This is a genomic window from Pantoea sp. 18059 (assembly GCF_902706165.1).
GTDB lineage: Bacteria > Pseudomonadota > Gammaproteobacteria > Enterobacterales > Enterobacteriaceae > Pantoea > Pantoea agglomerans.
The window spans coordinates 399,840-456,926 of record NZ_CACSJS010000003.1; the positions used below are offsets into that span (position 1 = coordinate 399,840).

Annotated in this window: 53 protein-coding genes and 4 pseudogenes (2 of these 57 running past the window's edge); 31 read left to right on the plus strand and 26 right to left on the minus strand. The window is 51.7% G+C overall.

The window, feature by feature from the left end; genetic code table 11:
• Positions 1-719, minus strand: partial view of an efflux RND transporter periplasmic adaptor subunit gene (locus tag GVJ63_RS11345; RefSeq protein ID WP_159226873.1) — the 5' portion only. 370 nt of this gene lie to the left of the window's left edge; only the first 719 of its 1,089 coding nucleotides appear in the window; the start codon lies at positions 717-719; its stop codon lies off the left edge, out of view.
• Positions 720-1,233: 514 nt separating this feature from the next.
• On the opposite strand from GVJ63_RS11345, the gene GVJ63_RS11350 reads away from it, so the two are divergent.
• Positions 1,234-3,963 (plus strand): cation-transporting P-type ATPase, encoded by a 2,730-nt coding sequence (locus GVJ63_RS11350; RefSeq protein WP_159226874.1) that lies wholly within the window; start codon positions 1,234-1,236, stop codon positions 3,961-3,963.
• On the opposite strand, the gene GVJ63_RS11355 is transcribed toward GVJ63_RS11350, so the two are convergent.
• The 3 genes from GVJ63_RS11355 to GVJ63_RS11365 form a co-directional block, all read right to left on the minus strand.
• Positions 3,952-4,983 carry an AI-2E family transporter gene (locus tag GVJ63_RS11355; RefSeq protein WP_159226875.1) on the minus strand — a complete coding sequence of 344 codons (1,032 nt, stop codon included), beginning with the start codon at positions 4,981-4,983 and terminating at the stop codon, positions 3,952-3,954. The two genes, GVJ63_RS11350 and GVJ63_RS11355, sit on opposite strands and share 12 nt — an antisense overlap.
• Positions 4,984-5,154: 171 nt before the next feature.
• Positions 5,155-5,625: an RES family NAD+ phosphorylase gene (locus tag GVJ63_RS11360; RefSeq protein WP_022624588.1), complete on the minus strand. Its 471-nt coding sequence runs from the start codon at positions 5,623-5,625 to the stop codon at positions 5,155-5,157.
• Entirely contained in the window at positions 5,622-6,065 is a 444-nt protein-coding gene (locus GVJ63_RS11365; protein WP_033760867.1) for an antitoxin Xre/MbcA/ParS toxin-binding domain-containing protein, read from the minus strand. Before GVJ63_RS11365 ends, GVJ63_RS11360 begins: the two co-directional genes overlap by 4 nt.
• A 382-nt stretch (positions 6,066-6,447) precedes the next feature.
• Here GVJ63_RS11365 and GVJ63_RS11370 point away from each other — a divergent pair.
• Positions 6,448-6,600 (plus strand): annotated as a pseudogene (locus GVJ63_RS11370) (aldo/keto reductase); the annotation flags it as partial.
• Between the two features lie 25 nt (positions 6,601-6,625).
• A complete protein-coding gene (locus tag GVJ63_RS11375; RefSeq protein ID WP_033768720.1) occupies positions 6,626-7,615 on the plus strand; it encodes an aldo/keto reductase in 990 nt (329 codons plus the stop codon).
• A gap of 34 nt (positions 7,616-7,649) precedes the next feature.
• Here GVJ63_RS11375 and GVJ63_RS11380 read toward each other — a convergent pair.
• A pseudogene (locus GVJ63_RS11380) lies at positions 7,650-8,028 on the minus strand (LysR substrate-binding domain-containing protein); the annotation flags it as partial.
• A 214-nt stretch (positions 8,029-8,242) separates the two neighbouring features.
• Here GVJ63_RS11380 and GVJ63_RS11385 point away from each other — a divergent pair.
• The 7 genes from GVJ63_RS11385 to GVJ63_RS11415 all read left to right on the plus strand — a co-directional run bounded on the left by GVJ63_RS11385 (position 8,243) and on the right by GVJ63_RS11415 (position 14,310).
• On the plus strand, positions 8,243-8,857 hold the full coding sequence (locus tag GVJ63_RS11385) for a TetR/AcrR family transcriptional regulator (protein ID WP_045139957.1): 615 nt from the start codon (positions 8,243-8,245) through the stop codon (positions 8,855-8,857).
• A 50-nt stretch (positions 8,858-8,907) separates the two neighbouring features.
• Entirely contained in the window at positions 8,908-9,807 is a 900-nt protein-coding gene (locus tag GVJ63_RS11390; RefSeq protein ID WP_159226876.1) for an alpha/beta fold hydrolase, read from the plus strand.
• Positions 9,808-10,048: 241 nt separating this feature from the next.
• Positions 10,049-11,236: a M20 family metallopeptidase gene (locus GVJ63_RS11395; protein WP_033760875.1), complete on the plus strand. Its 1,188-nt coding sequence runs from the start codon at positions 10,049-10,051 to the stop codon at positions 11,234-11,236.
• Positions 11,237-11,257: 21 nt separating this feature from the next.
• Entirely contained in the window at positions 11,258-12,106 is an 849-nt protein-coding gene (locus GVJ63_RS11400; protein ID WP_022624593.1) for a transporter substrate-binding domain-containing protein, read from the plus strand.
• A gap of 6 nt (positions 12,107-12,112) precedes the next feature.
• The gene (locus tag GVJ63_RS11405) at positions 12,113-12,838 is read left to right on the plus strand and encodes an ABC transporter permease (protein ID WP_197746037.1); all 726 of its coding nucleotides are present in this window, start codon (positions 12,113-12,115) and stop codon (positions 12,836-12,838) included.
• A gap of 9 nt (positions 12,839-12,847) precedes the next feature.
• Positions 12,848-13,534, plus strand: a complete 687-nt coding sequence (locus tag GVJ63_RS11410; RefSeq protein ID WP_010246777.1) for an ABC transporter permease — start codon at positions 12,848-12,850, stop codon at positions 13,532-13,534.
• On the plus strand, positions 13,531-14,310 hold the full coding sequence (locus GVJ63_RS11415; protein ID WP_010246775.1) for an ABC transporter ATP-binding protein: 780 nt from the start codon (positions 13,531-13,533) through the stop codon (positions 14,308-14,310). Before GVJ63_RS11410 ends, GVJ63_RS11415 begins: the two co-directional genes overlap by 4 nt.
• Positions 14,311-14,432: 122 nt before the next feature.
• On the opposite strand, the gene GVJ63_RS11420 is transcribed toward GVJ63_RS11415, so the two are convergent.
• Complete coding sequence (locus GVJ63_RS11420; RefSeq protein WP_158132408.1) at positions 14,433-15,158, minus strand: glutathione S-transferase; 726 nt, start codon at positions 15,156-15,158, stop codon at positions 14,433-14,435.
• A 136-nt stretch (positions 15,159-15,294) separates the two neighbouring features.
• Here GVJ63_RS11420 and GVJ63_RS11425 point away from each other — a divergent pair, with 136 nt between their 5' ends.
• Positions 15,295-15,864, plus strand: coding sequence for a TetR/AcrR family transcriptional regulator (locus GVJ63_RS11425; protein WP_010246772.1), 570 nt, complete (start codon positions 15,295-15,297; stop codon positions 15,862-15,864).
• Positions 15,865-15,953: 89 nt separating this feature from the next.
• Here the strand turns inward: GVJ63_RS11425 and GVJ63_RS11430 are convergent, their stop codons facing one another.
• Positions 15,954-16,550, minus strand: coding sequence for a TetR/AcrR family transcriptional regulator (locus GVJ63_RS11430; RefSeq protein WP_033779998.1), 597 nt, complete (start codon positions 16,548-16,550; stop codon positions 15,954-15,956).
• A gap of 141 nt (positions 16,551-16,691) precedes the next feature.
• On the opposite strand from GVJ63_RS11430, the gene GVJ63_RS11435 reads away from it, so the two are divergent.
• Positions 16,692-17,117: a RidA family protein gene (locus GVJ63_RS11435; RefSeq protein WP_159226877.1), complete on the plus strand. Its 426-nt coding sequence runs from the start codon at positions 16,692-16,694 to the stop codon at positions 17,115-17,117.
• 96 nt (positions 17,118-17,213) lie between these two features.
• The gene (locus tag GVJ63_RS22365; RefSeq protein WP_235038352.1) at positions 17,214-17,393 is read left to right on the plus strand and encodes an AraC family transcriptional regulator; all 180 of its coding nucleotides are present in this window, start codon (positions 17,214-17,216) and stop codon (positions 17,391-17,393) included.
• A gap of 55 nt (positions 17,394-17,448) precedes the next feature.
• On the opposite strand, the gene GVJ63_RS11445 is transcribed toward GVJ63_RS22365, so the two are convergent.
• On the minus strand, positions 17,449-17,958 hold the full coding sequence (locus GVJ63_RS11445) for an anti-virulence regulator CigR family protein (RefSeq protein WP_050679224.1): 510 nt from the start codon (positions 17,956-17,958) through the stop codon (positions 17,449-17,451).
• 463 nt (positions 17,959-18,421) lie between these two features.
• Here GVJ63_RS11445 and GVJ63_RS11450 point away from each other — a divergent pair, with 463 nt between their 5' ends.
• Positions 18,422-18,991, plus strand: a complete 570-nt coding sequence (locus tag GVJ63_RS11450) for a DUF4142 domain-containing protein (RefSeq protein WP_033760900.1) — start codon at positions 18,422-18,424, stop codon at positions 18,989-18,991.
• Positions 18,992-19,165: 174 nt separating this feature from the next.
• Here GVJ63_RS11450 and GVJ63_RS11455 read toward each other — a convergent pair whose 3' ends face one another.
• Complete coding sequence (locus GVJ63_RS11455; protein ID WP_033760901.1) at positions 19,166-19,534, minus strand: helix-turn-helix domain-containing protein; 369 nt, start codon at positions 19,532-19,534, stop codon at positions 19,166-19,168.
• A gap of 100 nt (positions 19,535-19,634) precedes the next feature.
• Between GVJ63_RS11455 and GVJ63_RS11460 the strand changes: the two genes are divergently transcribed.
• Positions 19,635-20,381, plus strand: coding sequence for an NADPH-dependent F420 reductase (locus GVJ63_RS11460; protein ID WP_050679221.1), 747 nt, complete (start codon positions 19,635-19,637; stop codon positions 20,379-20,381).
• Between the two features lie 299 nt (positions 20,382-20,680).
• Here GVJ63_RS11460 and eptA read toward each other — a convergent pair whose 3' ends face one another.
• From eptA to GVJ63_RS11480, 4 genes are all read right to left on the minus strand, one after another.
• Entirely contained in the window at positions 20,681-22,330 is a 1,650-nt protein-coding gene (gene eptA / locus GVJ63_RS11465) for a phosphoethanolamine transferase EptA (RefSeq protein WP_159226878.1), read from the minus strand.
• Positions 22,331-22,846: 516 nt separating this feature from the next.
• Complete coding sequence (locus GVJ63_RS11470; RefSeq protein ID WP_159226879.1) at positions 22,847-23,221, minus strand: NmrA family transcriptional regulator; 375 nt, start codon at positions 23,219-23,221, stop codon at positions 22,847-22,849.
• A 15-nt stretch (positions 23,222-23,236) separates the two neighbouring features.
• A complete protein-coding gene (locus GVJ63_RS11475) occupies positions 23,237-24,550 on the minus strand; it encodes an FAD-binding oxidoreductase (protein WP_200843119.1) in 1,314 nt (437 codons plus the stop codon).
• A 331-nt stretch (positions 24,551-24,881) separates the two neighbouring features.
• Entirely contained in the window at positions 24,882-25,490 is a 609-nt protein-coding gene (locus GVJ63_RS11480) for a dTMP kinase (protein WP_159226881.1), read from the minus strand.
• 440 nt (positions 25,491-25,930) lie between these two features.
• Here GVJ63_RS11480 and GVJ63_RS11485 point away from each other — a divergent pair, with 440 nt between their 5' ends.
• From GVJ63_RS11485 to GVJ63_RS11505, 5 genes are all read left to right on the plus strand, one after another.
• A complete protein-coding gene (locus tag GVJ63_RS11485) occupies positions 25,931-26,719 on the plus strand; it encodes an enhanced serine sensitivity protein SseB C-terminal domain-containing protein (RefSeq protein ID WP_159226882.1) in 789 nt (262 codons plus the stop codon).
• A 560-nt stretch (positions 26,720-27,279) separates the two neighbouring features.
• The gene (locus GVJ63_RS11490) at positions 27,280-28,497 is read left to right on the plus strand and encodes a cupin domain-containing protein (RefSeq protein WP_060678886.1); all 1,218 of its coding nucleotides are present in this window, start codon (positions 27,280-27,282) and stop codon (positions 28,495-28,497) included.
• 607 nt (positions 28,498-29,104) lie between these two features.
• A complete protein-coding gene (locus GVJ63_RS11495) occupies positions 29,105-33,229 on the plus strand; it encodes a BapA prefix-like domain-containing protein (protein WP_159226883.1) in 4,125 nt (1,374 codons plus the stop codon).
• Between the two features lie 231 nt (positions 33,230-33,460).
• Positions 33,461-34,066 (plus strand): hypothetical protein, encoded by a 606-nt coding sequence (locus GVJ63_RS11500; protein ID WP_159226884.1) that lies wholly within the window; start codon positions 33,461-33,463, stop codon positions 34,064-34,066.
• Positions 34,067-34,437: 371 nt separating this feature from the next.
• Positions 34,438-35,442, plus strand: a complete 1,005-nt coding sequence (locus GVJ63_RS11505; protein WP_159226885.1) for a DKNYY domain-containing protein — start codon at positions 34,438-34,440, stop codon at positions 35,440-35,442.
• A 220-nt stretch (positions 35,443-35,662) separates the two neighbouring features.
• On the opposite strand, the gene GVJ63_RS11510 is transcribed toward GVJ63_RS11505, so the two are convergent.
• The 3 genes from GVJ63_RS11510 to GVJ63_RS11520 all read right to left on the minus strand — a co-directional run bounded on the left by GVJ63_RS11510 (position 35,663) and on the right by GVJ63_RS11520 (position 38,994).
• Complete coding sequence (locus GVJ63_RS11510; protein WP_010246731.1) at positions 35,663-36,076, minus strand: hypothetical protein; 414 nt, start codon at positions 36,074-36,076, stop codon at positions 35,663-35,665.
• 187 nt (positions 36,077-36,263) lie between these two features.
• Positions 36,264-36,794, minus strand: coding sequence for a GDYXXLXY domain-containing protein (locus GVJ63_RS11515; RefSeq protein WP_159226886.1), 531 nt, complete (start codon positions 36,792-36,794; stop codon positions 36,264-36,266).
• Complete coding sequence (locus GVJ63_RS11520; RefSeq protein WP_159226887.1) at positions 36,787-38,994, minus strand: DUF4401 domain-containing protein; 2,208 nt, start codon at positions 38,992-38,994, stop codon at positions 36,787-36,789. Before GVJ63_RS11520 ends, GVJ63_RS11515 begins: the two co-directional genes overlap by 8 nt.
• 241 nt (positions 38,995-39,235) lie before the next feature.
• On the opposite strand from GVJ63_RS11520, the gene GVJ63_RS11525 reads away from it, so the two are divergent.
• Together GVJ63_RS11525 and GVJ63_RS22370 are read left to right on the plus strand one after the other, a co-directional pair.
• Positions 39,236-39,328 carry a hypothetical protein gene (locus tag GVJ63_RS11525; protein ID WP_154210231.1) on the plus strand — a complete coding sequence of 31 codons (93 nt, stop codon included), beginning with the start codon at positions 39,236-39,238 and terminating at the stop codon, positions 39,326-39,328.
• Positions 39,318-39,470 (plus strand): annotated as a pseudogene (locus GVJ63_RS22370) (esterase-like activity of phytase family protein); the annotation flags it as partial. The gene GVJ63_RS11525 and the pseudogene GVJ63_RS22370, both read left to right, overlap by 11 nt.
• A gap of 206 nt (positions 39,471-39,676) precedes the next feature.
• Here the strand turns inward: GVJ63_RS22370 and GVJ63_RS11530 are convergent.
• The 3 genes and pseudogenes from GVJ63_RS11530 to GVJ63_RS11540 form a co-directional block, all read right to left on the minus strand.
• Positions 39,677-40,240 carry a TetR/AcrR family transcriptional regulator gene (locus GVJ63_RS11530; RefSeq protein ID WP_159226888.1) on the minus strand — a complete coding sequence of 188 codons (564 nt, stop codon included), beginning with the start codon at positions 40,238-40,240 and terminating at the stop codon, positions 39,677-39,679.
• 250 nt (positions 40,241-40,490) lie between these two features.
• Positions 40,491-41,192: a glutathione S-transferase family protein gene (locus tag GVJ63_RS11535; RefSeq protein WP_159226889.1), complete on the minus strand. Its 702-nt coding sequence runs from the start codon at positions 41,190-41,192 to the stop codon at positions 40,491-40,493.
• 579 nt (positions 41,193-41,771) lie between these two features.
• A pseudogene (locus GVJ63_RS11540) lies at positions 41,772-42,202 on the minus strand (helix-turn-helix domain-containing protein); the annotation flags it as partial.
• Between the two features lie 311 nt (positions 42,203-42,513).
• Here GVJ63_RS11540 and GVJ63_RS11545 point away from each other — a divergent pair.
• Genes GVJ63_RS11545 through GVJ63_RS11565 form a run of 5 tightly spaced genes read left to right on the plus strand, consistent with a single transcriptional unit; the run spans position 42,514 to position 48,038 of the window.
• On the plus strand, positions 42,514-44,139 hold the full coding sequence (locus GVJ63_RS11545; RefSeq protein WP_370516268.1) for an ABC transporter substrate-binding protein: 1,626 nt from the start codon (positions 42,514-42,516) through the stop codon (positions 44,137-44,139).
• 44 nt (positions 44,140-44,183) lie between these two features.
• Entirely contained in the window at positions 44,184-45,143 is a 960-nt protein-coding gene (locus GVJ63_RS11550; protein ID WP_033760938.1) for an ABC transporter permease, read from the plus strand.
• Entirely contained in the window at positions 45,143-46,090 is a 948-nt protein-coding gene (opp4C, locus tag GVJ63_RS11555) for an oligopeptide ABC transporter permease (protein WP_033780026.1), read from the plus strand. The genes GVJ63_RS11550 and opp4C overlap by 1 nt, the downstream gene beginning before the upstream one ends.
• Positions 46,087-47,067 (plus strand): ABC transporter ATP-binding protein, encoded by a 981-nt coding sequence (locus GVJ63_RS11560; protein WP_122890147.1) that lies wholly within the window; start codon positions 46,087-46,089, stop codon positions 47,065-47,067. The genes opp4C and GVJ63_RS11560 overlap by 4 nt, the downstream gene beginning before the upstream one ends.
• Positions 47,064-48,038, plus strand: coding sequence for an ABC transporter ATP-binding protein (locus GVJ63_RS11565; RefSeq protein ID WP_122890148.1), 975 nt, complete (start codon positions 47,064-47,066; stop codon positions 48,036-48,038). Before GVJ63_RS11560 ends, GVJ63_RS11565 begins: the two co-directional genes overlap by 4 nt.
• 260 nt (positions 48,039-48,298) lie before the next feature.
• Here the strand turns inward: GVJ63_RS11565 and GVJ63_RS11570 are convergent, their stop codons facing one another.
• Together GVJ63_RS11570 and GVJ63_RS11575 are read right to left on the minus strand one after the other, a co-directional pair.
• Positions 48,299-49,216 (minus strand): arginase family protein, encoded by a 918-nt coding sequence (locus tag GVJ63_RS11570; protein ID WP_158132204.1) that lies wholly within the window; start codon positions 49,214-49,216, stop codon positions 48,299-48,301.
• Between the two features lie 144 nt (positions 49,217-49,360).
• A complete protein-coding gene (locus GVJ63_RS11575; RefSeq protein WP_072171226.1) occupies positions 49,361-49,570 on the minus strand; it encodes a DUF6434 domain-containing protein in 210 nt (69 codons plus the stop codon).
• Between the two features lie 235 nt (positions 49,571-49,805).
• On the opposite strand from GVJ63_RS11575, the gene GVJ63_RS11580 reads away from it, so the two are divergent.
• Positions 49,806-50,294, plus strand: a complete 489-nt coding sequence (locus GVJ63_RS11580; protein ID WP_159226891.1) for a DinB family protein — start codon at positions 49,806-49,808, stop codon at positions 50,292-50,294.
• Between the two features lie 119 nt (positions 50,295-50,413).
• Here GVJ63_RS11580 and GVJ63_RS11585 read toward each other — a convergent pair whose 3' ends face one another.
• The 4 genes from GVJ63_RS11585 to GVJ63_RS11600 form a co-directional block, all read right to left on the minus strand.
• Positions 50,414-50,866, minus strand: a complete 453-nt coding sequence (locus GVJ63_RS11585) for an acyltransferase (protein ID WP_033761045.1) — start codon at positions 50,864-50,866, stop codon at positions 50,414-50,416.
• A 278-nt stretch (positions 50,867-51,144) separates the two neighbouring features.
• Positions 51,145-51,582: a hypothetical protein gene (locus tag GVJ63_RS11590; protein WP_364109860.1), complete on the minus strand. Its 438-nt coding sequence runs from the start codon at positions 51,580-51,582 to the stop codon at positions 51,145-51,147.
• Between the two features lie 49 nt (positions 51,583-51,631).
• Positions 51,632-53,020 carry a HAMP domain-containing sensor histidine kinase gene (locus tag GVJ63_RS11595; protein WP_159226892.1) on the minus strand — a complete coding sequence of 463 codons (1,389 nt, stop codon included), beginning with the start codon at positions 53,018-53,020 and terminating at the stop codon, positions 51,632-51,634.
• The gene (locus GVJ63_RS11600; RefSeq protein ID WP_010259845.1) at positions 53,020-53,697 is read right to left on the minus strand and encodes a response regulator transcription factor; all 678 of its coding nucleotides are present in this window, start codon (positions 53,695-53,697) and stop codon (positions 53,020-53,022) included. Before GVJ63_RS11600 ends, GVJ63_RS11595 begins: the two co-directional genes overlap by 1 nt.
• 206 nt (positions 53,698-53,903) lie before the next feature.
• On the opposite strand from GVJ63_RS11600, the gene GVJ63_RS11605 reads away from it, so the two are divergent.
• The 3 genes from GVJ63_RS11605 (at position 53,904) to GVJ63_RS22555 (ending at position 56,531) form a co-directional block, all read left to right on the plus strand.
• Positions 53,904-54,740, plus strand: coding sequence for a MipA/OmpV family protein (locus tag GVJ63_RS11605; RefSeq protein ID WP_159226893.1), 837 nt, complete (start codon positions 53,904-53,906; stop codon positions 54,738-54,740).
• 856 nt (positions 54,741-55,596) lie between these two features.
• Entirely contained in the window at positions 55,597-56,217 is a 621-nt protein-coding gene (locus GVJ63_RS11610; RefSeq protein WP_159226894.1) for a LysE family translocator, read from the plus strand.
• A gap of 191 nt (positions 56,218-56,408) precedes the next feature.
• Complete coding sequence (locus GVJ63_RS22555; RefSeq protein ID WP_341575714.1) at positions 56,409-56,531, plus strand: hypothetical protein; 123 nt, start codon at positions 56,409-56,411, stop codon at positions 56,529-56,531.
• 354 nt (positions 56,532-56,885) lie between these two features.
• Here the strand turns inward: GVJ63_RS22555 and GVJ63_RS11620 are convergent, their stop codons facing one another.
• Positions 56,886-57,087, minus strand: the 3' end of a protein-coding gene (locus GVJ63_RS11620; protein WP_033786794.1) for a LysR family transcriptional regulator. Its footprint extends 701 nt past the window's final position; 202 of the gene's 903 nt are visible here — the last part of the coding sequence; the start codon falls outside the window, past its right edge; it ends in the stop codon at positions 56,886-56,888.

A 57,087-nucleotide genomic window follows, 5' to 3' on the forward strand; every position in this document is an offset into this window, starting at 1 on the left:
AGCGTGGCGGCATCCGTCTGGCTGGTATGCTCTTTGTATTGTGCGGTGAAAAAGCGGCCTGGCAGGGCGTTAAACTGCACTTCAGGCTGATAGTTAATATTCTGGATATCGAGGCTGGTGAAGAGGGTTTCGGGCAGCGTAAAGATGACGTCGAGCAGATCGGCACGGGTCAGCAGCGCAATGGGCTGTCCGGCGGCCACGACCTGATGATTACGCGCCTGTACCCTTGCAATCACGCCATCAAACGGCGCGCGAAGGCTAAGAAACTGTAACTCCTCCTGTGCGATTTTCAGCGCAGTCGCGGCGGCATCGCGATTAGCACGCTGCACATCCATTTCAGACTTTGAAACGGCGCTGCGCTGGGCCAGCGTATTGAAGCGCTGAAATTGTCGCTCCGCCAGTTGCAGTGCAGTCTGGCGGTCGCGTACCCGTAGTTTCGCATCTGCATCATTCAGGGTAGCGAGAAGCTGTCCCGCTTTCACGGGCGTTCCGTCACGAATATCAAGCTGTACCAGCTGGCCTGCCCGTTTAAACGCAAGATCGGTATTATCACCCGCCTGAATACGCGCAGGAAATATCCGGATATTTTGAGCGATGTCCGACTCAAGGGTGAAAACTTTAATTACGCGGGGCGGGGGAGCATCCGGTTCTTTTTTTTCATCGCACGCTGTCATAAAAAAACAACAGAGCAAAATGAGGATAACCTTGCGTTTAATCATTTTCTTCGCCTTAACATCAGCTTTTAAACTGCGGTTTGATAAGCATTAAGGCGTAATAAACCCTGATGCTTATCGCGACCGGGATAAACTTATTTTTAATCTTCGTCATATAAGTTTAACGAAGCGGCAGGGCCGCTTCGCCTGAATCGGCTTACGCCGCCATGTGAGAGACCACCAGCCAGGTCAGTAAGCCCACCAGAGTCGTTGCGGCGACCGCGAGAATAACGAAACCGCAAAGCATGATAATGCTCTGTTTTTTCATCAGAGTTTCCTTTTGCGAGCCAGAGTATAAACCGATGCACACTGCATCAGCATACTTAAACCTTAGCTAAACAAAAACAACGTTGTCATTCTCATAATATAGGTTAGATTTAATTTAGCCATTTTATGTTATTCGTCAGACGTTTCTTACGTAAATATGATATCGGTCATTACCTGCAGGAGGGGCTGCCTGCAAAATGCATGTCTTTTAATTGCGCCTTTATTTCATCGCTAAATGGCACGAGGTTTATATATGCTAAATAATGATAAGCAGGATAAAGCGTTAGCTTTATCTGAGCGCCCCTGGTATCAGCGTAGTGTGGCAGAGATATTCTCCGAACTGCAGAGCTCCTCAGCAGGATTATCCACCGCCACTGCGCAGGAACGCCTGCAGAAACACGGTCCCAATGCCCTTCCGCAAAAAGCTGAGAAATCGGCTCTGCTCAAATTCATCGCGCATTTTAAAGATGTGCTGATCTATATTCTGCTGGCCGCGGCGGTGATCACCGCGATAATGGGTCACTGGGTCGATACCTTTGTCATTATCGGCGTGGCCGTCATTAACGCCCTGATCGGCTTTATTCAGGAGAATAATGCCGAGAAGTCACTGAAAAGTATTCAGAACATGCTCGCCAGTGAAGCGATGCTGGTGCGAGATGGCAAACAGGTCACGGTCGCGACGCGCGATATTGTGGTTGGTGACGTGGTGATGTTACGCCCCGGCGACAAAATCCCGGCTGATTTGCGACTGTTTGAGGTCAATAATCTGCGGGTTGAAGAGGCGATTCTCACCGGGGAGTCGACGGTGGTGTCGAAGAACACCAATACGCTGAGCGGTGAAAAATCGCTGGGCGACCGTCTGAACCTGGCTTTTTCAGGCACTACCGTCAGCTCCGGCACCGCCGCAGGCGTGGTGATCGCCAGCGGCGGTGATACTGAGCTGGGCCATATCAACGAAATGATCAGCGGCATAAAAGAGGTTAAAACCCCGCTGCTGGTGCAGATCGACAAACTCGGTAAAGCGATCTTTTTCATCATCCTGCTGATGATGGTCGCCCTGTTTATCTTCGGCTATCTGCTGCGTGACATTCCACTGGGCGAGTTGTCGCTGTCCGTCATCAGCCTGGCGGTTGCTGCGGTTCCGGAAGGTCTGCCTGCCATTATCTCTATCATCCTGTCGCTGGGCGTGCAGTCGATGGCGCGGACCCAGGCGATTATCCGTAAGCTGCCGACTGTTGAAACCCTGGGCGCGATGTCGGTGATCTGCTCCGATAAAACCGGCACGCTCACCATGAATGAGATGACGGTGAAAGCGGTGGTGCTGGCGAAGAGCCGCTGGCGCGTCAGCGGAAACAGCTATGAACCCAAAGGGGAGATTGTTGCTGAGCAGGGCGACGCAAGTGGACTCTCTGCGGCACAGGATCCGCTGTTTCAGCAGTTCCTGCATGCGGTAGACACCTGTAATGAAAGCCAGCTGCGTCAGGAAAGTCAGGGACACTGGACGATTGTTGGCGGCCCGACTGAAGGCGCGCTGAAGGTGCTGGCGGCGAAGGGTCAGACGACACCTCAGCCGGTTGAGGTGGTGAGCAAGCTGCCGTTCGATTCCCTCTATAAATATATGTCGGTCAGCTGTGTTGCAAACGGCGAATCTTATGTGCTGCTGACCGGTGCGCCAGACGTGCTGCTGACGCTATGTCAGCAGCAGCAAACACCGGAGGGTGCAGAGCCGATAGACCGTGCGTACTGGGATGCCGCCATCACCACCTACGCCAGCGAAGGGCTGCGCACCGTTGCCGCCGCCTGGAAGAGAACCTCTGCACCCGTTACCGCGCTGGATCATGCCGATCTGAGAAGTGACATGGTGCTGCTGGGTCTGGCCTGTATGATGGATCCCCCACGTCCCGAGGCGATTGCCGCCATTGACGAGTGCCAGAAAGCGGGCATTCGCGTCAAAATGATCACCGGCGACCATCAGGAAACCGCTATGGCGATTGGTCAGATGCTGGGAATCGGCAACAGCCAGGCTGCTATCACTGGCTACCAGCTTGAACACATGAGTGACGCCGAACTGGCGGACGCGGCAACAACCTATGACATTTTTGCCCGCACCAGCCCGGAACACAAACTGCGTCTGGTGAAAGCGCTGGAAGCGAGCGGCGAGATCGTCGGCATGACCGGCGACGGCGTCAATGATGCTCCGGCGCTGAAACAGGCCAACGTCGGTATTGCGATGGGTATCAAAGGCACCGAGGTGACAAAAGAGGCGGCCGATATGATTCTGGCCGACGATAACTTTGCCACCATCGCTGCGGCAGTCAAAGAGGGACGTCGGGTTTACGACAACCTCAAGAAAACCATCCTGTTTATTATGCCCACCAACCTGGCACAGGGTCTGCTGATTATTATCGCGATTCTGATGGGCAATCTGCTGCCGTTAACCCCGGTACAGATTCTGTGGATGAACATGGCAACATCCGCCACGCTGTCGTTTGGTCTGGCGTTCGAGCCTGCTGAAGCCAATGCGATGCGCCGGCCACCGCGCAATGTTAAAGCGCACGTGATGGACGCTTACGCTATCTGGCGCGTGGTGTTTGTCGGTCTGCTGATTTCAATCAGTGCCTTTGTGCTGGAAGCCTGGCTGCAACCGCGTGGCTACAGTGCCGAGTTTATCCGTACCGTGCTGCTGCAGATGCTGGTGACTGCGCAGTGGGCCTACATGCTTAACTGCCGTAACTCTGATGGCTTCTCACTGGATCGCGGTCTGCTGAAAAATCGCGGTATCTGGCTGGTGACGCTGGTACTGATTGTCCTTCAGGCGATCATTATTTATGTGCCATTAATGAACACGCTGTTTGGTACCCGTCCACTGCCGATCAACTACTGGCTGATTTCGCTGATTGTCAGTATCGCGATCTTCATCATAGTTGAGATTGAAAAACGCCTCACCCGCGCATGGCGGGTGAAGACGCCATCACTGAGTTAATTCTGTCTCCGGGTCCTGCTGCGGATAGCTCGCCAGCAGGACCTTTTTAATCAGATAGGTCAGTGGAATAGCCAGTATCCCGCCCGTAATCCCCAGTAACGCCTGCCAGAACAGAAACGCCAGCAACTGCGTGGTCAGCGCCAGATTGAGTCGCTTCCCAATCAGCAATGGTTCGATCACCGAACTCAGGCAGAGGTTCAGCACCACAAAGAAACCTGCTACCGCCAGCGCGATCTGTAAATCAAACATGATGTAACTCTGGATCACCGGCGGAATCGCGGCCAGAAAGGAGCCAAGCACCGGCACGTAATTAAAGATGAACATCAGCACGCCCCAGAAAAAGGCAAACTTCAGCCCGATCAGATGCGCACCGACGCCCACGATTAACCCGCCCAGAATACTGGTCAGCGTTTTCACTCTGGCATACACAATCACGCTCTGAATTCCCTCCTGCAGCGCCAGATAAAAGGCCTGATGTTTTCCCTTTACCCGCTGTTGCATTGCAGCTTTCAGCAGCGGCATCTCATAGAGCATAAACAGCAGCATCAGGAACACCATGATCCACCATGAGATGACGCCAGGGATTTGCGTCAGAAATGCAGTGACGATGCGCACTATTGCCCCTGCATCCACAAAGGTCAGCAACTGGTCGGGCGTCATACCGATATCAAGCCGTGCAAAGGCCAGCGTCAGCTGTTCAAGCCGGGCCGCCAGCAGCACGGGCGCCTGGCGGCTGAGCTGCATTAAATCGGGCGTCAGCACGGTTAACTTGAGGATAGTGACCACCATGATCAACAGCATCAGCATAATCACCAGCAGTGACGAGACGATGCGCGGTATGCGTTTGTTTTCCAGCCGGGTAATCAGGGGATCAAGCATGATGGCCAGTAACATTGCCAGCAGAACCTGATTGATCAGCGGTGCTGCCAGATAAAGGCCGGTCAGAATAATGGTCAGACAGGCGAGGATAAACAGCGCGCGTGCCAGCGGCGGCCAGAGGGTAAACCAGCTCAGTCCCATGATTGGGCTCCTTCAGCAAAGATAAGCTGCAGTATAGATGAGGCTTAAGCTTCAGTGCCTTGCGTCAGGTCAGAGGGAGAAAGGCTTGTCTCAGGGCATAAGAGACGATCATCGGTGGCTTCCGGCCCTTGTTCAACGCACGAATGCGCGACCAAAAGCTATCCGGATAGTTTATGTACGATCCGGTTTCAGCCGACGATCAAACCGGAACGGAATGGCCTCAGCCTGTTGAACTATCCGGAAGAACTCGGGATGTTCAGGATTTAACAGATAGTTATATTCTACAGGGGAGAGGGCACTGGGAACACGCAACGCAACCGCATCGCAGGCAGAGCACCAGGCGTCTCCATAGTCAGCCAGTTCTGCCGGTGCGTCTTCATCGGCCCAGTTTGCAGGCAACTCAGTGATATCAGCGGTCTGAATCAGCACATCGGGAACATCGATGCGCAGAAGTGTGAAAGCATCCAGGATGTGTGCTGAGTGCAGATGGACCAGTGTTTCCAGCAAAGTCAGCGATGCTGTTTCAGAAACATAAACCATGGATATGCCGATGCTGTTCCAGCGGCCGCCCGCCTCTTTTGCGCCAAATCCCGTCCAGGCTGTCGAAAGATACTTTGTCTTGGTCAGCCTGTAGAGAATCAAGAGTAAACTCCGTGCTCCAGGCGCGTGATTAATTTCATGACCTCGTAAGCCCCGGTTTCAGACGCCATCAGTTCTGCGGGCATTTTCCAGCTCAGTGCCCTGTTAGGCTCATTCAACCATTTTTGCGCTTCATCCTTATCACCTTCGAACAGTTCAACTGCGCGATCAATGACACGGATAATACGTACCAGTCGTTCACTTTGTTCAGCGCTGAATTTCGCTTTCACGCTTCGGCTGAACGTCGTGGAGGGAATACCGGACATTTTGCGCAGGTCGTTTTGCGTAATCTTCGCCCAGTTGACGATCAGGTGAGCTACGTTGCCATCAAGGCCTTCATTAATCTGGCCCAGCAGGGCGACACCATCAGCGTTGTTCAGGCCTGCGGCCTGCCATAAGCGTGGCGGCCTGGTTTTGTTCGCAGAAAAGCTGAATGTTTTCATCTGTCACCTCCAATTGGTCATTTAACTATAACCATTTGGTGGGAGGGGCGCAAATTTCAGGATCTGATAAATCAGGAAAGCCGGTCACTCTGAACCTTTCAGGGTCATGTGTCAGATCAAGTCGCGACTCACACATATTCATAAGTTTCATTCATATCACGTTATTGATCTGAATAATGCGCAGATTGTCGATCTCATGAGCCAGATTTCTAAAAGAGAAAAATCTGCAATAGCGGGCAGACAAAGATCAGGATTAATCATCATTGATGAATAAAAGTAATAAGCCCTGGCTAATTACCCTACTTAATCCAATTAATCACTTTACGTTATGCTTTTCACACACAACGGCTGAAGGATAACGCCATGCCCACTGTAAAACTCAAAAATGGTAGAGAACATCAATATCCTCGTTTTTGGACGCAGTTCTGAGGATATGTTGCAAATTGCGGCGCTTGATTCCGCAACCAGCGCATTCTTCTCTCATCGCGATCCGGCGATGGTGGAGTGGCTGACTGGCCGCAAACCTGACGTTTAAAACGCAACAGGAGAGGCTTTCAATAATGCAAAAACGCTATCTCGGAAAATCAGGGCTTGAAGTGTCAGTACTGGGTTTGGGCTGTATGGGCCTGAGCCATGGCTATGGTCCGGCGACCGACACCCGTCAGGCTGTTGAGCTGATTCGCGCCGCGGTTGAACGTGGGGTGACATTTTTCGATACAGCCGAAGTTTATGGCCCGTATCTTAATGAAGACGTGGTGGGTGAAGCGTTACAACCCTTACGCGACCGGGTGGTTATCGCTACCAAATTTGGTTTTACCTTTGGTGAGGACAATAAACAGCAGATTTTAAACAGCCGCCCGGAACATATTCGCAAAGCGGTTGAAGGCTCGTTGCGTCGTCTGAAAACAGATGTGATTGATTTGCTGTATCAGCACCGCGTCGATCCGGAAGTCCCTATCGAAGATGTTGCGGGAACCGTGAAAGACCTGATTTCAGAAGGTAAGGTCAAACATTTCGGCCTTTCTGAAGCGGGTGCACAAACCATTCGTCGTGCACATACCGTACAACCTGTTACTGCACTGCAAAGCGAATACTCAATGTGGTGGCGCGAGCCCGAGCAGGAGATCCTGCCATTGCTGGAGGAGTTGGGGATTGGTTTTGTGCCATTCAGTCCATTAGGCAAAGGATTTCTGACGGGCGCGATTAAGTCAGGAACGACGTTTGGCAGGGACGATTTCCGTAGTAAGGTGCCGCGTTTTGCCGCTGAAGCAATTGAAGCCAACGAAAAGCTGGTCACATTACTGGGTGAACTGGCTGTCGGAAAAGGGGTTACGTCTGCACAAATAGCACTGGCATGGTTGCTGGCACAAAAATCGTGGATTGTTCCCATCCCCGGCACTACTAAACTGCACCGGCTGGATGAAAACCTGGGTGCTGCCGACATCACGCTTTCACAGGACGACGTGCGGCAGATAGAAGAGGCGCTTGAAACGATAGAAATCGTCGGCGAGCGTTACTCCCCTGAGCATCAGGCTCGTGTGGGCCGTTAAGATTCAGGCGGGTCTGCATCGAATTGCAGACCCGCTATTCCGGGTGCTGTTTACGGCTCGGATAACAGAGATAATAACCGGGAAATGCAGGGCACCAATCCTGCAGAATCTGAATTAGCTTTCCGGATTTTACATGCTCCCTGATCGTATCTTCAGGAACACAGGCAATACCAAAACCCGATAATACGGCATCGATTCTTTCTGACAGAAAATTAAACGTGACCTGTCCTTCAACTCTGACACGTAACGATTTTCCTTCCTTCACGAACTTCCAATGATAAAAGTTTTAATTTCGGCCATACGAGAGTTTGAGCTGCATGCTCCCCTGCGGATAAACGGATATTGCCAGAGAGCGTTCCATTGAGTTGAACCTGAAATTCATGCTCCTGCTCAAGATCGGCAATACGTGGCTCAGATAGGCCTGATTACATAACGCGAGATTAAAACGGCGTGCCTGACGTGCCGAACATGTCTGGGCCTATGCCTTTCACGCGCCGTCGAAACGGTGTTTTATCTGAGAAGGTCATGGTGAGGGGCAAGTTCCATTTCCAGGCGAGCCCCAGGCATAAGAAAGCCTTTATCTGGCGGACAAATCAGTCTATCATTTAAGGAAATGATCATTCTCTAATGGTGTTTGCGATGAACGATAACCGTTATAAAGAGCGGGGACGACCGCGGGCGTTTGATACCGATGCGGCACTGGACAGCGCAATGCTGGTATTCCGGCAAAAGGGCTATCACGCCACCTCGATCGGCGATTTGGGCCAGGCTATGCAGCTCACTACAGGCAGCATCTATAAAGCTTTTACCGACAAGCGCACGCTATTTGCAAACGTCTTTGCTCGCTATCTCTCAATGCGTAACAGCAGTTTAGCCGCGCGGCTGGCGCAATGTGAAAATGGCCGTGAGCAACTGGCGGCGCTACTCAATTTTTATGTGGATTCAGTGCGCGATGTAGAAGGTGAGCGCGGCTGTCTGGTGGCTGTCAGCGCCTTAGAGCTGCAAACTCTGGATGAGGAACTTGCCGGAGCCGTCAGCGCGGCGCTGATACGCAACCAGCAGAATCTGCAGCAGATAATCAGCCTGGGTCAGCAGGATGGTTCGGTCAATCCTGCACTGGACAGAGAGGCCACCGCTTCGCTGATGCTTTGCATCGTGCTGGGGATGCGGGTCGCCGGTAAAGTTGCTGCGACCCGGCCCGATGCCAGCATCATCCCCCTGGCGCTAAAGATACTCGACTAAATTTTTTACACATTAAGGAATCGATCGTTTCCTTATTATCCGGAGGTTTTATGCGCGTATATCCACTCTACCAGCACCACTTTATTAACATTGACTCGCAGCGGCTGCACTACCTCAGCGCAGGCAGTGAACACGCTGAGGCTGTGGTTCTGCTCGCGGGTTTCCCGCAAAGCAGTTATGCCTGGCGGGAGGTTATTCCCTTGCTTGCCAGCCGCTTTCAGGTGATCGCACCCGACCTGCCAGGGCAGGGTGATTCTGACTTTCCTGCCAGTGGTTACGACACTGACAGCGTGGCAGAGCGCATACTGGCGCTGCTGAACCAGCTGGGTATCGAACGCTTTCATCTGGCCGGACATGATATCGGGGCGTGGGTCGCCTGGTCACTGGCGGCAGGCCATCCCGAAAAGGTTAGCCGTCTCGCGCTGCTGGATGGCGGCATTCCCGGTATCACGCTGCCTGACTTACTGCCAATGGTGGGTGATAGCGCCTGGAAAACCTGGCATTTTGGATTTCACTGCGTGGATGATTTACCGGAAGCGCTGATCACTGGCAGAGAGGCGATCTATCTCGACTGGTTTTTTAACCGTAAGTCAGCCAATCCACATTGCATAGATGCGGCGGCCCGTCATGAATATCTGCGCGTTTTTCAGCAGCCCGGGGCCTTGCGGGCCGGACTGGCTTTTTACCGCGCTTTTGCACAGTCGGCAGAGCAGAATCGACAGCGCGCGTTAAAAGGCAAACTGGCTTTACCGCTGCTGGCTGTCAGTGCCGACCAGGGATCGATACCCGATATGGCCACCCCGCTGCGCACCGTAGCACATCAGGTAAGCAGTAAAACGGTTCTCAACTGCGGCCATTTTATTCCCGACGAACAACCCGAGAAATTAGCGGAAATACTGGCAGACTTCTTTATTCCCTCTCCGGATAAAAGCGAAATATCACCTCAGTGACAGTAGGGAAAGTAATGTCGTGTGGCGGATTATTAATATTATTGCTGATCCGCTGTTATCTCATACAGTTTTCCAATAAATAGCACTATCTTATTGATTTTTAAGTATGTAGAGCAGGCTGTTGCGCGTTGCTTTCTGTCGCGTGCTGTGAATAAATAAACGGTCATCAACGTCCGCCATCAGGATGAGATTAAAATAGCGGTCGGCAGCAGAGTGCCGATCGCATATTGCCGGGGCTGCTATGAATCAGGAAAAAGCACGACTGGCCGGGGAAATAAAAGCCAGAGTTAATGAACTTGAATCGCAGTTAGTGGCGATTCGACGTGATATCCATGCGCATCCGGAATTAGGCTTTGATACGCTGCGCACCGCCAGTCTGGTCACAGACTATCTGCAGGCGCTGGGACTTAATCCCCGCACCGGCGTTGGCCGCAGCGGTGTTGTGGTGGACATCGACGGTGCAGAGCCGGGTAAGACCCTGCTGTTGCGCGCCGACATGGACGCGTTGCCGATCCATGAGCAGACCGGTTTACCGTTTGCCAGCCGCTATCCCGGAAAAATGCACGCCTGTGGGCATGATATTCACACCGCAACGATGCTGGGTGTCGCAACGATCCTGCCGCACTATCGTCAGCAGCTCAAAGGCCGGGTCCGGCTGATATTCCAGCCCGCGGAAGAGACGCCAGAAAGTGGCGCTGAGGCGATGATTGCGGACGGTGCGGCAGATGGCATCGACTGGGCCGTGACCTTGCATAACAAGCCTGAACTGGCTGCGGGGGAAGTCGCCCTGACGCGCGGGGCCAGCACTGCCTCCAGCGATGAATTCGACGTTACGGTGCATGGCGTATCGACCCACGCGGCACGTCCTCACATGGGCACCGATCCGATCATTGCGACCGTGCATCTCATCAGCCAGCTACAGACCCTCATCTCGCGTGAACGCGATCCCGCTCACTCCGCCGTATTGACCATCGGGCACATTCAGGGTGGTACCACCCACAATATCATTCCCGATAGCTGCCTGTTTCAGGGCACCATCCGTACTAAGTCGCCGGAAGTACGCGCTGCTATGGAAACCTCGTTTAAACGGATGTGCGAAGGGGTGGCGCTGGCGCAAAACGTACGGGTGGAGGTTAACTTCCAGCGTGGCGTGCCGCCTCTGATGAATGACGATCGCCTGATCGATTCACTGGAACAGATTCTGTCGCATCAGTTTGATAAGCCTATCATCGCGCAGCCCAGCGCCAGCTTTGGAGCCGAAGATTTTTCACTGTTCACGGAACGGGTACCGGGCTGCCAGATTCATATTGGATCGGCCACGCCGGGCCGTGACGATCACCTGCATAACTCCGACTATCAGCCGGACGAACGCAGCATTACCGCCGGGACGCAGGCGCTGACCCGCCTTGCAATTGATTTACTCTCTTAATAATAAATAAATGAGGTTTATATGATGATGCGTAACCGCCTGTTCACGGCTTCTCTGACCGTGGCACTGCTCGCCACTTCCGCGTTCAGCCAGGCGAAAGATTTCGGCACCCTGAAGTTTGCGACTGAAGCGGCTTATCCTCCGTTCAACCAGACCACCCCGAGCGGCAAAATCGTCGGCTATGAGCCGGATATGGTGGCGGAGCTGGCTAAACGTGCTGGCTTTAAATATGAAATCATCGCCCAGAAATGGTCGGGCATGATCCCGGGTCTTATCGACGGTAAATATGATGCGGTGATCGATGCGGTGACCGTAACGCCAAAACGTGCTGAAGCGATCGATTTTACCCATCAGTACACCGTCAGTGTCTCCAGCTTTGTGACTGCGAAAAAAAGCCCGCTGGCCACGCTGCCAGGCAGCGGTACGATTGTGACGGCGGATGATGACGCCGGCATGAAAAAAGCGATCGACGATCTGAAAACCACCTTCAAAGGGAAAACCATCGCGGTGCAGGTCGCCACCATTCAGGCGGATTTCCTGCAGAAATACCTGGGCGATGTTGCCACTATCCGCACCTATCAGGCGGGTCCTGAAACCTTTGCCGACCTGATGAATGGCCGGGTGGATGCTGTCATGGCGTCTCGTACCAACCTCAACGCCTTTGTGAAAAAACATGCTGAGGCGATCAGCAGCAGCGGTTATGGCTTCTCCGGTGGCGTGCTGGGCGCAGGCTCGGCGATTGGTCTGCGTAAAGGCAACAGTGAGCTGCAGCAGGTGCTGAATCAGGCGCTGGACTCCATGATCAAAGATGGGACGCTGAGCAAACTGTCGATCAAATGGTTTGGCGAAGATGTCGCGCCTAAAGCGTAACCGCTGATGCTGATGAATATTGACTGGCAGATACTGGGCTTTGGGGATGAGGGCTGGGGTGGCGTGCTGCTTAATGCCGCCGCCGTCACCGTCAGCGTGTCGCTCTGCGCCTGGCTGCTGGGTGCGTTGCTGGGCAGCGTACTTTGCTGGATGCAGATTGCCGGTTCACGCTGGCAGCGGCGACTGGCCGCAGGCTATATCACACTGTTTCGCGGCGTGCCGGAACTGCTGGTGATCTACCTCTTCTACTTCGGTGGACGACAGGTGGTCTCCACCGTGGGCACCGCGCTGGGCTTCCAGGGACCCTTCGATGTGAACGGCTTTGTGGCGGGCGCGATTGCCATCGGGCTGATCTCCGGTGCCTATCAGAGCGGGGTATTCCGTGGCGCTTTCTACGCCATTCCCGGCGGAACGCTGGAAGCGGCGACCGTGACCGGCATGGGACGGCTGATGATGTTTCGCCGCATTATCGTGCCGCAGGCATTACGCACTGCGCTGCCCGGCATGGGCAACCAGTGGCAATCGGTGATCAAAGAGTCGGCGCTGGTCTCGGTAACCGGACTGGTGGAAACGATGAACCAGGTCTCCACCGCAGCCAACTCCACCCAGATGTCCTTTTTCTTCTACAGCGTGGGTGCGGTGATCTACCTGATTATCACCACCTGTTCCGATATGGTTTTCCGCTACGTGGAAAAGTTTGCGATGCGCGGTCAACAGCGCGTGAAGGGGTAAGGAGTCCACGTGGATATCATGTTTTTACAGCAGACGCTGCTGGCGCTGCTGAAAGGATTGCCGCTGACCATCAACTTGGCGCTGCTCTCACTCTTTGGCGGCGGCGTGCTGGCGCTGCTGCTTAACCTGCTGCGCATGACGCGTGTCGGCAGCGTTTTCTGTCGCTTCTACGTCTGGCTGTTTCGCGGTACGCCACTGCTGATCCAGATCTTTATGGTCTATTACGGCCTGGGCAGTTTACCGGCGGTGCGGGAAAGCTTGTTCTGGCCGCTGCTGCGCGATCCCTACTGGTGCGGCTTACTGGCGCTGATTCTCAATGATGCCGCCTATACCTCGGAGATCCTGCGCGGCGGGCTGCGTGCCGTCAGTCAGCAGTCGCTGGAAGCCGCTAAAGTCTCAGGCATGTCGTCGTATAAAATCTTTACCCGCATCACCTTACCGATTGCGATTCGACAGGCATTGCCGGCCTACAGCAATGAGATCATCTCGATGATCAAAGCAACGTCGCTGGTCAGCACTATCAGCCTGATGGAGATGACCGGCATTGCCGACTCGATAGTCTCTTCCACTTTCCGGGCGCTGGAGGTGTTCCTGAGCGCGGCGGTGATCTACCTGATACTCACCATGCTGGTCAGCAAAGGCGTATCGATGCTGGAACGACGCTTATCACCTTACTATTTTGGAGCACGCTCATGACCGCACCTACCATCATGCTGAGTCATCTCAGAAAGAGTTATGCGGGACACGAAGTGCTGCACGACATCAGCCTGACCGCGCAGGATGGCGATGTGATATCGCTGATTGGTGCCAGTGGGTCGGGCAAAAGTACGCTGTTACGCTGCATCCCGTTTCTTGAAGTACCACAGGCGGGTGAAATTGCGGTAGGCGAGGTGAACGTTACGCTGGATAACGCCGACGAAAAACTGAGCCGCGAGCAGCGCCGTCGCATCAAGTTGATGCGAATGCAGCTCGGCTTTGTATTTCAGAGCTTCAACCTGTGGCCGCATAAAACGGTGATGCAGAACATCATTGAAGCGCCGGTTCATGTGCAGAAGCGCAGCCATAAAGAGGCGATTGAAGAAGCAGAAGCGCTGCTCCATAAAGTGGGACTCTATGCAAAACGCGATGCCTGGCCGTCGCAGCTTTCCGGCGGACAGCAGCAGCGTGTGGCGATTGCACGGGCGCTGGCGCAGCAGCCGAAAGCGATACTGTTCGATGAGCCAACTTCCGCGCTGGATCCGGAGCTGGTGGGCGAAGTATTGCGGGTGATCCGCAGTCTGGCGGAAGAGGGACGTACCATGATTATCGTCACCCATGAAATGGGCTTTGCGCGCGACGTGTCGAACAAAGCGGTGTTTCTGCACCAGGGCATGATTGAGGAGTCAGGTTCGCCGGAACAGGTGTTCCTCGATCCGATCTCGCCACGCTGCCGCGCCTTTGTGAACAGCCACTTTGAGCGTAATGCAGGCTGAATTGGCATTCTGATAAGGCTGACGCGCGAAAATTTCATGTTTTGAGATAACAAAACCCCGGAAGATTATCCGGGGTTTTTTACAGCAGCCAGACCACGTTATCCAGAACGATCAGCGCGATCTTACGCCCGGTCCTGAGACGATGCAGCAGCAGCAGGGCGGCCCGCTTCAACCATTGCCTGCCATTGCTGATAGCTGGGGCGGCTCTGGATTTTTGCATACCACGCTTTCAGGGCGCGACACTCGTCAGGAACAGCAAGATTCACCAAAGCCGCGAAAATCATTCCGCCGGTTACGGCGATATCCGCCATCGAAAATGTATTGCCCGCGACATAAGGTTGTGAGCGTAAAACGCCGTCAAAGTAGTGCATCCCTCTGATGGCCTTTTCACGCATCTTCGCACCCCATTCCGGATTCTGAAAGAGCTCCACCTCCGGCCCCAGTCCTGCTGTGGCATGATGGAAATAGACGCTGACCGCATCAAGAAATTCGATCTCAGCCCGTTTGGTCATCATATGGATAACGCCTTTTTCTGCCGGCGTGACGCCAGTCAGAACCGGATTCTCATCCAGCACATCGAGATATTGCGTAATGGCGGTGCATTCAGCGATCAGCGTTCCGTCATTCAGCGCTAGAACCGGCAGTGTTCCTGAATAATTGATCGCTAAAAATTCAGGTTTTTTATGCTCACCTTTCCACAGGTTGACCGGAATAAATTCGACCTCAGAAAGTAATCCCTTTTCCGCCAGGGCAATCCTGACCCGTGCAGGATAAGGGCCATCATACCAGTCATAAATCTTCATCGCGGGGAGTGACGGAACTGCAGATGCATTGTGGATATCAGTCATGATTGAGTTACCTACCTGTCAATTGGTAGGTGGATTGTGATGCCGAACTTTTCTCCTGTCAATCCCTGTCTACCAGTTGGCAGGTAAATATTTTCCCCTTATAATGCGTCTCCACCTCCTGAAGGAAAACTGAGTTATGAGCCTGAACGCGCGTGAAGCCATTCTGGCCGCAGCAAAAAGTGCTGCCCAGAATCATGGCTATAACGGGATTAATTTTCGCAGCATCGCTGACGAGGTAGGCATCAAGAATGCCAGTATCTATTATCACTTCGCCAGTAAGGCCAATCTGGGGGCCGCGGTTGCCAACCGATACTGGCAGGATACGGCTGAGGATTTAAAGACTATACGCGAGCAAAGTGCCTCACCGGATGAGGCGTTGCAGCGCTATCCGCAGATTTTCCGCAAGTCGCTTGAAGATGCCAACCGGCTCTGTCTCTCCAGCTTTATGGCGGCGGAATATGAAGATCTGCCCGAGGAAGTGAAGCGTGAGGTTCAGTGTTTTGTCGATGCGAACGTCGAGTGGCTGACTGAGGTCCTTTGCGAAAAGTCGCCCGATAACCCGGAGAAAAATGCGCAGCGTGCGCTGGCAATCTACACCGCAGTTGCCGGCGCGCAGTTAATAGCCCGCACGCGCCAGGATATAACCATTTTTGATAACCTGATTGCGACCTATCAGGAGAGCGGCCTGATTCCGCTGTCACACTGAATTAAAACGGCACCGCGCCTGAAAGAGATGCAGGCGTCAGCACTCAGAGCTTCAGGGCTATCAGTGAAAGCAGCAGTGAGCATTCAGGGTTAAATCGCACTATGGCGCAAGCCGCCTGCCAGTTGTGTGAACACGTCGATCATCTTTGGCAGCGCCTTTTCCGGCTCGCTGCTGGAAGCGACCCACAGTGCGGCATTCAGCGCCGCGCTGTTCAGCAGATGAGCGGCGGCATCGGCGTCGACCGGCTTCATTATCCCGCTGTCGATAAGACGGGTAATCGTTTCACGCGTGGCTTCCAGGCAGCTGTTCTGGCTGGGCCATTGCGAGGGATCTCCCAGGAAAGCCGGGCCATCGCGCAGCACAATACGTTGTACTTCGTTATCCATTGCCATGCGGATGTAGGCGATGCCTTCAGCCACCAGCTTTTCCCACGCATCGCTCACCCCAGACGCTGCCGCTTTAGCCTGCTGGGCCATTTCGCCATCAACCTGTGCGACGACCGCCGCAAGCAGCCCCTTTTTGTCACCAAAATTGTGGTAGAGCGCCCCGCGAGTCAGACCTACGCTGGCCGTCAGTTCATCCATTGATGCGGCGGCAAAGCCTTTTTCGGCAAAGGCTGTGCGTGCTGCTGCAATCAGTTTTGCCCGGTTCTCTTCCATTGTTTCAGCGCGACGTTTAGCGGCCATACACTCTCCTTTCACATACGCGAGGTATATTAATTGACATACTCGGCGTATGTGTGATTAATGTGACATACGCCGCGTATATTAAATCAAACTCGTGTGCGCTGCATCCTGCAATCCGCTAAAGGCTATTGAGGAAATTCTATGATCACCCGCGAACCCATTTTTCCTGCTAATCGTCACGCTCTCTATGAGCAACATGGTTATTCAGCGGCTATCCGCTCAGGCGATCTGCTGTTTGTCTCTGGTCAGGTGGGCATCCGTGCCGACGGCACGCCGGAGCCCGATTTTGCTGCTCAGGTAGAACGGGCATTTGAGAATCTGGCAGCCACGCTCGCTGCGGCAGGGTGTACCTTTGACGATCTGATCGATGTCACCACATTTCACACCGATCCGGAGCATCAGTTCGAAACCATCATGCAGATAAAGCAGCGCGTTTTTCCGCAGCCTCCTTATCCTAACTGGACAGCGGTGGGTGTGACGTGGCTGGCGGGATTTGATTTTGAAATTAAGGTGATTGCGCGCATTCCCGATCAACGGGACCAACGGAGCCTGTCACAGAGTGCATAAAGCATGAGTGGCAATCTGCCTGTCAGGTACTTTACACCGGAGACGGGCGCTGCGATGACATGCCGGACGTTAAATAAGCTGGCATCACATACAGGGATGTCCCGCGCTGCATTTGCAAAACATTTTGGTCAGACGGTTGGAATTACTCCCATAGAATATCTGACGCAATGGAGGATGCTACTCGCCAGCGATCGTCTGCAAAATTCAGGCGAGACGATTTCAGGCATGTCTGCCGCGCTGGGATATGAGTCTGAGCGCCTTCAGAAAAGCATTTAAGCGTGTTACTGGCGCTCCACCAGGAAAGTAAATTCGTTCGAAAAAGTTTTGAAGGTTAATCGAAAACCCCATTAATTACGGCGGTCACGACAGCGGTGCTCAGGGCTATCAGCACAAGATTATCTCCGACGGCTCGCCATTCGTAACCAGGGTAATAGGGCAGCTCATTTAGCATTGATGCTGGCAAACTTTTTTTGGCGATACCCGGAGGCAAAGGTTTACCACGCGCAACTTTTTTAGCTATTCCTGGCGGCAAAGACTGATAGCCGACAAGGCCATAATTGACGGCAAGTTTACGTGCAAGAGAGTAGTTGATATCTGACTCGACGTGATCGGGCCGTCCAGCGTTCTTACGATTTCCATGTTTTTCTTTCGGACCCGCATTACCATGCCCCTTGTTTCCGTGCTCTCCGCTTTTGCCGTTATTACCCGGGTTTCCGCTATTACCATTACCCTGACCGCCACCACCGTTGCCGTTGCCCGGATTTGCGAAAACGGGCGCAGCAAGCACGGTACAAGATATCACCACCGCAAATGCGGCTTTTAAAGCGCGAGATTTGAGCATGTGATCTTTCCTTAATATTATTCAGTAATCTGAACCAGAAAATATAAAGCGATGTAAGGAGGTAACATGAGCTCAACCTCTTCACATTATTATGTCACCTGTTAGTTATTACCCAGCATTAAAAGGCCGACAACCACATAGCAACCTTAAGAATTATCTCAAAGTAATCAAACAAAAGCTGTACGGTGTTTTGATATTTCGTATAAATTTTATGCTGAAACCCTTGCTAACAATAGATAAATTTTCGGCTTTAAGCGAGGCGGAATACATTTTCGTTATTTTTATGCTGCTGCAATGCATTGTTTATACTTGCGATTACCTGACATGACTACAACGCTTAATAACTCTGCTACATAAGGTACCTTAAGCGAGACAGAAACCATGTCGACTCATGAGACGGAGCAGGTAATTTTGAGCAGAACTTTTCTGATATCGGTTTTCCCATAATATTCAGGATTACAAAATGAAAAATAATAAAAGCTATAAAGGATGGCTGGCTATATCAGCCGTCGTCGCTCTGTGCAGCACTGCCACCGTACAGGCTGAGACGCAGACAAGCGCCCCGCAGGGCGGGAATACACCGCAGACCGTAAAGAGTGACAAGCTCAGCCCTGGTGATGAAAAAGCACTGAAGGATATGGCGCAGGCCAATCTCAATGAAATTGCCGCCGCCAAAATTGCGCTGAACAAAACACAAAGCGCAGAAGTTAAAACCTTTGCACAGAAGATGGTCGAAGATCATGGCAGTGCCCTGACAAAAGTTCAGGCGGTTGCTAAGCAAAAAGAGGTGACATTACCGACTGCGCCAGACGCTAAACATAAGGCCATGGCCGACAAGCTGGAAAAGCAGAGCGGCGGTGCCTTTGACAAAATGTATATGGAAAATGCCGGAATAATGGATCATAAGATGGTGCTGTCGACGCTGAAGAGTGACGCGACGAAGATAAAGGATCCGGATGTGAAGGCGCTGGCCGACGCGCATACCCCTGTTGTAGAACAGCATCTGAAATCCGCCCAGCACATGGCGATGTAACCGGGCTGGCCGGTTCCGAATTATCCGCAAGCGCTGTTACGGGATCATCGGGACCAGCCAGAAACGACATAATCCACCATCGGCTGGAGTTTCTTTCTCGTTACGCCAGTCTTGGCCTGAACAGCCACGCCCTGCGCTCAGCCACATCGGTATAACTAGGTTGAAATGCGAGCTTCAGGCGCCATCAAGCCCCAGCGTTTCACGACGCAGGAAGGCCCATTCAATCAGAGCAGTCATTGATGGCCCAAGCGCTTTTCCCAGATCGGTAAGTGAGTACTCAACACGCGGAGGGACTTCGGGATAAACCGTGCGAGTCACGATGCCATCCTGTTCCAGTTGCTTAAGCTGCTGGATCAGCATTTTTTGATTTACGCCCTCAATCCGGCGCTCCAGCTCGGAAAAGCGCAGCGGGCCTTTAGCGGCGAAAAGCTGACAGATAATAATTGTCTTCCATTTACCTTCAATAATCTTCAGCGCTTCGGTGGTAGCCTTAGCCCACACCAGTCGCTGCTCCGGAATATCACAACGCCAGTCTCTTTCCATACTTACCTTCAGGTTAGTAACCCACTATTTTGTCGGTTCTTGTTGTTTATTCAGTGAATATATAGGGTATCTCACTTCAACACAGAATCAGGAGCGAAATATGAAAATCGGCGTAATTGGCACAGGTAATATCGGTGGCACCCTGGCACGGAAGCTCAGTGAAGCGGGGCACAAGGTAAAAATCGCTAATTCACGCGGAGTTGATGGCGTGCGTGTTTTTGCGGGTGAAATTAATGCAGAACCCACAGACATCAGGGGAGCGGTTACAGACGTCGAAGCCGTGATTCTCTCCATTCCGCTTCCGGCACTTAGCAGCCTGCCTGATGGGCTTTTCGATCACCTGCCACCCCATGTCCCGGTGATCGACACCAGCAATTACTATCCTGGCCTGCGTGACGCACCGATTACTGCACTGGATAATGGGCAGACTGAAAGCGAATGGGTTCAGGAGCAAATCGGACACCCTGTGGTTAAAGCTTTTAATAATATCCTTGCCGACTCGCTCGCCGATCTGGGCCAGCCGCAGGGAAGTCGGGGTCGTCTGGCGGTTGCCGTAGCGGGAGATCATCCTGAAGCAGTGCAGACGGCCATGTCACTGGTTAACGACACCGGTTTTGATCCTGTGTTCTCTGGGACTATCGCTGAATCATGGCGTCAGCAGCCCTGCACACCTTGTTACTGCTGTGACTGGGAAGCGCCCGTGATGCTGCGAGCTCTGGCGTTGGCCAGAAAGGGAGAAGGTCAGGCTCGGTTGCCACAGCTTTATGCCAGTTTCGCGACGCTGGGTGATGCACCCTCTCATCAGGATATTATTGAAAATAACCGTGCCATAAACTGGCCGGTTTAAATTTCCTGGGAAGAATAATCTGTCTGCGTTGATGATCTGGCTAAGGTGACTGAATATTTCACTGAGTTTTGCATTCCTTGCTGGACTTGTCACGATCACGATCACGATGCCGGTGAGGCTTGGCTCGGGTTCGCTTTAATCAATATCAGATAGCAGCCACACTGTGTCGTTCAGGTGAGAGAAATCTCTGAGCAAACCTGACTGTGATAATCGACGGCCAATGGTTTATCACCCGGCCCTTCTGATTATTCAGATATCGTCCTGTCAGATTAAAGCCCCGTTCCGGGGCTTTATCACTCTCATTTTTGACCCGACTTATTTCTGCATGACGCCACTATATCGTCAGAACTGACATATTCCCGGGTCTGAACACCTGTAATGCCCAGCATGGTTGAGAAAAGGTTGTCCTGAGAATATTTTTGCGTGGTGGCTTGCTGGCTCAGGCACTTGTAGTCCACGGCATAACGCTGCTGGTAATCGGGCGAAAGCCAGATAAGCAGCGGCACGCGAGTCTGGGCTTCAGGCGCGATAGCATAGGGCAGGCCATGCAGATAGACACCTTTCTCTCCCAGCGACTCACCATGATCGGAAAGATAAACCAGGCTTGTCGTAAACTCGTCCTGATGGGCTTTGAGTAATTCAATCGCTTTGTCGACGATATAGTCCGCATACAGGATGGTGTTGTCATAAGTATTAATCAGCTGGTCCTGAGAACACTCCTGAATCTGATTTGTTTCACAGGTGGGCGTGAATTTGCGGAACGCCGGGGGGTAACGATGGTTGTAGGTTGGCCCGTGGCTGCCTATTGTATGCAACACGATAAGACCATTCCCCTGAAGCTGTTTGATATACTCCTCCAGACCATGGAAAAGCACCTCATCATAGCACTCGCCTTTAATACACATTCCCGGAAGATTCAGGGCTGTCATATCCTGATTAGGGATCCTTTCGCAGGCCCCTTTGCATCCCGCATCGTTCTCATTCCATAAAACACTCAGCCCTGCACGCTGAATAATATCCAGTAGCCCCTCCTGATGACTGGCCAGGGCATCATCGTAGTGCTTGCGCGGCATGTTCGAAAACATGCAGGGAACGGAGACCGCCGTGGATGTGCCACAGGAGGAGACGTCAGGAAAATAGACGACGTCATCTTCCGCCAGCAGTGGATTGGTTGGCCGTGAATAACCTCCCAGAGAAAAATTGGCGGCGCGTGACGTTTCACCCACAACCAGAATCGTCAGGTTTTTTTTAGGGCCGTTCAGCATGTGGGGGAGTTGATGCGCATCTTCGCCTATTTTCACCAGGGGAAGATTCGCCCGCTCGCGGTGATTATAGTAAGAGAGCGAGGCGGCAATAAAATTAGACGGACTCAGGGATTTCACCAGCTCGTGATTATTACGAAACAGTGAGGCGTAATCCTTATAAAACAACATGGCTATCACGGCTATCAACACAACAGAAATCACCAGACTTAAAGCGCGCTCAAGCACTCCTTTCCACACCGGAACCGACTTTTTAAACGCGGGCCAGAAGGCAAGTACAGCCATAAAAATGCCGGTAAAAAATATTACCACTATCATCTTAGGCGTCAGCAGCGCCATGCTTTCTGCTGGCGTGGTATCCACCATGTTGGTGATCATTGAACGGTCAAGAATGATGCCATAGTGCTGAATAAAGTACTGAGCCGTGGCAGAGACAAAGATAAATAGTGCAATGGTTATCCTGTCCAGCCAGAGAAATGAGGCAATAGTCACCACAATATTGATGACGCTAAAAGCCACAAGGGGCATGGAGAACAAAAAAAGAATATTTTTAAGCTCATTTAGCGGTATAAGTGAATATGCCTGCCGGTAAAAGGCGAGATTGAGAAAAACCGAGATATAAATTGAGAATAATATAATAAACGTAACGCGGTGCATCACGGGCTGACTGATTGTGAATCGTGGCATAAAGGTATTCCGTAACCTTGAAAAAATTGAGCCAATACAGATTATTTCTGAATTGATTAGTGATAATTAATAAAATTCATGTGCTGTGAACCACAGGTAGAAGAAGCTAATGACTATGATCATAGAAATTACCACTGTAAAACATTCACTTGATGATAGTCTGAGCATGACAGGTGCCTGGGAAAGAAAGGGTTCATAATTGTGAATGTTAAGTAAAAATTAACCTTTTGCTACAGTTTGTGCGGTTAACTTTTCTATTATGTGGTCGGGTTCACACTTTTACGGTGAAGATGCTGAAAAGGATAAGATAGGGGCGTGAGATAATTGAGACGCCAGAGAGCAGCTGTCGCCGAAGATAAGAACAGGCACTCACAGAATAAATTGTGTCAGTACCTGTTGATACTGCTCAGTACAATCTATGAGCCGCTGAATTCCCCAACTGAAAGTGGTGCATCGTAATAGTTAGCATGCGCAGCATTGCTCTACAGGCTTGTCCTTAAGCCTGAGAGATCCAGATTACTCTCCGGCGAGTGCGGTAATAAAGTCACGATAGGTATGCAGTGGGCGGCCAGGCAGGGTGACCAGACGTTCCCGGTCGCCCTCCTGTGGAAGCATCCCATCACTGACGTAACGTTCAGCCATCAGCCGCATTTCATACGCCATCCAGCGCGGCATAAACTCCGCCATATTGGCTTCGAATGCATCCGGATTATCTCCACCATAAATTACCGGACGGCCCAGAATTTGTTGCCAAACTGCTGCTGCCTCTTCTCCGTTGAGCGTATCCGGCCCCACGAGATTGAGCGTTTCGACCGGTAATTCTTCGCTGGCCTGGTCGCGCCTTATCAGTTCAATTGCCGCCACTTCAGCAATATCCCGTGTATCGACCATTACAGTTACGGATTATCAGACCTCTTTACGGCCCAGATAACGCTCTTTCATCAGTGACAGTTTTATGCCGATATCCAGCGCCGGCGATGGCGGCATGAAACTGGCCTTGCCCAGCGACAGCATATCCGCGATATGCGGGTTGTCCTGTTTCATCATGTAATCAGCCAGCAGACTGCCCGCTACGGTCTGTTTTGAAACGCCTGCGCCGTTACAGCCACCCGCCGTACAGATAAATTTGTTCAGCATCCCCCATTCAGGCGCGCCGTTTCGCGTAACGCTGATGGTGCCGGACCAGGTGTGGGTTAGCTTTACGCTGCCGAGGGTCGGATAGACTTTATGAAATAAGCGCTGATGCAGCTGGGTTGCCTGCCAGGTCTCTGCGGCATTTACCTGACCGCTGAGTGCGGGTATCACGTGCTGGCGAATCAGGAAACGGCGGTCTGAGGTAAAACGGAAGGTTGCACCGGCAATCGCATTAACCGGCGTAAGCCCCCAGCTCTGCATGGGGGGCAGGGTAGCCAGTTGTTCATCGGTCAGCGGATCGGTAATGCTGGCGAAGGTCGCCATTGCTGCCTGACGCGAAAGTCCTGGCCGCAACTCTGGCGATAATGCGTTGGTGGCCAGCATCACCTTTGGCGTTTTGATGATGCCAAACGGTGTCAGCACTTCAGCCATGCTGCCGTAGCGAATCCCCAGCACTGGCGTATTATCGAAGCGTTGAATATTTTCAGGTAAATAGTGGTTTAGCCCGGAGATCAACTGCGCCGGATTAACCAGCACACAGCCAGGTGTGTATATCCCTTTGCTGTAAAAGCGCGTGCCGAGTTTAAGGTAAAGCTCCTCGCTGTCTGACATCTGCCATGGCTCATCCATTAAATCGAGCTGGCTGGCGTACTCTTTTAAAATACGATCACTGCCACGTTCAGCCTGGCAGTGATATTTACCGACCTGTTCCCAGTCGCAATGAAGATGATGCTGAGAAATAACCTGCTCCAGCTGACGAATGCCTTCCTGAAGCAGGTTACGGTAAGCGTTGGCCTTTTTTAATTCAGCGGTCGAACTGCCAATATTATGAGGCAGACCGATAACAAACCCGGAATTACGTGCCGATGCGCTTTCCCGTGTGCTGTGCGCGTCGACGATGATAATTTTCAGGCCAGGATTGATTTCAGCCAGGCGGCGCGCAAAGGCAATACCTGAAAATCCCGCGCCGACGATAACCCAGTCGGCAGTGATATCCTCTCGCAGCATGGGCTGCGGCGTAAAACAATGCTCACCCGCAGGCCAGCCCAGTTGATTGTGATTAAATGGTATCGATGCGTAGCGCAATTCCCTGTGCCCTTATATGAAAAATAAAGCAATTTTATAAGTTAAAGCGGGATATCTGTGCCAGCGGTAATCTGATTATTGTTGATTTCAGACAAGTAAAATTCAGGTGGATGATTTTTGAGTTAACAACCAAAGGTGGCACGAATTTTCGAAGAAGAGATGATAACGCGACTGTTATGTGTTTTATTTGCTGGTGTCAAAGACCGAAACCAGTGATCTGCAAAGCGGTATTCATAAAGCGCGAGCAGGGGAGAGCGAAAGGGAAAAGGTCACGCTGTTAACTGGCAATTTCGAGTGAGAATCAGCCCCTTAAACCAATGCATGCACGGCATCAAAGCGTTTTATAGATTTCAGCAATGACCTGCATCGTTGCCTCTTCTACGGTTCCTTCATTGCGACATAAAAACCAGCCGTGGTTGGTCATCTCCTGCTCGAACGCTCTGGTGCAAGCGACATGCTCTTCCAGCCGGTGAATCACTGTACTCCCCAGCCCACGCGATCGTGCCGCGGCTCGTTCCCATGAAATCTCAGGTGCCGTGACCACCCCGACATGCAGATCTGGCGCTCGCACATTGAGCTTAATGTTTCGCTGCAAAATCTCTGCAAAGGGCACCATCCGCCGAAACGCGGCATCAGACGGATACCAGCGATCCATCAGGATAATGCAGTTCCCGGGCTGTTTAGTGAGTACATTCTGTGAAATCCAGGCACGGCTAACGGCAAAACGTTCACAAATTTTCCGTTCAAGATCCACTGAGGGATTTCTGGCGAGCCTGTTAACCAGCGCCATTGTTTCCGACCTGAAGGGATCGCTTTTTTGCTCGCTAAGTCGGATCACCTTCCTGTTATCTGCTCTTAGCACTTGCGTAATGGACTCCAGCAGGGTGGTTTTACCGGTTCCCTTGGGCCCATCCAGAGAAATAAACAGCTGACGACTCATGTCAGGAATGTGAAGTGAGTTAAGATTTTTGTGAATCTTACTTCTGGTAAAAACATCTTATTTCCTGGTTTGAACAGCTGAACCTACATCGTTCTCTGCAGCAGTATGGCATGTCAGCGTGAACATGATTTTTAAAAAAAGACACTGATGAACACGCTGGTAACGGTTCTGACTCACGAGTTTATAGAACAGGATGTTAGTCAGGTAAGTTTAATAGTTGAGGCCTGTGCGGTGTAGTTTAAGGGAAGCGTCTGGAAAACGGAAAAGATCGTGCCTGTTCTGCCATTTACCCATTCAAACGCATGTCCTTAATCGCAATAACGAGCCCTCAAAGGCAGTCCCCCGGTACGTGCAGGAATCTGGCGAGTAGAAATTATCTCTATTATGCTCATAAACCCTTGTTAAATTGATCCTAATCCAAACCTGCCTAAGGTGGTTAAATGTCTGACGAAAGGGAAATCATACTGGAGACTGCTTTAAAACTGGCGGCCGATCATCCAGCAGAACGACCTGAGTTTTACCGGGTACTGTTAGATTCATCTCTTTACGTCCTGGGTAGTTCCGGAGGGGCAACGGGTGATGGTGAGGTCGAACTAAAGGCGGGTGAGAATATCTCGATTCAGCACTGGGAAAAACCGGATGGAACGCCTGTCATTCCGGTATTCAGCTCGCTTGCCACCCTGCAGCGCGCCATCAGCCAGGAAAGTAAATACATGAAGTTGCCTGCCAGAGCCTTTTTTGAAATGACGCGGGGAGAGGGTGTGTTTCTTAATCCCAGGTCGGATTACGGAAAGGAGTTTGTGCCGGAAGAAATAGAAGCCATGCTGGCGGAAGGAACGGGTCGCCTGCCGCAGACAAGGGTGGTTGAGGAAGAAACACAGGTATTAGTGGGAGTACCTGCCGTTGTTCCGGACAGGCTTCTGAAAGAGTTATCAGCCTGGTTTGCAAAATGTCCCGGGGTCAGCCGTGCATTCCTGGTTTTAATGCACGACCCGTCAGTCGATGATAAACCGCATTATCTGGTGGGGGTGGAAATGAGCGGTGATGTGCAAGAGGTGATGCGTGGTGCGGGTCTTGTCGCAGCGGATACCTCTCCGGATGGGCAGGCGGTGGATCTGATGCGCCTTGGCCAGAACGACAAAGGTCTGGATTCACATATCAGGTCGCAGTTTACGCCATTCTATGTTCGGAGCATGAAGCAAAAACTAAAGGGCATGTTTGGACGCTGAGCGCTGAACGGCTTCTGAATGTTGTCTTGTAACCAGCGTAGTAAATCGGGGGTGACTTTGATCTCCGGTTTCAACAGTGCCAGTGATAGTGACTGAAATAGGTGATCCAGGGCGGATTTATCTATGTCCGCTATGAGCGAGAAGGGGACTTTATGCTTCGGGCTTAATCAGGCGTAACAGAGCGGCCCTGCATATGCGCCTCGTCTATCTGAGTACGTGCGTGAAAGCTCACGCATCAAAGGCTCAGGCCTCGTTAAACCCCTCAATTCGTAAAAATTCTTATCAGCAGTTACCGATCACCGGGTAAATGAAAATCAAAAAGACCCACATTAATTGACGATTAGTGCGCTTAAGCACAGGATAATCCCTTTATAACTATACGTTGATTAAACAACATTAATCTTTCTTAATACATTCAATTATCTTTACTATTTGCGTGAAAACTGCACTCTTTCCACAGTGTTACAAAGTTGTTTTTCCCTCCGCATTCAGCCCGTTTATAACTTTATGGCGGTAACAAAAATAATACCGTTTATAAAATATTCTTAAGAGGGATGAATATGAAAACACTGACAAGAAGACATTTTATGGCTTTTGCGGCAGGAGGAACGGTCGCGCTTGCGGCGGGTCAGGCCATGGCACATGACAACGGCGTAAAGACGTTTCCGGCAGGGAGCGGAGGACGAGATCCCGGACCACATGACCCTATTCGTGAGGCTGAAAGTCCGGACATCGTAAATCCGCCCGTTACCGACAGCGGAACGCTGCCAAACCTTCACTTTTCTTTCAGTGATGCGCACGTACGCAAGGGAAGCGGTGGCTGGACGCGTCAGGTGACGCAGCGGGAGCTGGGCATATCTACGACGATTGCGGGTGTGGACATGCGCCTCAATGCCGGAGGTATTCGCGAACTGCACTGGCATAAAGAGGGGGAGTGGGCTTACATGACTTATGGCAACGCGCGGATTACCGCTTTTGACGCCAGCGGAGGATGGTTTGTTGATGATATCGCTGCAGGTGACCTATGGTATTTTCCGCCCGGTATTCCCCATTCGATTCAGGGTCTCGGTCCCGACGGCTGTGAATTTTTACTGGCTTTTGACGACGGAAATTTTGATGAGGATAGCACTTTTCTGCTGTCAGACTGGTTCAGGCATATTCCCCCGGAAATTCTCGCCAAAAACTTCAGGGTTCCGGTATCTTCATTTTCTCACCTGCCTTCACCTGATGATGAGTACATTTTTGCCGGCAACGTTCCGGGCAGCCTGGTATCAGACAGTATAAAAGGCGGGGTGAAGTCGAAAATCCGCTTTACCCACAAGATGCTGGCTCAGGATCCGGTACGCGCGCCGGGAGGAACCGTCAGGATTACGGATTCATCCAATTTTCCGGTTTCAAAAACGATTGCTGCCGCACTGGTAGAAATTGAGCCAGGCGGACTGCGCGAGCTGCACTGGCATCCTAACAATGATGAATGGCAGTATTACCTTGAAGGAGAGGGGCGGATGGGGGTCTTTGCATCATCCGGTCAGGCAAGGACTTTTGACTACCGCGCCGGCGATGTGGGATATGTTCCTTTTGCTATGGGACACTACATCGAAAATACCGGTAAGGGACCACTGCGTTTTCTAGAACTTTTTAAAAGTGATTACTATGCCGATATTTCGCTTAACCAGTGGCTCGCCAGTACACCACCTGAACTTGTCCGGCAACACCTGCATCTGGATGAAGAGTTTATGAACATGCTTTCACTTAAAAAGAACCCGGTGGTGAAGTAACTGGTTCAGTCGTTACCTGATTAATAAGGATTGACGCTGACTTATTCCTGTTTAAATTAAAGTGTCCGCTTTTAGCATAAAGCGGACACGTATATCGGTAATGCAATTTCCCACCTGCCACTTAAAATGGTGCAATAGCATCATCATTGCTCTTACAGGGATGGGGAAGTTGTTACTAAACTGAGACAGCAGGGCAGTTAAATCATCAGGAAGCATCTGCTATTAACAGGGGACATTTCCAGATTTTACCTGGTAGCCAGACATGAAAACGAAGTTTAGCTTATGTCTATCCAGCATCAACTATTCACTTTTTCCTGACAATACGTCGTTGAAGTCAGTAAAGGTTAATTGAGCCGATGCCCGGACTCTTGCAAAGAATGGTACTTTTTATTTTGCCAGCAGAAATAATCTGTTTTCAAAACCGAATATTTAATCTGGCTGTGGTTATGCCCTTTATTGTTGCTACGAATTGCGTTTAATGCGTTGAGTGCCGGCTCTGCCTCAGCACCTTTATTGGCTCTGGCCGTTGCGTGCCTGAAATAAGTAAAGCGTCGCTTTATTTCCAATGGCATTGCCTACTTAATAACTGGTATATAAGGAGATTTCCATGGCATTTTCAGGAACGGGCCGCGCCACGGTCATATCGCTGAAAAGCGGTCACCCATTGTCTCAGTCCACTGAAGGAAAATCACAATCTATTCTGAGCGAACCCGCTCTTATCACGCTGCAAAGCTCACCTTCTCAGATTTCTTCTTTTCAGAAACAGGGTGACGATCTCATTCTTAACCTGCACGAGAGCGATACGCTTCGCTATCAGAATTTCTTTACTGAGGTTGCAGGCCAGCAGAGTAAAATGCTTTTCCAGCAGGGAAGTTTATTTCAGGAGGCACAGTTCAGCACAGACGTTTCCGGCGATGCTCAGACTGTCACCACGCTGACACCTGTCTGGCAATCTCCAGCTTCTGCAACATCTCCAATGCCATTCCCTGCCAGTTCAGAGTCAGATCCCGCGTTATCAGTGGTAGAGTCTTCCCAAAGCCAGATTCTGATCCCGTCAGGCACGCCGTTAAACGGAGCAGCTGTCGCCCTGAGGGCGACGACCAGCGAAGCTGATTCAACCTTAACGCTTACGCCCCAGGTTGAGTCAGCAACAGCTTCAGATGCCCTCGCCACCTCCGACGCTATGAAGGCCAGCGCCATTCCATTACCGGCGCTGACTCTTGATCCGGTTACCGGCGACAATGCGGTCAGTTACCAGGAGGGGATATACGGGATTATCTTCACCGGCTCCGCCGCCCATCTCCCCTCCGGCACGCCGGTTGAACTGACCCTTGACGGCAGAACCTGGCAGGGCAGCGTCTACCAGGATCAGTGGCAGGTTCAGCTCTCTGACAGCGACGTGAAAACTATCAAGGACGGCAACCACACCATTCAGGTCAGTGCAACGGATCTGAATGGAAACAGTACCAGCCTCAGCCAGAATCTGCTGCTGATTACCCACTACAACAGCAGCAACCCAAAAGTCACCGTTAACGACATCACGCTGGCGGATGCGGTACAGCATGACGGTCAGACCTGGTACGTTATCAGCGGCACGCTTGAAGCGCCGCTGCCGCTTAAGACTTTTGCGGTGCAGGTTTCTGATACCTTCCACTGGAATTATGCCGTGGTAGAGGCAGATGGCAGCTGGCGCGCGGAAATCAGCGCGTCGGAGCTTTCCCAGGGCGGCAACTTCCTGTCGTTTGGCGTGCTGGACGGTGCCGGAAACTGGTTTGAGCAGAGTGGCAATGTCACAGCCGACCTTATTACGCCCGTTGAAGGCGGCAATGGGGTTCCGCCGGTTATCGATGACAATCCAACGGATGGTGGCAACACGCCACCCGCCGATGGTGGCACGCCGATTCCGCCTGTCAGCACGCCCCCTTCTTTAACCATTAACAGTTTTACTGGTGACGGCGTGTTAAGCGCTGAGGAGAAGCTCTCCCCACAGACGTTCAGCGGCACCACAGCGAACCTCGCCGCAGAGAGCACGCTGACCATAATGCTGAACGGTCAGACCTATACCACAACGCCGGCCGCTGACGGCAGCTGGAGTGTTACCCTGCCGTCTGCCGATCTGCAGGTGCTGCCGGTAGGGTCTAACCACATCAGCGTAACCTTTGAAAACAGCGTTGGCGGTACGACCACCGCAAACAAAGTCATTACCGTAGAGGCGTCAGCACCGCCATCAGACGCTATCCCGCCACAGCCGACTATAGACACGCCGTTTGTCGACGGGTTTATGAACGCACATGAACGCTTCGAGCCTGTTACGCTGAGCGGCTCCACTGGTGTGACCGGGGCGGGCCAGAAGATCGATCTGACCATAGATGGTGTTCACTATGCGGGCGCTGTGGACAGTCTGGGCAACTGGCTTGTCTCACTCTCCACCGGGCAGCTGATGGAAGCAGATTTAGCCGAGGGGAGTCATTCCGTTACGCTGACCGCCACCGATCGCTGGGGCCAGTCCGGTATCACGGAGACGACGTTTATTACCGATACGCAGGATCCTCTTGTCACGATTAATACACTGGCAGGGGACGGGGTGATCGACAGTCATGAAATCAGCAGCCCGCTGATGATCTCCGGCAGAGGCGAAGCCGGCAGCACGATTGAGGTTAGTTTTGGGGTCTCCCACTGGAGCGGCATCGTCGATCAAAATGGCCAGTGGCAGTTCTCAGTTCCCGCGGAAACGCTGCAGGGAATGGAGGAAGGGAGCTACCGTGCCATTGCTGAAACAACCGACGAAGCGGGCAACAAAGGTTATGCCTCAGCAGGTGTGCAAATCTTCGCTACTGAGGCGTTGCCGCAGCTGACCCTTGATCCGATCACCGGCGACAATGCGGTCAGTTACCAGGAGGGGATATACGGGATTATCTTCACCGGCACCGCCGCTCATCTTCCCTCCGGCACGCCGGTTGAACTGACCCTTGACGGCAGAACCTGGCAGGGCAGTGTCTATCAGAATCAGTGGCAGGTTCAGCTCTCTGACAGCGACGTGAAAACTATCAAGGATGGCAACTATACCATTCAGGTCAGTGCAACGGATCTGAATGGAAACAGTACCAGCCTCAGCCAGAATCTGCTGCTGATTACCCACTACAACAGCAGCAACCCGAAAGTCACCGTTAACGACATCACGCTGGCGGATGCGGTACAGCATGACGGTCAGACCTGGTACGTTATCAGCGGCACGCTTGAAGCGCCGCTGCCGCTTAAGACTTTTGCGGTGCAGGTTTCTGATACCTTCCACTGGAATTATGCCGTGGTAGAGGCAGATGGCAGCTGGCGCGCGGAAATCAGCGCGTCGGAGCTTTCCCAGGGCGGCAACTTCCTGTCGTTTGGCGTGCTGGATGGCGCCGGAAACTGGTTTGAACAGAGTGGTTACGTCACAGCGGATCTGACTTCTCCGGTCAGTGATAACAGCGGCGATCCGTTGCCACCGGTCACCCCCGATAATCCCACCGATGGAAGCAATACTACGCCAGTGGTCGATATTCCAGGTCAGCCTGCACCTGAAATTGATACGCCATTTGGTGACGGCTGGCTGAACCGTGCGGAGAAAAAAGAGGGCTCGATGCTGACCGGCACAACGGGCGTCACCGGCAGCGGTCAGACGGTATCGGTGATTATTGGTGGTAAAGATCACAATGCGGCAGTAAGCGACGATGGTCACTGGAGCCTGCCACTGGCGCCGGGGACGATGAAAACAGGTTTCGGCAAGGGGCAGCATGACATTGTCGTGACTGCTAGCGACGCGGCTGGCCATACGGCTACGATAACGACCAGCTATCAGGTGGATGTCTGCGCACCCAAAATCGCTTTTACTCACCTCACAGAGGGGCAGCAAATCAACCTTGCCTCCAGCCATGATCAGCATGTATCAGGTACGGGTGAAGCCGGTGATATTGTTACTGTCAGGCCTGGCGACCACCAGTGGCAAACCAGTGTGACCAGCAAAGGCACGTGGGCCGTGCAGCTTGAAACGCTGGACGCACTCACGCCTGAACCGGGCGAGCACAGGATAACCGCAACTATTCGTGATGCTGCCGGAAACGTTAACCACGTTTCGCAAAACGTCGAGCTTTATATGGCCGAGCCGCAACCGAAGCTGAGTATTGCAACCGCAGCGCAGGACAACCTGATCAATGCCACAACTGTGATCAGCAGCAACACAGAAGATGGCAGCAATTCGGAAAGCCATAGTGCTATCACACTGGAGCACGCGTCTCTTCATCCTGATATGGCTGACAATCTCCATCTCTCTGAAACAGTAAACAGTGAAACGCTCTCGCTTTTATATTCAAATCTGCACACCAGCCTGAACGGTGCTGCCGATGACGATTCGTTTCAGCTGAATGGTGCGCATGAGGCGTTTGATTTTGCCACGCTTGGGCTGAGATCAGGCAACGCTGAGGTCATTAATCTGGGCGCTTTCAGCAGTAATAGCGTCAATCTGGGGCAAAAAGAGCCGTTGCCAATGAACGACAATGCGAGTGAGGCGCCGATGATAAAAGACGCGGACGGCAATGTGGTTACGCTAAGTAACATTGAAGGCGGCGTCTGGAGCGAGGATGGGCAGCGTATTAGTAACGGTCAGCAGTACGACCTGTATCACAATGCCTCTGCCAGCCATGAAGGTTCGCTGGCTGATATCCTGATGCAACATAATCTTCACTTACAACTGGCTTAAATCAGATGGCCGGGGCGGATTTTCTTCCCTGGCCATTTTCCGCAATTAAGATTGCCAGTTAAGCGCATACGAGTGCCCAGCGTAGCTATTCTCTAATGGCGTGCGAACCTACGCTGCTGGTATAGGGAAGACTGACGTCAGGCTAATTTCCGCTATGAGCGAAAAGCGGAACATTAAAAATAATGACATTGCTCAGACCCCATGTCCGCAGCTGACTAAAGTGAAAATAAAATGAACAAAAGCAGTCTTAAAGCGTTTTCCCTGTTACGTGTTCTGACGTTGACGTGTGTGCCCATGTTTTTACTGGGTTGCGCCAGTGCACTTTGCCCTTTTGGCACCACTGAAGGCACGGTACCGGACTTTAAAAATAGTTACTGGAGATCCACAGATAAAAAACCGGCTAAGACTAATGAACAAGTCCTGGAGGAATGCACCCATGCTGCCGATGCTGAGGAGCAACGGCTTTCGCAGATCTATCTGCAGATGTGTAAAACCGGACGTTTAACTGCAGAAAATCAACGCTTTGCACAGAAATTACTCGGCAATCCACTCTATTCTGGCCTGGAACCAGTAAAAGCCGTCCCCCAGCATCAATCAGATGATTCAGTTGAAGCTCAGCTGAAATGGTCGATGTCTTATAGTGATAATCCTCAGGAGTTCAAAGAAAATTGTGGCTCTTACATTGAAAATAACGCAGCGGAACGGTCCAGCACCATGCTGGGTTTACAGGCGGGCCGTTACAAAGAGCAGGTTTTTAAACAGTGCATGGCAGAAAACCATATGGCGCTCATTGTTCCAAAAACTGAATTCAGTCAGTGCAAGTCGATAGGGTGGTAAGCAACCACAGGCCTGACCTCTATACCAGGCAAAATATAATGTGTCCGCTAAAACTCATCATCTATTTATGTCTGTAAACCGGGTTCATTAGCCGTGCCCAGCACACCGGGGTTTTTAAACCTGCGCCACCAGGCAAGTAAGCATGGGAAGATGAGAAAATGATTACACTGAAGATTTACGCTCCGTACCCCAGAGAAACAGTGTTATGTGGGCAGATATAAAATTAAATGCGGGCTATGCTGCAGAATGCATGATCCCGGAAAAGCATTAATTATGTTGAATAGCGTTCATGCCAGGCGGCGCGCTTGCCGTTTACCTTCGGTCTGCACTATCTGATGTGATACCAGGATAGCGGTTAAAGGGAATAACACATGAAGTCAAACCATAGTATCTTTGTCAGGATAGGGTTAATTACTGGAGTGTTTCTGATTTTTATTTTCTTAAAATATATTTTCGATGCAAGTCGGCCAATGCAAAGCGATGTGCGTGGCAGGCCTGTCCTTAATGTCTGTAGCGAATCTGTTCATGGTAAATTTAACCAGAGTGGTGAGAGAGATAACTTATTTCAGGTAAGTCAGCAATGTTCAAATGATATACGGCCTGTTTTCAGTAACTATGTATCCATTAAGAACAATATTTACTGGGTGAGTAAAATTAATTACGAACACTCTCCCTGCATTACTGGGACGGGCGATACTTCAGGTTTAATTTATAACATCACTTCCTGGGGTTGCTTAACAGCAAAGCCCATGCAGGTCAATAAAATAGAAAAGCGCGATCTTTATTTAGTGGCTAAATACTCCTCTGCGTTTCGACCGGTTGATTACGTTAAGACTACCCGGCCATACTGGCAATCGGAACAATTAGCGAGCTACGCGCAAGATGAATCGTCTGTATATTTCCGGAGCGAGAAGATAAAAGAGGTTAACCCGGAAGATTTCCAGGTTGTTTTTCCATTTGGAAAGGATGATAAATGGCGTATTTACAATGTCTTCAAAAGTAATGGCTCAACCTATGTCGGTGGCTATAATGTTGGTGATTTAGATCTGAGTAAATTTCATCTTCTTTCTGTTGTCTCCTGTCCGGAGCATGGGCTCACCAGATGCACGGGATATAGCAATCCAGATACCTTTTTTCGTGCGGGAAACTGGGGGCGCGGAGTGATTGGTCACATCGGGAATGATGTCATCTTTTTACAGCCTGAAGTGATCAGTCGCTTTTCAAATATGGCTTCACCAGACATGTTTATGTTTGCGTCATCCGAGCGTATTTATCTTTATACTCACAGTAAATTTTACGAAGTGGTTGAAGGGGAGGCAGGATTACAAAAGAAACTTGTCGAGATGGATAAACAGTATTTCGAGCAGAATCCATGATTATCTGGCAGGCAAAATGTGATCACGTGTTGTCACGTAAAAATTATCTAATTAATATCCAGATGAGTCTGTAATTAAAACTGCTCACAGGGGGGCTGGAAAACATGGGGATTCCGACACCCTGGACTCACCTGTTTCCATATGTCTGGCTGAAAAATGATACCATTAGCTCTTTTCATTAACGGTCCTACTGCACCGATCCTGATTGATATAATACGCATTAATCCCAGTAAACCAGATAAGCAAGTGCGGCAGCTGAACAGAAAGCATAGGGGCTTAAAAGCAAAATATCCGAATAAGGCGTTTCACATATCCTGATAACAGGCCATGCCAGTACAACCAGCCACATGAAGAGCGCAGAGCACACGATAAAAAAGCTCCCCTTCAGGGCAGCGTCAGGATAAAATCGCTTTGAAATCATCGCTAATGGCATGCCGATTATCATTGAGCCCATCGTGGTGCCAATAATACTCACCATAACGATGAAAAAATAAGTAAAAATTAAACCCACTACGGGTGTATTGCTTTTTCCCAAGGAAAGATAGGTTAAAACCAGTAATGAACCCACGAAACTACTAAATATTGCTGATATCACAGATACCCTAATCCAGTTGTCGTCAATAATGTTCGTCATGATTTTCTCTATGTCTGAGCAGCTATATTGATGCAGCTTACTCGCTTAAATTTTCGGCACGAGGCTTGATCGCAAAACAGGCATCCGGCACAGCATCCTTTTGCTGACCTGTGACGGGCATCCGGCAATAAGGACATTAAGGCCGCCTGTCAGGTTTTTGGGGCAGGTCAGTGAGCGTCTCGCATCCTTAAGGCTGAATCACCTTACCCTGCTCATCAAGCAGATCCGTCAGGAGTGCTGTGCCATCGCTTCCCACCCGAAATGCCCCGTAACGCGCCTGGGCGAATCTGTCGGCATGACCTTCCTGAAAGAAATAAGCGTTAGTACCGACGGTCAACGAGCCATAATGTTGATGGTATTTTACCCGTAGCTGATTCGGCTGCAGAGGTTCACCCTGATCAAAACGGGCCTGAGTCGCATGACGCTGCGCATCGAGGTCAACAATCAGGGTTCCGCTGGTGGGCAGGCATGGCGCTGACAGGGTCGCGCCACAGGACTCAGCCTGTTGATACAACGCCAGTTCCAGTGGGCGGGTGAGGGCATAGTTCAGCGCCATATAATCACCCTGCATCAGGGATCGCGGGTCAACCGGGGCAAGAGGTAAAATCATGACCGCGCCTTGCTTCAGCAACTGCTCTTTTTGCCAGATACTGATATTGACGGCTATCAGCGCCAGCGCTATCACAGCGCCAGCCAGCCATCGGCCCTGTTTATGCATTCTCACTGGCACCTCCGATTTGTGCGGGTAATACTTTTTTGACTCCCCATGCCAGCCCCAGTAAAACCAGACCGCTGACCAGCAGCAGCAGGGATTTCTGCAGCAGAATTACCTCCAGGAAGTAATACCAGCCAATGACATACAGCACCATGAAACCGCCACTGGCCACCAGCAACCCCAGACTTCCCTGATAACGTGCCATCAGAATTAACCACAATCCCAGCCCTATACCCGGTGCATAGAGGGCGGCAGCCCCGCAGATAAGTGCAGCGGGCAGCGTGATAATCGAAAACAGCGGCTTGCTGTGTCTTTTCTGACTGAGTGCACTCAGCACTAAGCCAGCCGCGATCCCTGTGCCTGTCCCAGACTGAAGCGTGGAAAATTGCGATGCTGACCAGAGGAAATCCGTGAGATAAGCCGCGTTTATCCCAAGGAAACTCAGCAACATCAGACCACACGGGATGCCATACAGCAGAGGATGTACCGCGTCAGCATACGGCCCTGCCTGTAACCTCAACTGATGACTGACAGTCCACATCCACAAAAATATAACCGCCGCCACCAGTACGGACACAGCAAGTCGTGCAGCCATCGGAGACAGGCAGATCCGGGCCAGAGAGTAGCCCGCCAGCACCAGGAAAAAGGTCAGGGCAGTGATGGCCATAAACCGATAAGTGCGGTCGGGCATCGCCATCGCCATTGCGGCCAGGATCGGCAAGGCAGTCAGTGAACTCAGCATAATAAAGCTGGCATCATTGCTCTGAATTTGCAGCAGAACACCGGTTATCAGCCCGCACGTTGCCGCAATCGCCCATGCCAGCCCGAGGTGATGTTTACCGTCACGCTGACTGCTTAACAGGCCACGCGCAATGGCGGCAAGCAGCAGCGAAGGAATAATAAGGGTGGCAGCATTCGGGTCTTCCAGCAGATCAGTGGCATAGAGCATCAGTATCATCAGTAACAGAATGATGATCGCTGCCACCCAGCCCCCAACGCTTAGCGCCAGCCTCAGATACCAGGGCAGGTCGGATGCGTGACCGCGCTGCTTAATTTCCTCAACCTGCGAGGCGCTCAGCAAACCCTGCTGACGCAAAGTGTCTGTCAGTAAGGTCAGCCTGGCCGGAACCAGATCGATTGGCCCCTTTTCAACCAGTTTGCGTTGCCACTTCAGCAGAATTGAACCATTTACCGCCACCCAGAACGCCATCAGGATGCCGGTCAAAAACAGATCACCCGTATCGTAGGCTAAAAGAAATAACTGCATGATTAGCGCACAGCCAACCACGGTCAGGCTGGCGATGCCCAGCGTCAGCATGCAGAGATCCGGATAGCGGTAACGGTACAGGTAATAACCTGCCAGCAGGGTGATCACCCAACCGCCGGTGATATTAGGAAGGTGGTCACCGCCACCCCAGTCAGAGAGGTTCCCGGCCACAATGGCGGTCAGCTGAAGCAGTAAAAATCCCGCCATGACTCGCGAGAACCAGCGGCTTGCCAGCCAGCTCTCGGGATGATGCGTTATCGCGCGCCACGCCAGCGCTTCCCTGACAATCAGGCAGGCTGCCAGCAACGCCAGATATCCGTAGAGCACAGCGGTCGGGAGCCTGGTTAAACTGTCAGACGCGGCCAGATCCAGCAGTGACGACGGCAGGGTGTTGTAATAGAGCTGGAACGCCAGATTAGCGACCAGCCAGCTGCAAAACCAAAGGCTGTTTTGCCGTGCAATCAGCGCCAGCGGCAGAAGAACGTATAACCAGGCCCGGAATAGCTCCCAGCTGTCAGCACCGGTCTGATAAATCTGTCCATACAGCGCAAAAAGGGCACCGAAGCTTAACCCTGTCGCCAGTAATGCGTTGCGTGCCAGCGTGCTGTACCAGCGCCACCAGACAATCACCGCCAGCGCGACGATCAACAGCTCGGCCAGGGCAAATTTCGCCATTTTCGGCAGCCAGGCCCAGTTCCAGGCAATAAAGAACACCGCTCCGGCAACCAGAGACAGTAATCCCAGACAGGAAAGAACCGGGATAAGAAACTGACGCCACTGAGCATCTGAAGGTCTGATTCCACAGAAAGCAAAGATACGCTGGCAGGTCTCCGGGGTCAGGCTTCCTCCTTTCAGCAGGCGTGCGATCTGGCGACAAAGATACTCTGCCGTCCGTGACGGCATCCCGGTGATGCCATCGGGTGCAAGCTCCCTCATTCTTTCCCTGCCTCTGTTTGCGGTATGACTTTGATGATGAAGTTAACGGCTGTTCTTCCCTGCGATCAATCCGCGTGTCGGTCAGTGACGCTCTGCTGAGCGGCCGATAATTTTGCTGAACAAATGTAAACATCTTTTCCAGGATATAACAGCGTAAATCAAAGGCGAGGGGGGAACTCTGCGCAATCTGCCGCATTCTTATGATCAAATAGTGTCGCGGCCGTATTTGGGCTGCGTGAACATGACATCCGCCCCCGACGAACGCGATCCCCGCAGGCAGGCTTTACTGCTGTACTCTCAGGGGTACCGCATCACCCGCGTTGCTGAAAGGTAAGAAGCGTAAAGATTATCGGGTGACCGAGCAGGGGACGCTTACGGTTGATGATAAGCTGATTGCCACGACTATTGGCCAGAAGCCGCTAAAGAAACCGCAGTCGGACAGCAAATTGTGGATTGTTAGCTGCCTTAACCGCTGAAATAAACGCTTTCCTGAACCAAGGTTTCACTCCTTTATTGCAGGTGATGATGAGACACGGCGAAATACTTTTACCCTGGCCCGTCGCGCATTGATTCAAAGGGGTGAGTTCCTGAGTGGAAAAGCGCATACGCTACCGGACGCCGCGCCGCATTGGGCGCGCGTGCAGAAAATCGCCCATTCGCTGAATCGGATTGCGGGCAGTTGCTATTCTGGCAGAGGTCCGAAGGCGCGGTATGAATCCACCAGTAAATCAAAAAGCGAGATATCTGAGCGACTTCTGGCGATAAGCTGGGCACCGGCAATGGCCGTGAAAATTGCACGTGCTCTGGATTCACTCTCACCTGAATCGCACACCTTCGCAGCCACCAGCAGTTTGTTCAGCCATGCAATGTTCACATCAGCAAACTTCTGTATTTCTGCATTCATTTCAGGAGGTAAGGTATCTTTTTCAGCGCCCATGAAACTGCCCAGGCAGAGACGATTTTCGGCCTCAAGTGATCTTCGGAAGATTTCAGGAAAGCGACGCAGCGCGTCAATGGGTGATGGGCTTTCTGATTCGATCATCTCGAGTGCGAGCGCACCGTCCTCCCAGTATCGTCTGGCAACGGCAATACCCAACTCGGCTTTGCCTGGAAAATAGTAGTAAATACTCGCCGCTTTGATACCCACATCCTGCGCGAGGTCGCGGAAATTCAAACCGTTATAGCCCTGAGATTGGGCAATTTTCCTGGCCGCCTGCAAAATGGCTTCCCTGGTGTTGACGCTCATCTTGATGCCTTTGGTATTGGGATGATCTCTTAAATAGAGAACGCTAATTTACAGCAAACGCTTATCGGGTGACAGGGTGATTGCCATGGAAAACAGTAAGTTCAATGCATCCAGGGTGCTCAGGCAGACGTCATTGCATCATGGTTTAGCAAGTAACATCGACAGCCGACGCCATCATAAGCACTCTGGTCACCGGGAAAGTCAGTAGATAACGAACCCGGCGTACCGGAGTTTACATCGAGTGGTGCTATTACCGGGCTGGCGAATCCAGCTCAGGAATGCCGCTGTTGCGATCGGCGTAGGCCGCCTGGAAGGCAGAACGTTTTGTCCAGCGCTGCCAGTACGCATCTAAGAACTCAAAACGCTCGTCCAGTGGAGTGGCATTGACCGGGAATTTCGAGAAGGCGATCGCGGTTGCCAGAGTAATATCCGAGAAGGTCGGGGCATCGCCGCCGAGCAGCCATTCGCGGCCGTCTGACAGATGGCGATTAACCAGCGCGGCGTGAGCCAAAGCTTCTTTACGGCAGTGTTCTCCCCAGGCCTCATTTTTGGTCAATTCCAGCCTGAAGCCGAGGCCGGTGTGCAACACGTGGAACGCTGTAACGATGCGGTACAGGATATGCACCCACACCCGGTTATCCCACATATTATCCAGCCCCTGTTCCAGTGCTGTTTCTCCCATAATCTTGCGGCCCGGATACTCCTGATCAAGATAGCGAACGATGGCAGCCGTTTCAGAAATATAACTCCCGTCAGCCAGTTCAAGGGTAGGCGTTTCGCCCCACGGATTCATATTCAAATGTCGCCAGCCACGCTGCTCTCCTCCAGGGGACATGTCATAGATGGTCTCGGCAAACTGGTCAGCGATGCCCTTTTCGTGCATGAAAAGCCGCAGGCGCTGTGGATTAGGAAAGGCCGAAGGTGATGTAAAAAGCTGAAGTTTAGCAGTCATGGTCGATCCTACAGGTTGATGGTTAAGTATCTAACTAACGTTAGGTAGGCAAACATTAGCGGGCAAATCAACACACGTCAACACCGGTCTAACGCTTGTTAGGTTAATTTTTTGGTGACCTTCATGCTTGATACGATCTTTCAGCGGAGGCATAGCTGAAGGAGGGGGAGAATGACGCCGGAGGGTTGAAAAATGCAAATGAGTGGAGAGGCTCGATTCAAACGGGTTTTCAGGTGAGTTACATATTGGCAATTGCTGCCGACTGGTTGCTGGCCAACAGGAAGAGCCGGCTGATAGTCCGGAAGCGCAAGGGCCACGGGGTGAGGTAGTAGCAGTTAGATCAGCCCATGAAGCCGACTGGTGTCGGCATCATCACTGGTCACAAAAATGAGCGGCCGCTGTGAGCCAGGAGCGGACGTGGGGATTTCAAATACCTTAAAACTGCATGTAAAAAGTAACAGGATCGGAAAAAGACTGTTTCATACAGCAAGCATTCTGTATTGACTCATTTAACTCTGATTTCTTTCATGTTTGTCGGGTATGACTATTTTCACCTGTGACAATCCTGGCGTTAAGTTAACGCTGGATATCGTGAAATTCCGTCTCTGACATTCGGTGATCGGTAAACTCCAGCAGGCACACTCTCTCCTGCTCTTTGGCACAGACAAACATAGGCCCAGTGTAGTGGTAAACCAGTGAATGACTATAATCTGAGAGGGAGCTGCGCCAGTGAGCCGCTTGTAGATGTAACCAAACCCACTCAGGGATTCGTAGCCATTGTCCAGTGCTACGTCAGTCGCCGCACGTCCGCTTTTCAGCTCCTGCAGGGCAATATTTACCCGCTGCATTCGCTGGAAGGCCTGAAAAGTGATGCCGTGCTGTTGCAGGAACCAGCGCCGCATCCGCTCCGGGCTGATTCCATGCTGACGAAGATCCGCATCAGATATACGGGATTTGATATCGCGCCTGACAAGCGCAAGCGCCTGTTCGACAAACAATGGCGCGCTGTGCCGTGGTTTTTCACATTATTGATTGTCAAACCCCTTACGATATCAGAACTCTTCGACTGCCCCGCGTAATGTCTCATCTTCTTTAGATGAAATTAAGCATTGCTTTCTTATAAATCTACTAATGATAATTTGCTATAAGCCAGATTGTTTCGTTGTTAGACAGGGGGCGGTGCGGCTTTTATCTTTCGTCATGATTTGTAAATTCCATACAAACATTTGATGAGGGAGCCATTTTGTCCATCCTACTGAAAAGCATAAAAACAAAACCCACGCGTTTTACTCTGGCGCTTAAAATCGCGTTACTCAGCAGTATGGTGGCTTTCTCTTCAGCCTCTTTCGCCGATGTATCCTTAAAAGAGGGCATTACACCAGCCACCGATGCCAGCCAGATTCCGGCAGTGGCTAAGCTGCGTAAAGACACTGTGGTGGCTGGTATCTCTGAACCGCAGGGTATTTTTAACCCTTATTTCTTTGTTAACGGCTGGGACGAAAACGTCACCAACGTGATTTTCTCACGTCTGATTGACTGGGATAGCCACGGTAAGCTGGTGCCAGGCCTGGCCGAAAGCTGGAGCGTTAGTCAGGATAACAATGTCTATACCATTAAGCTGCGCCCACACCTGACTTTCAGCGACGGCTCGCCCCTCACCGCCGAAGATGTGGCGTTTACCCTGACCGTGCTGCATGACCCGAAATATGATGGCGATACTGACATCACCCTCGCCAACATTGTGGGCGGCGCGGAGTATAAAGCCGGAAAAGCTGATAGCGTCAGTGGCCTGAAAGTGATCGACCCGCTGACATTACAGGTCACCACCGGGCAGCCTGGCGCGACAACGCTGGCGAAAATTGGCGGCCCGGTGTTGTCGAAAGCGTATTATGGGAAAGGGTATCAGCGCGGCAATCTCGACTATCTGCGCATGTTGCACGGTAAACCGCTGGGCAACGGACCGTATGTCTATGACAAATATATTCCGGGCCAGGAGATTCGTTTCCACGCCAATACCCATTTTTACCGTGGCACACCACCGACGCCGCGCTTTATCTACCGCGTAACCAACCCGTCCACTAACTTCCAGTTGTTCCAGACCGGCGAAACCGATTACGACTCGTTTACTTCTCGCCCTGATGATATCGAACAACTGAAAATGCTGGGCTTCGCCAATATCAACCTGTTTGGCTCCAGTGACTACAGCAAAGTGGAATTCAACGTACGTCGCCCGGCGTTGCAGGACGTGAAAGTGCGACAGGCGCTGATTTATGGTCTCGACCGCCAGAAGTTGATTGATGTGGTTTATCAGGGCTATGGAAAAGTGGCAATTGAACCTATTGCCCCGATTTCATGGGCGTATAACACAGATGGCGTGAATCCATACAAATTTGACCCGGCACAGGCGAAGAAACTTCTTGATGAAGCGGGCTGGAAACCGGGGCCTGATGGAATCCGCGTGAAGGACGGTAAACGTCTGGAGTTGACGCTGCTGGTGAGCAAGAAAGTGCTGAATGATGCGCTGATCCCCATCGCCAAAGAGAACTGGCAGCAGATTGGCGTGCTGTTGAAGCCGCAGGTGGTGGATTTCAACGCCCTCATGGCACAGCGTAAAGCCGGTAACTATGACCTGGCCTCTTTCAGCACCAGCACACTCAACGATCCACATGATGGCGTGTGGGATTACTACAGCACGGAAGCGAAAGAGTCCGGCTATAACAATCCGCAGGTTGATAAGCTGATCAACGAAGGTAATGCTGTGCTGGATGTGGAAAAACGCAAACCAATTTATCACCAGCTGTATAAAGTGCTGGCGGACGATCCGCCGGTGATTCTGCTGGGTAACCGCGAGATTTTGTCGGCCAGTAGTGCCCGCGTCACCGGCTTTAAACCGGATATCTACAACGGGCTGACCGGTAGCCTGCCGGATGTGAAAATCATTAAATAACAGTAACAACTGCCGGGTCTCCCGGCAGTTGTCATGAGAAAGCTATGCGAAATTTTATCCTCAGGCGACTGCTGCAAACCCTGCCAATGCTGCTGCTCGCATCACTGATTATTTTTATGCTTTTCGCGAAAACGCCAGGCGACTTTATCGACGGTAACATTACCCTCACCGCTGCCCGCGCCGCCGAACTGAAAGCTATTTATGGACTCGATCAACCGATCCTTACCCGCTATCTGCATTGGCTCGGCCAGTTGCTGCGCGGCGATTTGGGGTTCTCGCTGCAATACCAAATTCCGGTGAGTCAGCTACTTAACCAGTACATCTGGAACTCGTTCCTGCTGGCAAGCGTTGCGCTGGTGTTTTACTGGAGCATCGGGCTTGCGGTGGGCATTGCCTCGGCGCTGAAACCCAATTCGCTGTTCGATCATCTGGTGAGCGTGTCGGTGTTTGCTGCCATGTCTTTCCCGACCTTCTTTCTCTGCCTGTTGCTTATTAAGTGGTTCGCAGTCGATCTGCACTGGTTGCCAGTGGGCGGCATGACCAACACCGGCAGCGACGATAACGGCTGGGTGTGGGTGATGCAGGTTGCGGCGCATCTGGTGTTACCGGTCATGGCGCTGGTGATGTTGCAGGCGGGCAGCCTGACGCGCTATTTCCGTGCCAGCATGCTTGACGTAGTCAAGATGGATTTTATCCGCACCGCGCGTGCTAAAGGGTTGCGCGAACGTACAGTGATCCTTAAACACGCGCTGCGCAATGCGTTGCTGCCAATCATCACCCTGTTAGGTTTTGAGCTGCCGGGGTTGTTTTCCGGCGCGATCATCACCGAAAAGGTGTTTAACTGGCCGGGCGCAGGGCATATTCATATTGATTCTCTGGCCGCCCGCGATTATCCGGTGCTGATGGGGTTCACCCTGTTTCTTGCGGTATTAACCATTGTGGGCAACCTGATTGCCGATATATTGTACGCGTGGGCCGACCCGCGCATTCGCGTGAGGTCGTGATGTTCGGTTCCCTTTTCTCTACGAATCGCCGCTTACGCAAGGCGGTAATTCCGGCGATGGCGCAGGCCACACCTTCTCCGTGGCACCAGGCGTGGAAAGCGCTGCGCCACAATCATCTGTCGATGCTGTGCCTGGTTCTGCTGGTAATCATGACCATCTGGTGCGTGCTGGGCCCGGTGTGGTCGCCGTGGAAAGATGACGCCACCGATGCGCTGATGATCAACAAACCGCCTGGCGCAGAACACTGGCTGGGCACCGATTTTCTTGGCCGCGATATTTATACCCGCCTGCTGCTTGCCGGTCGTATCTCGCTGATTATTGGCCTGATGACCATGCTACTTTCGGTGGCTCTGGGCTACCTGCTGGGTGCGGTATCCGGCTATGCCGGCGGCTGGACGGACAAACTGATTATGCGCATGGCGGATCTGGTGATGACGATCCCCAGCCTGCCGCTGCTGATTGTTGCCGGAGCGATGTTGTCTGAGCTGGATTTTTCGTCTGATTCGCGCATCTACATGGTAGTAGTGATGCTTAGCTTGCTGGAGTGGCCGAAGCTGGCGCGGCTGGTGCGCGGGCAAATCCTGTCACTGCGCGAACGTGATTTTATGCTGGCGACGCAGGTCCTGGGCCTCTCTTCGCGCCGCCGCCTGTTCGGTCATCTGTTGCCGAACACCATACCCATTCTGGTGGTGATGGCGACCATGGCGGTGGCCAACGCCATCCTGATGGAATCCGCGCTTAGCTACCTCGGCCTTGGCGTCGTACCGCCAACGCCCTCATGGGGCAATATGATGGACGCGGCCAACAGCCTGATCGACTTTCAGCGTCGCCCATGGCTGTGGATGCCGCCGGGCATTGCCATTTTTCTGACCGTCATCGCCATTAATGTGCTGGGCGATGGCCTGCGCGATGCGCTGGATCCGAAGATGAAACGGAGCCTGAAATGAGCGAGCCGCTAATTACCTTTAATAACTTATCCATCTCCTTCGCCAGCGAGCAGGGGCGTGTGCGCGCTGTACAGGATGTCTCCTTTACCATTCAGGCAGGGCAAACCATTGGCGTTGTTGGTGAATCTGGCTGCGGCAAAAGCGTTACCGCCATGTCGCTGATGGGACTGTTACCGCCGCAGGTTGCGCGTATCGACGGCGGAGAAATCCGCTTTGAGGGCACCGATCTGCTTGCCCTGAAGCCGTCGAAAATGGCCGATCTGCGTGGTAATCAATTAGCGATGATCTTTCAGGAGCCGATGACAGCGCTCAATCCGGTGCTGACCATTGGCGAGCAGCTTTGTGAACCGCTGATACGCCATCGCGGCGAAACACCAAAAGCGGCCTGGACGCACGCCACGCAACTGATCACCGATGTCGGACTCGGGCGTGCGGAGAGTCTGATGGGTTGCTATCCGCATCAGCTTTCCGGCGGCATGTTGCAGCGCATCATGATTGCCATGGCGTTAAGCTGCCAGCCGAAGCTGCTGATTGCCGACGAGCCAACCACGGCGCTGGATGTCACCGTGCAGGCGCAAATCCTACGCTTACTGCGCGACCAGGCGCGGGCGCAGCAGATGGCGCTGATGCTGATCACTCACGATTTGGGGGTTATCGCGCAGATGGCGGAACATGTCGTGGTGATGTACGCCGGGCGCATCGTTGAGCAAGGCCCGACTGCCGATGTGCTACACAACCCACTGCACCCTTATACCAAAGGGCTTATCGCATCGCGCCCTGTTCCGGGCGAGCGCCGACGCCGCCTCTACTCCATTCCCGGACAGGTGCCTGACCTGGCCGAACTGCCGCCGTACTGCGCGTTCTATGATCGCTGCGAACGTAGAACCGCGCAGTGCCACGCGGTCATTCCGCCGCTGATCGGGCATACGCGGCAAGCCGCATGTATTCACAGTGAGTTAGCGGAGCCTATCGCATGAGCCAGCAATATGTTATTGAAGTGGACGAGTTGAAAAAGCATTTCTCGCTACGCGACGGGATTTTTGGTCAGAAAACCGGACAGCTACGCGCTGTGGACGGCGTCAGTTTTAACATTCGACCTGGCACTATTTTTGGCCTGGTGGGCGAATCCGGTAGCGGTAAAACCACCGTAGGACGCACGCTGCTGGGGCTTTATGACAAAACGGCAGGTAGCGTGAAGTATCGTGGTCAGGAGTTGCAGGATCTGACGCCGAAACAGATGCGCGCGCTGCGCCCGAAAATCCAGTTGGTATTTCAGGATCCTTACAGCTCGCTGAATCCACGCATTCGAATAGGTGATGCAATTGGGGAAGCAATGCTGGAACACACGCTGTGCAGCAAAGAAGAACTGCGCGACAAAGTGCTGGAGGTAATGAAAATCTGTGGACTGGCGCCGCAGCATTACAATCGCTTTCCCCATGAGTTTTCCGGCGGCCAGCGCCAGCGTATCGGCATCGCCAGAGCGCTGATTCTCAACCCGGATTTTATTATTGCCGACGAACCCATCTCGGCGCTGGATGTCTCTATTCAGGCGCAAATCATTAACCTGTTTTCCGATTTGCGTGATGACCATGGCGTCACCTTCCTGTTCATCTCTCACGATCTCGGTGTCGTGGAGCATTTGTGTGATGACGTGGCAGTTATGTATCTGGGGAAACTGGTGGAAACTGCCAGCCGCGATGCGCTGTTCAGCCAGCCGCTTCACCCCTACACCCAGGCGCTGCTGGCGGCGGTGCCGACGCTTGCCCCTGGAAGCTTATCCGTGCCGGTGGTGCAGGGGGAAATTCCGGATCCTTCGCGCCCGCCCTCTGGCTGTCGCTTCTCTTCTCGCTGCCCGCAGGCAACAGTACGCTGCCGCACAGAAATTCCGGAACTTCGCGAAATGCGCCCCGGCCATCAGGTGGCGTGCCACTGGGTGCAGCTGACGTAATAAAAAAGAGAGGATTCATCCTCCCTGGTTGATGGAGTCTGACGTTCAATGATGTAAAAAACCACGCCTGTCAGTATCAGAAATTAATCCTGATACGACCCTGTCTGAAAAGGTCATAAAAACCTATCTGACCTGCTCCCAGCAAACTGACATAGCAATGTAAGCAAGTTCCGCTTCTGGTAAAAAACTGCCTGCTGAAAAAGGCGGATGTCCGCTATTAGCGAGAAACGGACGTAGTAATCGCATTGATTGTAATTGGGTCAGATACCGTTAGTTATGCTACTGAGCATGTCCAAAATGAGCTTTGCTGCTGTCCCTTCATGATCTAAATCAGGATCATAAATGGTCACTGTGATGCCACAGCAGCGCATATTTCTGAAAAGTTCGCGACAGAGATTTACAAGTGTTTCAGAAGACAAACCGGGATTGCCGGGACAATCAACTGCAGACATTTCAGAACTGTCCAGGACATCCATATCAAGATGAATCCAGTAGGGCATTTCAGGAAAAAGGTTGAGCCGCTCGAATATCACATTGATGAGATCATGATCAGGCAACTTAAGCGCGTCAAAAATAGTTATACGCCGGATATCAGTGCCAACAATGTCAGGCCATTCATAATCTTCAAGGAGCGACTCACGCTCTCCCAGCTGAATCACTGCGTCATCCTGAACCAGGGATCCTTCGATACCGGGCCATGCAGTCAGTAATGGCTCTCCCCGACCGGTAACGAGTGCCAAATCCATTCCGGCCGCAGCGCCTGGTCGTGCTCCTGGTTCTCGCTTCCAGTTGCCGGGATGACGGAAATCGCTGTGGCCGTCAATATGCACAAGTGCAAGTTGCCCTAACTGACGCCTGCTGCCCAGCAAGGCTCCGGGCAGGATGGCGCAGTCGCCTCCGATAACAACGGGCTTTAAGTTGCGATGATGCGCCGCCTCTACTTCATCAGCCAATCGTAGATTAAGTTGTCTGAGCTTGTGACCGTTCAGGATATCAGTACCTGGCTCACATTCAGGACTGTATTCAGGGCAGGGAACAGTAACAAAGTTACAAGAGGGAAACATTTTATCGAGTCCGTGGTGCATGAGAACTGCTGGCGCACGGAATGTGCCCGGTATGTGCCCTTCATAAAGAGGGTTGAGACCAAGACCAGACGGGACAAGAATTATTTTTTCCATAAAAAACCTGATTTTAACTGGGTTGAGTACCACATAAACTAAGCTTTCTTACGAAACAGTTTTGTCGCCGAGATAAAATTCGAGGTGTTAACCTGTGCCAGAACGCACAAGGTTCGCTATAAGTGAGAGGCTGACATCCATATTTTAACGTTTATATCGCCGTTTCCACTCATCCACGACATTACCCAAATTCTTAGGGGTAGCATTACTTATCCAGATCATAAATTCACGATTGAATCGGAAATTCTCTCCACACTCTTTGATCATAAAACGGCGAACGTTTTGTGTGTTTTTGTAATTTTTATCAATGATGGTCGAACGTGTTAGTGAGGAGCTATGCCAATTGGTTTCCATCTTTCCAGCTCCCGTAATGAGTGGTTTTAAATAAAAATTAGTACTCCACTTTAGTCAGAGAAGCTGAAATTTCTCAAGGTCCGCTTCTGGCACAAACCGGACATCGGCATCACGTAGTGTCCGCTAAGAGCGAAGAGCGGACCTTGTTTATGCTTATACTTTTTGAATTAGAACCCCTGCTACATGACCTACATAATTGATATGCTATTGAAACTGGCAAATCAGGAAGAAATTCATGGACAAGGACACACTGGTTACACTCTTGAAATTCAAGCGCTGGATTGATGCTGAAGCGCTAAAAGCAGTTAAAGCTATCAGCGAATCTGCTTATGCAGAAAAGCGTCATCTGATGCTAAGATTGATGAACCATATTCATGTGGTAGACATGATTTTCAGAGCAAATATTTCGGGACGGCAGCATGGTTACACTGCCCTGAATACCCCTGAAACACCCTCTGTAGATGAGCTTGAGGTCAAAATGGAAGACTGTACAAACTGGTATATTCAGCACGTCAGCTCAATGGCTCCGGCCGATTTAGGAGAAACAATTAAGTTCAGTTTTGTCGATGGTGGAGAGGGAGAAATGACAGCCATAGACATGCTAAATCATATTCTTTTTCATGGAACCTACCACCGTGGGGCAATAGGCTGGTTAATTTCAGAGTGCGGAGGTGTTCCTCCGAAAGATGTGCTGACGGTTTTTCTAAGGGATCATAATCACTGACAGGTAAGTTCTTCAGCCCATCACCTATCCAGCGGCTTTGAGGGCCGCTTTGGCGAGAAGCCTACCTTAACGACCTGCGATGGCGATAAGTTTGGGCTAAAAATTTTCAGAGATAATGCTTAGAGCTCTCTCAAAAGTCTGGCTGGATTGCCAGCATACACCCCTTTAATTAACACAGGCTTTGTAACCACGCTACCTGCACCAATCACCGCACCACTGCAAATGTCCGTTGTTAAGATAGTTGCTCCGCTCCCCACGGTTACCGCGTTGCCTAATACGATATGTATCCAGCTTTCTGCAGAAGCATCAGGACCGCCATTCTTGAACAGGTCGTTAGCAAAGGTTACGCCATGGCCTATAAAACAGTCCTTACCCAAGGTAACGTTCTCACAGATAAAAGTGTGAGACTGTACTCGGGTTCTGTCGCCTATAACGCATCCCTTTTGTATCTCTACGAATGGTCCTACAAAAACATCATCGCCCAGTTCACACTCATAGATGTTTACCGGCGTGATTACTTTCACATTTTCACCTTGTTTTACGTCACGAATGCCACTTTCAATAACCTTCATATGAGCTGTGTCCTTCCTCAAGATGATTCGGCTAAAAGCTTGAGCAGGTTTTGAACTTCACCAAGTGCCCAAGTTAACCTGCTTTCACTCATTCGCGCACTATGATGATCGCAATGTCCGCTCCTGGCACAAAGCGGACTGACGGCAGGCCAGGGTCCGCTATGAGCGAATAGCGGAAGTTTGAAGTGGCTCTCACCTCTGATGAAGGTATTACTTAGAATTGCGGTGTTAATCAATGTGGCGCAAGTCATATAACTGGAATGCTTCGCGGTGTCGCGCTAGCACGTTTTATCGCCGTCAGCCCAGCGCTTGATATCAATTATCTTTGGTGACCGGATTCCCGTGCTCAAGACGTTCTTGGTTGTATAAAGGGAGACCTGTGCGTTGTCACCATGCCGACTTTCGATCTCAATTAGCGTGTTATTTATCAACAATCCCTGTGAAAGGAACTTTTGATTAATCTCCCCTGCTTTGCGTTCACCATCAAATTCGCTCAGTACGATGACCGGATTTCCTGAATATGCCTCATATTCGAGGCACTGTCTTGCCATGTACCTTAGGGTTCGATAAGTATCAGATGAGCCTGCCTTGCTCACGAAACTGCCGTCAAAAGAGGATTGGCTGCTTTTTAGTTCACTGACCGTAATAGCGCACCCGCTTAGTGAGAGCGAAATTAACAGGCTTGCAAGAACAACGTATTTCACGTTTAACTCCATCATTCAGGTAACGGCCATTCGCCGGGGCGGATCAACGTTGTCCTTGCTTTCAGGCGGACTTGTGATTTGGGAAATCAACCGAAACCATCAGCCCACCTTCTGCCGACGTACTGAGGCTTACGCTGCTGTTGTGTTGCTGCGCAACGGCTTTAACGATGGCAAGCCCCAGCCCACTCCCGCTTTGCAGCTGGTTAGGATCACGAAAAAATCTGTCAAACACGCGCTCCCTCAATTCAACGGGAATGCCAGGCCCTGCATCTGAAACACGTAACTGCGTGGATTGATTTAAGGATCGTAATTCCACCTCAATCCTCCCGCCCCAGGGGCTATACTTCACGGCATTTTCGACTACGTTATCGATAAGCGACATTAACCGTTCCCTGACGCCAGTCACCCAGATTTCCTCTTCGGCGTAAAATTCAAGTTCAATCCTGCGTTCCGCCGCGAGCGGTGCCAGCCCGGCCATACGTTCTTGTATGAGCGTTGTCAGCGGCAAAGGCTCCATAACCATGTCAATGCGCGCTTCGCTGTGCATCAGCAGCAGCAACTGATTGACCAGACGAGCCGCACGGCTGTTGCTGCGAACAATGCCCGCAAGCAACTCTTTTTGGCTGTCACTGCTCACATAAGATTCCAGCGCCTCAACATTGATTCGCATCGCCGCCAGGGGGGTACGCAACTCGTGAGCGGCATCGGCAATGAAAACGCGTTCCCGTTCAGTGCTTTCCCGCACCCTGGCAAGAAATCCATTAACCGCGTCAACCATCTGGCGAAGCTCCCTGTGCTTTGGCACTGCTTTTAAGGGCGAGAGATCGTCCGGCGTGCGTAAGGACACTTCATTTACCACTTTATTCCATGGGCGCATTGCTATGCGGATCGACAGCCAGGCAGGGAACAAAAGAAAAGGAATGCATACCAGCAGCGGCATCACGTAGTAGCCACGCGAGTTCAGATAGATAAAGAAATTCCAGCCTCCAGCAGGGGTGATAAGCGTGACCTCTGTGTCGGCGTTCCCGGACTTTAAGGTACGGCTGTTCCAGGCGCGACCATCACTATCCACGCGCTCAATTTTTCCATAACGGCTGTTTATCACTCCGACTGGCGCACCATCAGAGGCATAAATTATCTCTTTATTCTCGCGTACGATAAGGCTGATTGAGAGTGCTGGATCTTCACCGCCGCCATAATTTTCCCGTACTGCCTTACTTAATGCAGCCAGCACATGCGTTCGCTCCTGCGGGCGATCGTCCATACTCTTAACCACAGTAAAAATGGTTTCGTACGTCTTGCTGCCCGTTAATATCGCCGGACTACGTAAGTCCTCCCACAAAACGTAAGTCAGAAAAAGACACCAGAGCAGAGTGAGCAATAGCATCTGCGCTACCATAATTCGCCGCACGAACGTTGGGGTTCTCAGATGGCGCCAGACATTTCGCATCAACCTGCTCCCTTCTGAATGGGTACGGTATCAATGACATACCCAACGCCCCTCACCGTTCGTACATAGCCTTCGCCGATTTTGCGACGCAAATTCCCCATATGCACATCAAGCGCATTACTCATATTTTCTTTTGCGCCGAAGATCCTTTCTTCCAGAAAACTGCGAGTAAGCACGCGGTCAGTGCGTAACATCAACGTTTCAAGCAGCGCGTATTCACTTGCCGTCAACTCAATATGCCGTGCATTCACGGTCACGCGTCGTGTGGGCACAAAAAGTGATAATCCCCGAAGTTCTATCGCCTCGTTCTGAAAACCATAACTGCGGCGCGCAAGCGCTCTCACCCTCGCCAGCAACTCGGCGAGAACAAACGGTTTGACGAGATAGTCGTCTGCACCCGCGTCCAGCCCGGAAAGGCGATCGTGCAGTGTGCCTCGCGCCGTCAGGATGATCACGGGAATGCCCTTGTGCTGCTGACGCAGGCCCACCATCAGACTCATGCCATCGCCGTCGGGTAATCCGAGGTCGAGCAACACAAGTTCAGGCACGCAGACATCAAGCTGATGCAGCGCATCCTCTTTGCGGCGAACCCATATAACATCAAACCCTTGATCTGCAAGGGCAATACGTATGCCGTTACCGAGATCCAGGTCGTCTTCAATCAGGAGTATTTTCACAATGGTTACGGTATCAGCAGTGAATGAAGAACGTCTGAAGAAAAAAACGGTATCAGGAAATCTATCAGCTTTGCAGCATCTGTGGTTGCTTCACCCTTTCTTCATTTTTGGCTCATGAGAACTTTAGCGGGCGCATTCAAAATGAACGTTCTGGCGTTTACAACCCGCTTGCATCGTAATCATTTGAATGCATAAGGACTTCTTTAATGAGAAATAACACACTGCGTCATAAGTTCCCCCTTTCACTCACGGGGTACAGCCTGAAAAAAATGTTGTCGGGCGCAGTCCTGGCGTTACTGACCACCCCGATACTGGCGGCAGCACAGAATCAGGGCAACGCGTTGACGGTGGGAGGCGGCGCGAACGTGACGCCACGTTATTCTGGTTCGGACAAAAGCCGCGTCACGACTTCCCTGGTGCTTGATTACACCATGGAAAATGGTTTCTTCGTCAGCTCCACGCGGGGCATCGGTTATGGCAATAACATCGGCAAATTCGATTACAACGCTGCGGTGAGCTATCGCGCAGGCCGTAAGGATCGTGACGTGGACAGTGACTCCCTAAGCGATGGCAGCGACTATTTGCGAGGTATGGGGGATGTCAAAGGCTCGGCTCTCGGTGTATTTGGCTTGGGATACGGGGTGACCGACTGGCTTAATTTGCAATTGCAGGCTGAAGTGCCATTTTCTGAGCAAAACAATGGCACGGCATTGCATTTTGGCATTAATAGCCCGCTCTATACCTCACCGAATAATACAGTAACGCTGGCGCTGACCGGCAGCTGGGGGACGGACAAATACATTCAGACTTACTACGGAGTCAGTGCATCTCAATCGGCTGCATCAAGGTTTATCCGATATGATGCCGGATCGGGAATTTATGCCTGGTCGATGAATCTTGACTGGACACACAAGTTCAATGAGGACTGGAGCGTGATTGCCGCAGCAGGCGTTACGCAGTTAACGGGAGATGCGCGCAATAGCCCGATTGTGCAACGAGAAATATCACCCACAGGAAGCCTGCTGGTGACATACCACTTCTGATCGTTATTCAATGTGTGTTTCCCGCCAGCTTATGGCTCTTCTCTGCCAATAAACACGCTTTCTAATCCACCCTCTTTTCAGCTAACGGGGCAGTACGCAACAGATTGCAAAACCTAAAGCTTCAGCCCCGAACATGTATAACATCTGTTCACCTCCGCTGGCGCAACAGCAAAAGCGCGCGCGCCGAAGAACATGCCTACCTTGCTGGTGTTGCGGAATTCGCCAGCAATGCATCGGCGATATCCAGTATGGACCGCAGCGATCGATATGCCGGAGATAATAGTGACATCCCTCGGCGGCATTTGAATACTCTGCAATCCGGCGATGGCGTCGCCATGAGTCCCTGGCAGCATGGCGGCAATCCCTATTCCCCGATGGCACATCTGCGCCTGAACGTCCCGACAGGTGCTGGTGAACATGCACCGCGATTGAGGGAATCTATCGGGCAACCAGGCGACGTAAAAAAAGCGGGATGTACCGTATTAATAAGAATAAGCCCAGTGTCGTACCTACAATGAAGCGAGCATGCGATAGAGCGAGTTGCCTGCCTCCGCCACGGTGATGGATTAAGACTCGGAGTAAAGACGGTCACAAGGATAATGCCGACTACTTACTTTTTGAGAACAGTCTCGGACATAAGCTTAACTATACCCACTCAGAAAATGATATGGCTGTAGATTGCTCCCTGCATATGAGTACATCTTGATGTCAGTAATGTCAGCTTATGGCACCAAGCGGCCAGTCTCATCAGGTGCTGGGTCCGCTAAGAGCGAGAAGCGGACTTTTAAAAAGTAATATTTGATAGATTGATTGCAGGGAACTAAATGATTAGCATCTGCTCTTTCGGACAAAGAAAATGACTGTTAACGATTCCCTCTTCGCATTCTCTCTCGCAGCACTGTTACTTACCCTGACTCCCGGCCTTGATACGGCACTTATTCTCCGCACCGCTTGTGCTGAGGGCGGCAAAAAGGCTTTTCACGCTGCGCTTGGCATTGATGCTGGCTGTTTTGTATGGGGCGTGCTGGTCGCGTTAGGTCTTGGTGCTCTTCTGGCGGTTTCAGAGATGGCTTACACTGTGCTCAAAGTTTGTGGCGCGGTCTACCTGAGCTGGCTGGGCTTACAACTGCTGATACGTCCTCGATCTTCTTTCAGTAATGGTGATGACAACAACGTTTCACAGGGGAGCTGGTTTATCAGAGGAATGCTGGGGAATGTGCTCAATCCCAAAATGGGCATTTTCTATGTCTCTTTTTTGCCGCAGTTCATACCAGCCGGTCACTCACCTTTAATATGGACTTTTATCCTGGTCAGCATCCACGTTGCTATCGGGACTATATGGTCAGTCACTCTCATTTTATCCACGCATTTTGCGTCAGCCGTATTGAAGAAAAGTCGCGTTGTCCGGGTGATGGACAGAGCAACAGGAGGCTTATTTTTATGCTTCGCGGCTAAACTTGCTATTAGCACGAGATAGCCCTGGACTGGCTGGCGTCGTACGCTTCTGGCACAAGCGGATTAGCGTCTGGCTAACGTACGATATGAGCGAAAAGCGTACGTCATCATATACCGGAGTTTGCATGTAACTCGCGTAAAACAATCCCCAGTGTTAATTTGTAAATGAACCTGTTAAGCAAAACCAATGTTTGAATGGTTAGTGGATAGATCATGGGCGTAGAGTTATATATAACACGGGCTGATTTTTGGGCTGAAAATGAAGAAGCAAAAATAACTCCTGAGGAGTGGCTTTCTCTCATTGATAGTGATAAGGAATTAACGATAGACCATTAAAAATGGCGATTATCATGCTTTGTGGTCGGGTGCTTCATCGCATGATGAGTCATGGCTTGACTGGAACGATGGCAATATTTACACCAAATGGCCAGACACGCATCTATATAGAAAAATGTTAGACATTGCCGGGTTCCTCGGCGCTCGGGTAATGGACGACGATGGTAATATTTACAGCGATCCATCTGCCTGGGAATATGACCCTCCTTCTACTCCTTAACGTCCGCTTCTGGCACAAAGCGGTTTGAAACGCGGCCCCATGCCTCCAGTGCGTTTTAACCTGCCACAACCCGTCAAAACAGAGGTGCGCTTGTTAGCCGAGCTCAATATCGACTGGCGGGCCTGCTACTGCTGTCAATCGAGCGGTTCAGGCATTGACTGTACCTTTTTCAGGAAATCCACAAAAGCGCGCAGAGGTGCTGACATAAAGCGGCTGGGAAAGTAGAGCCAGGGACCTTCAAATTCGGGCCACCACTCCGGAAGCACAGGCAGCAGTTCACCCGTCGTAAAGCAGGGCTGCAGCCAGTTTTCAAAGACGGCGATAATGCCCTGACCC

Coding starts and splice junctions, on each gene's coding strand:
- GVJ63_RS11560 (WP_122890147.1), top strand. CDS start 46,087: ATGAGCGAGCCGCTAATTACCTTTAATAACTTATCCATCTCCTTCGCC.
- GVJ63_RS11355 (WP_159226875.1), bottom strand. CDS start 4,983: ATGGGACTGAGCTGGTTTACCCTCTGGCCGCCGCTGGCACGCGCGCTG.
- GVJ63_RS11570 (WP_158132204.1), bottom strand. CDS start 49,216: ATGGAAAAAATAATTCTTGTCCCGTCTGGTCTTGGTCTCAACCCTCTT.
- GVJ63_RS11520 (WP_159226887.1), bottom strand. CDS start 38,994: ATGAGGGAGCTTGCACCCGATGGCATCACCGGGATGCCGTCACGGACG.
- GVJ63_RS11400 (WP_022624593.1), top strand. CDS start 11,258: ATGATGATGCGTAACCGCCTGTTCACGGCTTCTCTGACCGTGGCACTG.
- GVJ63_RS11490 (WP_060678886.1), top strand. CDS start 27,280: ATGAAAACACTGACAAGAAGACATTTTATGGCTTTTGCGGCAGGAGGA.
- GVJ63_RS11495 (WP_159226883.1), top strand. CDS start 29,105: ATGGCATTTTCAGGAACGGGCCGCGCCACGGTCATATCGCTGAAAAGC.
- GVJ63_RS11460 (WP_050679221.1), top strand. CDS start 19,635: ATGAAAATCGGCGTAATTGGCACAGGTAATATCGGTGGCACCCTGGCA.
- GVJ63_RS11550 (WP_033760938.1), top strand. CDS start 44,184: ATGCGAAATTTTATCCTCAGGCGACTGCTGCAAACCCTGCCAATGCTG.
- GVJ63_RS11530 (WP_159226888.1), bottom strand. CDS start 40,240: ATGAGCGTCAACACCAGGGAAGCCATTTTGCAGGCGGCCAGGAAAATT.
- GVJ63_RS11585 (WP_033761045.1), bottom strand. CDS start 50,866: ATGAAGGTTATTGAAAGTGGCATTCGTGACGTAAAACAAGGTGAAAAT.
- opp4C (WP_033780026.1), top strand. CDS start 45,143: ATGTTCGGTTCCCTTTTCTCTACGAATCGCCGCTTACGCAAGGCGGTA.
- GVJ63_RS11425 (WP_010246772.1), top strand. CDS start 15,295: ATGAGCCTGAACGCGCGTGAAGCCATTCTGGCCGCAGCAAAAAGTGCT.
- GVJ63_RS11590 (WP_364109860.1), bottom strand. CDS start 51,582: ATGGAGTTAAACGTGAAATACGTTGTTCTTGCAAGCCTGTTAATTTCG.
- GVJ63_RS22365 (WP_235038352.1), top strand. CDS start 17,214: ATGTCCCGCGCTGCATTTGCAAAACATTTTGGTCAGACGGTTGGAATT.
- GVJ63_RS11385 (WP_045139957.1), top strand. CDS start 8,243: ATGGTGTTTGCGATGAACGATAACCGTTATAAAGAGCGGGGACGACCG.
- GVJ63_RS11450 (WP_033760900.1), top strand. CDS start 18,422: ATGAAAAATAATAAAAGCTATAAAGGATGGCTGGCTATATCAGCCGTC.
- GVJ63_RS11415 (WP_010246775.1), top strand. CDS start 13,531: ATGACCGCACCTACCATCATGCTGAGTCATCTCAGAAAGAGTTATGCG.
- GVJ63_RS11510 (WP_010246731.1), bottom strand. CDS start 36,076: ATGACGAACATTATTGACGACAACTGGATTAGGGTATCTGTGATATCA.
- GVJ63_RS11485 (WP_159226882.1), top strand. CDS start 25,931: ATGTCTGACGAAAGGGAAATCATACTGGAGACTGCTTTAAAACTGGCG.
- GVJ63_RS11480 (WP_159226881.1), bottom strand. CDS start 25,490: ATGAGTCGTCAGCTGTTTATTTCTCTGGATGGGCCCAAGGGAACCGGT.
- GVJ63_RS11445 (WP_050679224.1), bottom strand. CDS start 17,958: ATGCTCAAATCTCGCGCTTTAAAAGCCGCATTTGCGGTGGTGATATCT.
- GVJ63_RS11595 (WP_159226892.1), bottom strand. CDS start 53,020: ATGCGAAATGTCTGGCGCCATCTGAGAACCCCAACGTTCGTGCGGCGA.
- GVJ63_RS11365 (WP_033760867.1), bottom strand. CDS start 6,065: ATGAAAACATTCAGCTTTTCTGCGAACAAAACCAGGCCGCCACGCTTA.
- GVJ63_RS11435 (WP_159226877.1), top strand. CDS start 16,692: ATGATCACCCGCGAACCCATTTTTCCTGCTAATCGTCACGCTCTCTAT.
- GVJ63_RS11430 (WP_033779998.1), bottom strand. CDS start 16,550: ATGGCCGCTAAACGTCGCGCTGAAACAATGGAAGAGAACCGGGCAAAA.
- GVJ63_RS11535 (WP_159226889.1), bottom strand. CDS start 41,192: ATGACTGCTAAACTTCAGCTTTTTACATCACCTTCGGCCTTTCCTAAT.
- GVJ63_RS11505 (WP_159226885.1), top strand. CDS start 34,438: ATGAAGTCAAACCATAGTATCTTTGTCAGGATAGGGTTAATTACTGGA.
- GVJ63_RS11545 (WP_370516268.1), top strand. CDS start 42,514: ATGGTGGCTTTCTCTTCAGCCTCTTTCGCCGATGTATCCTTAAAAGAG.
- GVJ63_RS22555 (WP_341575714.1), top strand. CDS start 56,409: ATGGGCGTAGAGTTATATATAACACGGGCTGATTTTTGGGCTGAAAAT.
- GVJ63_RS11350 (WP_159226874.1), top strand. CDS start 1,234: ATGCTAAATAATGATAAGCAGGATAAAGCGTTAGCTTTATCTGAGCGC.
- GVJ63_RS11515 (WP_159226886.1), bottom strand. CDS start 36,794: ATGCATAAACAGGGCCGATGGCTGGCTGGCGCTGTGATAGCGCTGGCG.
- GVJ63_RS11455 (WP_033760901.1), bottom strand. CDS start 19,534: ATGGAAAGAGACTGGCGTTGTGATATTCCGGAGCAGCGACTGGTGTGG.
- GVJ63_RS11390 (WP_159226876.1), top strand. CDS start 8,908: ATGCGCGTATATCCACTCTACCAGCACCACTTTATTAACATTGACTCG.
- GVJ63_RS11375 (WP_033768720.1), top strand. CDS start 6,626: ATGCAAAAACGCTATCTCGGAAAATCAGGGCTTGAAGTGTCAGTACTG.
- GVJ63_RS11395 (WP_033760875.1), top strand. CDS start 10,049: ATGAATCAGGAAAAAGCACGACTGGCCGGGGAAATAAAAGCCAGAGTT.
- GVJ63_RS11500 (WP_159226884.1), top strand. CDS start 33,461: ATGAACAAAAGCAGTCTTAAAGCGTTTTCCCTGTTACGTGTTCTGACG.
- eptA (WP_159226878.1), bottom strand. CDS start 22,330: ATGCCACGATTCACAATCAGTCAGCCCGTGATGCACCGCGTTACGTTT.
- GVJ63_RS11470 (WP_159226879.1), bottom strand. CDS start 23,221: ATGGTCGATACACGGGATATTGCTGAAGTGGCGGCAATTGAACTGATA.
- GVJ63_RS11405 (WP_197746037.1), top strand. CDS start 12,113: ATGCTGATGAATATTGACTGGCAGATACTGGGCTTTGGGGATGAGGGC.
- GVJ63_RS11605 (WP_159226893.1), top strand. CDS start 53,904: ATGAGAAATAACACACTGCGTCATAAGTTCCCCCTTTCACTCACGGGG.
- GVJ63_RS11610 (WP_159226894.1), top strand. CDS start 55,597: ATGACTGTTAACGATTCCCTCTTCGCATTCTCTCTCGCAGCACTGTTA.
- GVJ63_RS11525 (WP_154210231.1), top strand. CDS start 39,236: ATGACATCCGCCCCCGACGAACGCGATCCCCGCAGGCAGGCTTTACTG.
- GVJ63_RS11575 (WP_072171226.1), bottom strand. CDS start 49,570: ATGGAAACCAATTGGCATAGCTCCTCACTAACACGTTCGACCATCATT.
- GVJ63_RS11580 (WP_159226891.1), top strand. CDS start 49,806: ATGGACAAGGACACACTGGTTACACTCTTGAAATTCAAGCGCTGGATT.
- GVJ63_RS11565 (WP_122890148.1), top strand. CDS start 47,064: ATGAGCCAGCAATATGTTATTGAAGTGGACGAGTTGAAAAAGCATTTC.
- GVJ63_RS11420 (WP_158132408.1), bottom strand. CDS start 15,158: ATGACTGATATCCACAATGCATCTGCAGTTCCGTCACTCCCCGCGATG.